Raw genomic sequence first — 55759 nt, forward strand, 5'->3', positions numbered from 1 at the left:
TGGGCGGCATGGGACTTCGGGCAGGCGGAGGCCAGGACCTGCTGCAACGGCGCGAGGACGTGCGGCAGGCGAACTTCCTGGAGCTGTTCGTCGACCTGGTGCTGGTGTTCGCCCTGTCCGGCGTCGTGAGCCGGGTGGTCCGCGAGATCACCGCCGACGACGCCGTCGTGCGCTGGCGGTCGATGGCCTACCTGCTGGTGCTGGCCATGCCGCTGATCTGGTTGTGGATCACCACCGCGCACATCACGAGCTGGTTCGACCCCCGCCGCCGCAAGATCCAGTGGTTGGTGCTGACCAGCGCCTTCGGCCTGCTGGTCATGGCGGCCTCCCTGCCGGCCGCCTTCGTCGGCCGCGGCCTGGCCTTCGTGCTGCCGTACGTGATTCTGCAGTGCGGCCGGCCGCTGGTCCTCCTGCCCGGCCTGCGCGGCCACCCGCTCGGCAGGCTCTACCTGCGTTCGGTGCTCTGGTGCGTCGGTACATCCGTCCTCTGGTTCGCGGGCGCGGCGTTCAGCGGCGGCGCCCGGGCCGCGCTGTGGGGGACCGCGGTGACCGTGGACATCGTCGCCGCGCAGCTCCGGTGGCCGGTGCCGGGAATGGCCCGCCCGCCGGTCAGCGCGTGGGCCATGGACAGCGGCCACCACCTGCCGGAGCGCTACCAGCAGCTGCTGCTGATCGCCCTCGGCGAGACCGTCCTCGCCGTCGGCGTCACCTTCGCCGCCCAGCCGATCGGCCCGGACACCGCGGCCATGCTGGTGATCGCGTACCTCTCGACGGTGCTCATGTGGCGCATCTACTTCTACCGCTCCGGGCAGGTGCTCGCCGAGGCCGTGGCCGCGGCGGGGGACCGGCTCACCGCCGGCCGTGCGACCGGCGTCGCGCACATCGTCATGGTGATCGGGATCGTCGCCACCGCCGTCGGCTACGAGGTCGTCCTCGAGCACCCGGACGGGCGGCCCGAACCGGTCTGGCTGGCCGTGATCCTCGGCGGCCCGGCGTTCTTCCTGTACGGCCGCATCCGCCTGGAACGGGTGGTGTTCAACCGGCTGTCGCTCCGGCGGGTCGTCGCCATCGCCACCCTGGCGGTCACCGCGGTGCCCCTGTACTTCACGGCGCCGCTGGCCGCCTCGGTCGTGGCCCTGCTGGTCCTGCTGGGCGTCGCCGTCGCCGACGCCCGGCACGCGGCCGGCCGCCCGCCGGAGCACCCGTCGCCGGCCCACTGACGCGCCGGCGGCTCGTTCCCAGGCATGGCGGGGCTCGGATCCGCGGCCGGAGCTGGCTAGGCTGCGCGCATGGCAGACGAGGCCCGGCCGGCCGCCACCGCCGAGCCGGCCGCACCGCCGACCGCCGGGGCGGCGTACCCGTCGATCGCCGACCCCGTGGTGGCGGCGGTCCGGCAGGTGCTGGCGGGGATCCCGGCGGGCTGCACCTGGCTGCTGCCGGTGCGGGATCCGGACGGCGGGGTCGTCGACTTCCTGGTCGCCGCCACCAGCGCACAGGGGCGCGACGTCCACGGCCGGGGTATGGGGCGGGTCGGCCAACACCTCAGCGCGCTGTATCCCGGCATGGTGGCCGGCCCGCTGTGGCAGGCGTACCAGGAGGTGCTGGCCACCGGCGAGCCGGCGCACCTGCCCGACTTCCGGTACGCCGGTCACGGCGCCGGGGTCGTCGCCGACTCCGTCTTCGACGTGAGCGTGCACCGGGTGCTGGGCGGCCTGCTGGTCTGGTGGCAGCGGCTGGACGAGGACCGGCTCCGGCTGACCCGCACCGAGCTGCTGGGCAGCCTGGGCTGGGCGGAGTACGACCTGGTCACCGGCCGCAGCGAGTGGTCGCCGGGGATGTACCGCATCTTCGAGCGGGATCCGGCGCTGGGGCCGATGTCCCGGGCCGACCAGGCCGCCGCGCTCCTGCCCGACGACCACGGCCTGCGCGAGGCCGCCTGGCAGACGCTGGACAGCGGCGCCGCGTCGGACGTCACGGTGCGGTTCCGCGCGGCCGGGACGGTCAAGCACCTGCGGATCCTGTCGGACGTGGCCCGCGACGAGGGCGGCGCGCCGGTGAAGATCTACGCGGTGGTCCAGGACGTGACCGCGCGGGAGGACTCGCGGGGCGCCATCGAGCAGCTGCGCGACCAGCTGCGGACCCGGGAGACGACCGCGCTGGCCGAGCACCGCCTCGCCGGCCAGCTCCAGAACCTCATCCAGCCGGTGCCCCGCGAACCGGTCACCCTGGCCGGGCTGGAGGTGCTGGTCGGTTACCTGCCGGCGGAGAGCGCGTTGCGGGTCGGTGGCGACTGGTATCACGCCGAGACGCTGCCGGACGGGCCGGTCGTGCTGGCGGTCGGCGACCTGGCCGGGCACGGGTTGGAGGCGGCCAGCGGCATGGCCCACCTGCGCTTCGCGCTCGTGGCCTGGCTCTCGATCGGCATCCGCGACCCGGCCGTGCTGCTCGGGCACATGAACCGGCTCTGCGGCCAGTTGGGCGTCACCGGCACCGCGGTGCTCGCGGTGTTCGACCCGGCGACCCGGCATCTGGCCTGGGCCCGGGCCGGGCACCCGCTGCCGATGCTCTCCCGGGCGGGTGTCACCGGCGACCTCGGCCGGCCCGCCGGGATGCTGCTGGGCGCCGACCCCACCGCCGGCTACCCGGTGGTCACCACCGAACTGCGCGGCGACGACGTGCTGCTGTTCTACACCGACGGGCTGACCGAACGCCGCGCCGGGAACCCGGAGGACCGGGTGACGGCGGTGCGGGCGGCCCTCTCGGGCTTCACCGGCCGGCCGGGGCCGCGGCAGGTGGCCCGGCTGCGCGACGCGCTGCACCGGCCGAGCTCGCACGACGACACCTGCACCCTGGCCGTCCGCGTGCTGCCCTGACCGTCCGCGCCGGTCAGCCGGTCCCGCCTTCGGGGTGCCGGAGCAGCTCGCCGACGCCGGTCAGCTCCAGCAGAGCGGCCACCGACCCGGCGGCGTTCACCAGATAGAGCCGGCCGTCGGCCGCCCGTGCCCGGTGGTGCGCGGCCACCAGGGCGTGGATCCCGGTGGAGTCGAGGAACTCGACCGCCGCCAGGTCGACCACCACGATCGGAGCGGCGTCCACGGCGGCCAGCAACGTGCCGGTCAACCGCTCCCGGACGGCCAGGTCACACTCGCCGGTCAGCCGGATCACCGTCCGGCCCGGCTCACGGGAGGTCCTCGCCTGGAACGACGCCATGGGCAGCCACGCTCTCTCGCCTCACGTACCAGCCTGCTCGGCGCCATCATGCCCATTTTTCCCGGGCGCGTCGACCATCATCGACATCCGGGCGGCACCTCCATAGACTCCGGTCTTTCTGGTACCACGAGTCCAGGGAGGACCCACGTGTCGAGCGAAACCCGACCGCACGCCGCACCGCCCCTGCTGGCCCGCCTCGCCGGGGTGGCGATGGTCTCCGCCGCGCTGGTCGCCACCGGCGGCGCCGCCGCGAGCGCGGCCCCCGCCGAGCCGGCGCCCACGAAGGGCCCGTGCGCGTACACGCCGACGCCGGACGAGCCGGCGGCCCGGCCGGTGCCGCTGCCGCCGGACCCCCGCCGCACCCCCGACCGGGGCACGGTCCGGATCACGCTGCACACCAACCAGGGGCCGATCGGGCTGACCCTCGACCGCGAGCAGGCCCCGTGCACCGTGCAGAGCTTCCTGCACCTGGCCCGGCACAGGTTCTACGACCGGACGATCTGCCACCGGCTCACCGCGTACCCGACGCTGAAGGTGCTCCAGTGCGGCGACCCGTCCGGCACGGGTGAGGGCGGCCCGGGCTACCGGTACGCCGACGAGCTGCCCACCGACCTGCCGCCGGCGCCGACCGACCCGACCGGGGTCCGCCGCCTCTACGCCCGGGGCACCCTGGCCATGGCCAACGCCGGCCCGGACACCAACGGCAGCCAGTTCTTCCTGGTCCAGTCCGACTCGGCGCTGCGTCCCAACTACACCGTCTTCGGCACCATCGACGCGGCCGGGCTGGCCACCCTGGACCGGATCGCGGCCGGCGGGATCGCCGCCACGCCCGAGGACCCGGCGCCGGTCGACGGCGCACCGGCCCTGCCCGTGGAGATCTGCAAGGCCACCCGGGGCCGCTGACCCGCGGGGCTCCGGTCCCGAACCGGGAGCGCCCGGCCGGTCGGCGGATACGCCGCCCGGCCGGGCGTCCCTTCGTGGCGCCGGTCAGCGCTGGGCGCCCGCCGCGACGGGGGCCGGCCAGCTGCCGGTGAAGACCTGCGGCGTCGTCGCGCTGCGGGCCGCGAAGCCGAACAGCGAGTCGACCCGGGCGGCCTCGGTGGTGCTCGGGTACGGGTTGGTGCAGCTGGTGCCGGCGCTGCCGCCGGACATCAGGATCGCGCAGTTGCCGTTGTAGTTGTCGGGCAGGCCGAGGATGTGCCCGATCTCGTGGGTCATGATGCGCAGCGGCGAGTACTGCTGCGCCTGGTAGTAGTCGATGACGACGCGGCCGTTGCCGAGGCTCGTGCGCTGGGCGTACGAGCCGCCCCCGTAGGTGTAGTAGATCATCAGGTTCGAGCCGCACTGCGCCATGTTGATGTTGTTCGTGCGGTTGTTCCAGATCGAGGCGGCCTGGACGGCGTAGCTGGCGAACGGCCCGGCCTGGCTGGTGTTGTAGCAGACGTTGCGGACGGCCGCGGCGGCCGGCGCCGCGTCCACGGTGACGGCGCCCAGCGCCGCCAGTGCCGCGGTGGCGACGGTGGCGAGGAACCGGGTGACCTTGGGCAGACGCATCGCTCACTCTCCTTGTGGGACGGGGTCGAGCGGGGACCGGCCCAGCCTATATATCGGCTTAGATCGATATCAAGCATTGACAGGCATCACTTCAACGGCGGGCCGGCATGATCCGTCCGAATCGGGGGTAGAAGGACATCTCTGTATCTCGACCGCGGGAAGGAGGGCGGTCATGCCGTTTCCCCACGGACCCGACGGACCCCGGAGGGCCCCCGCGCCACCGGCCGACGTCCCGCCCATGTACGTGCGGTACCTGCGCGACCGGCTGCTGGAGGCCGAGGCCGGGCTCACGGCGATGAGCGAGCGGTACGAGCGGACCAAGGCCGCCTTCGACCGCCGCTACGCGCGCCGGGGCATCACCCCCGACACCGACATCGTCGGCTACCTCAACGCCAAGGCGTTGAACCCGGAGCTGAAGTTCTGGTACGCCAAGGTGGAGCACTTCCAGCGCGAGCTGGCGGCCTACGGCGCCGCGCTGACCGGGCTGGCGGCGGCCGACCGGATGCTCGCCGCGGAGGGCCAGCGGATTCCCGCGGACCGGCAGCGGTCCCGCACCGGCCGGCCGAACCTGAACCGCGTCGGCTGAGCGGTCTCGGGCGCGGCCCGAACCGGTAGCCTGCGTCGATGACGCACGAGCGGGAGATCACCGAGCCGGTCGACCTGTGCCGGCCGGACGGGCGGTTGAACCCGGCCGCGGTGGGCTGGAGCCGGCGGCCGCTGCACCGGGCGAACCTGCGCGGCTGGGGCCGGGCCAAGCGCTGGGAGCACTGGGGCGTCGTCACACCGACCCACATCCTCGGCCTCGTGGCGTCGTCGCTGGACTACGCCGGCGTGCACAGCCTCTACCTGCTCGACCGCCGCACCGGCATCGAGCGGGCCACCGAGGCCGTCGTCCCGCTCGCCCGCGGCGCGGTGCTGCCGCCGGTCAGCGGGGCGGGCGCCGTGCGGGCCCGCGGCGGCGGCCTCGCCGTCCAGATCGACCAGCGCCCCGACGGCAGCACCATCCGGGCCACCGCGCCCGGCGTCGAGGTGGACCTGGTGGTGCCCCTGCCGCCGGGGCACGAGTCGCTGGGCGTGGTGGTGCCGTGGAGCACCCGCCGGTTCCAGTACACCCACAAGGACATCGGCCGGCCGGTGCGCGGCACACTCCGGGTGGACGGCACGGCGTACCCGGTCGACACCGAGTCGTTCGCGGCGCTCGACCACGGCCGCGGCAAGTGGCGGTACGCGGTGAGCTGGAACTGGGCCGCCGGCAGCGGACCGGGCCGGGCCATCCAGCTCGGTGGCAGGTGGACCGACGGGACGGGGGCGACCGAGAACGCGGTCTTCGTCGACGGGCGGCTGCACAAGATCGGCGCGGACCTGGCCTGGAGCTACGACCGCACCGACTGGCTGCGGCCCTGGCGGGTCACCGGTGACCGGGTGGACGTCACGTTCCACCCGTTCCACGAGCGCGTGGCGCGCACCAACCTCGGCGTGCTGGCCGGGGAGACCCACCAGTGCTTCGGGCACTTCTCGGGGTGGGCCGCCACCGACGACGGCGAGCGGGTGGACCTCGACGGCCTGGTCGGCTGGGCGGAGGAGGCCCGCAACCGCTGGTGACCGTGGATCCCCGCCGCGCCCGGGCCGGCGCGGCGGGGGTCGCGGCCGGTGCTCAGACCGGCAGCCGCCAGACCTGGTTGGCGCCGCCGAAGCAGTCCCAGATCTGCAGCCGGGTGCCGTTGGCGGAGCTGTTGTCGGTGGCGTCCAGGCACTTGTTCGACTGGGGGTTGCGCAGGGTGCCGTTGGACTGCGCCTGCCAGACCTGGGCTCCGGTGCCGTTGCAGTCCCAGAGCTGCACCTTCGCGCCGTTGGCCGTGGAGCCGCTGGCGACGTCGGCGCACTTGCCGAGCGCCCGCAGGGTGCCGTCCCCGGCCACCGTCCAGCTCTGCGCGGCCGTGCCGTTGCAGGTGTAGAGCTGGACCGCGGTGCCGTTGGCGGTGCCGGCCGCGGCGACGTCGACGCACTTGCCGCCGATGCCGGTGATCGGGCCGGTCCGTCCGCTCGGCGGCGGGGTGCCGCCACCCGTGACGGTGTCGTAGATCGCGCTGACCAGCGACGTGGAGCCCGTGGTGTCCTGGGACAGCTCCCAGTTCATCATCCCGCCGGCGTTGGCCAGCGCCCACTGGGTCTTGCGCTTCACGGTCGGCACGCCGTTGTAGCACTGCTGCGCGCCGCTCACCGTCGTGCAGTCGCGGTTGGCGTTGGCCGGGTCCATGCCGACCAGCGCGGAGTACGTGTAGTAGCCGGGCCGGCTGTAGAAGGGCACGCCGAGCACCGCCTTGGCGGCCGGCAGGCCGCGCGACTTCCACAGGTTGACGCTGTTGACCGACCAGTCGTAGTTGGCGTGCGGGCTGCCGCCGTCGTACGCCATGATGTTCAGCCAGTCGACGGCGCCGAAGACCGCGGGCTGCACCCCGTCGACGTAGTAGCCCTCGGAGACCACGGCCGCGGTGAGCAGCTTGCCGCGGCTGTGCAGCGCGCTGCCGAGCTGCTGCATGAGCAGCGTGTAGTTGTTGGCCGAGGCGCCCGGGTCGGGATACTCCCAGTCGATGTCGACGCCGTCGAGGTTGTACTGGTTGACGAAGTTGACCACGTTGGTGACGAAGGCGCCGCGGGCGCCGGAGTTCGCGGCGAGCGCCTCGAACGCGGAGTCGTTGCCGTCGTTCCAGCCGCCGATGGCGATCGACACCTTGACGTTGCCGGCGTGCCCGAGCGACACCAGCGAGGAGAGCTTGCTGGGGTTCTCCACCGGGCGCAGGCTGCCGTCGTTGTTGGGCAGCACGAACGCGTAGTTGATGTGGGTGAGCTTGCCGTACTGGATGCTGTTGACGCTGCCGCTCCAGGACGGCAGGTAGCCGACGCTCTTGAAGTTGTTCGGCAGCACGACGGCCTCGGCGGCGGTCGGGGTCAGCGCGAGCGTGGCGGTGGCGGTGGCGAGCGCGAGCAGGCCGGCGGCCACGGGGGAACGGCGGCGGGGGCGCGGTGCGGACATCGAGGGCCTTCCCGGTGCAGGGGGCGCCGCAGCGCCCGCCGGCGCTGGTCGGGGCCGGCGCCGGGCGGGCGGTACGGGTCGGACGGGGATCGGTCTGCCTCGAGGTGACCAAATATTAAAGAGTATTAACTAAGGCGTCAATGAATGTCCGTCGATGAATCGGCGGGTCGCTCAGCGCAGCCGGACCGGACCGGCGTCGATGCGGACGCGGAACAGGGCGTACGGCTTGCGCCGCAGGTCCGTGCCGCCCTGGTACTTCGCCTGCCGGTGCAGCTGGTTGGCGGTGACGTAGAGGTGACCGTCGGCGGCCACGGACATCGTGTCGGGCCAGAGCAGCCGCGGGTCGTGCACCAGGGTCTCGAACTCGCCGTCCGCCCGCCGCCGAAGCACCGCGTTGTGCTCGTAGGAGGTCAGGTAGAACGCGCCCGAGTCGTCGGTCTCCAGGCCGTCCGAGCCGCCGCCCTTGTCGCCCTCGTCCACGACCGTGGCCGCCACCTGCTCCTCACTCAGCGTCCGGTCGGCGAGGGCGTCCGTCGCCACGCTGTACCAGCGGCGCGAGGCGAGCGGGCAGTAGTGCAGCCGGGAGCCGTCGGCGGACAGGGCGATGCCGTCGGAGCCCATGGCGACCGGCTTCGGCGGCCCGTCGGCCGGGCGTTCCAGGAACGGCCGCCCCTCCACGACGGGCCGGAAGGCGTCCAGCGGCTCGGCCTTGGTGGACGGGTGGTCGTGCAGCCGCCGCCACGACGCGCCGGTGGCCAGGTCCACCACGACGATGCCGTTCGGCCCCGAGTCGGAGGAGTCGGTGAGGTAGGCGAGGCCGGCGTCGCCCCGGCGCAGGTCGAAGCGCACGTCGTTGAGGTACGTGGTGGGCAGCGCCACGTCGGTCGGGAAGGTGATCACCTGCCCGACGGTGTCGGTGTCCAGGTCGACCCGGACGAGCTTCGGCCCGCCCGGCTTCGTCGGCTGGAACATCGGGCTGCCGGTGTCGACCACCCAGAGCCGGTCGGCCGGGTCCACCACGATGCTCTGCACCGAGACGAAGGCGTTCGCGTCGTCGTTCCCGGACGGGCTGTTCCAGCCCTCGTCGGGGTACGGGACCTCGCGGCCGTCGCGCAGCTCGACGACGGTGGCCGGCACCTCATCCCCCCACTGGGGGAAGTTCACGAAGACCCGGCCGGTGTGCGACACGCTCACCCCGGTCGGCATCGGGCCGGTGAAGGTGTGCACGAGTTCGAGATCGCCGACCGGCTCGCCGCCCATGGGCCCGTTCATCCGCCGCTCCTGACTGTGAGGCCCCCGTCCTTCCCGCCGGAACCGGGCACAAACGTCGGCGGCACGCCGGAGGGGCGGCCCCCGCCCGGGGCCGCCCCTCCGGGCTGTGCTCAGGACACCGAGGCGGGGAACCGTTCCCAGACCCGGTGCGCCCCCATCAGTTGCTGCACGGCGCCGAAGACCTCGGCCCCGGCGTCGCCGGCGACCACGCCGGGCGTGCCGGCCACCCCGGCCTGGCGCAGGACCTCGGCCCCGGCGTCCCAGGCGCCGATCGCCTTGGCGTGCCGCCAGGCCTCCTCGACCAGCAGCAGCACTCGCGGGTCGACGGTGGTGGAGCCGGCCGCGCCCGCCTTGTCGTCCCGGGCCGGCAGCGCGTCCGGCGCCGGCGCCGGGGAGCCGGCCAGCAGGACCGCGTCGAACTCCACCGACCGGCCGGTGGCGAAGGTCCGCTGCACCGGCAGGTCGCCGACCGTGCCGCCGTGCGCGGCGACCACCAGCGGCACCATGCCGGCGGCGAACACCGCCCGCCGGACCTGGTTCACCCCGTCGAGGTCGCTGTCCGCGTCCACCACGATGCCGACCATCCGGCCGTCCGCCGGCCACTCCCGGCCGACCTGCGACAGCGCCGGGCTCGGCTGCACCTCGGCCAGCGGCACGGTCGGCTTCGGCGCGGGCAGGCCCAGGCCGGTGGCCACCTGCTCGCACAGCACCGGGTCGACGTTGGCGAGGCACTGGAGCTGGCGCTCCTTGATCGCCTGGTGGTAGCACTTGCCCAGCTCGAAGGTGTACGCCCGGATGATGTGCTCCTTCTCCACCGGCGACATGCTCAGCCAGAACAGCCGTACCTGGCTGTAGTGGTCGTCGAACGACGCCGGGGCCGCGCGTACCTTCGGGGCCTCCGCGACCGTGACCGGCGTGTCGACGAACGCGTTCTCGCGGTCGCCGGCCGGGAAGGGGTTGCCGCCGTCGAGCGAGTTCGGCCGGTAGGGCGCCACGCCCGCGTGCACCGCGTGCTGGTGGAAACCGTCCCGGAGCATGTCGTTGACCTCGGCGTGCGGCCGGTTGATCGGGATCTGGCTGAAGTTCGGGCCGCCGAGCCGGGTGAGCTGCGTGTCCAGGTACGAGAAGAGCCGGCCCTGCAGCAGCGGGTCGTTGGTGACGTCGATGCCGGGCGGCAGGTGCCCGAGGTGGAAGGCGACCTGCTCGGTCTCGGCGAAGAAGTTCCGCGGCGTCCGGTTCAGGGTGAGCCGGCCGATGGCCTGCACCGGCGCCAGTTCCTCCGGCACGATCTTCGTGGGGTCGAGCAGGTCGATCCCGGCGAAGGTCTCCTCCGGGGTGTCCGGGAAGACCTGGATGCCCAGCTCCCACTCCGGGTACGCGCCGGACTCGATGGCGTCGTAGAGGTCGCGCCGGTGGAAGTCCGGGTCGATGCCGCCGATCAGCTGCGCCTCCTCCCAGGTCAGGGAGTGCACGCCCAGCTTCGGCTTCCAGTGGAACTTGACCAGCACCGTCGCCCCGGCCGCGTTGACCAGCCGGAAGGTGTGTACGCCGAAGCCCTCCATGGTCCGGTAGGAGCGGGGGATGCCGCGGTCGGACATGTTCCACATGGTGTGGTGCTGCGCCTCGGTGTGCAGGGAGACGAAGTCCCAGAAGGTGTCGTGCGCGCTCTGCGCCTGCGGGATCTCCCGGTCCGGGTGCGGCTTGCCGGCGTGGATGATGTCCGGGAACTTGATGGCGTCCTGGATGAAGAACACCGGCATGTTGTTGGCGACCAGGTCGAAGGTGCCCTCGTCGGTGTAGAACTTGGTCGCGAAGCCGCGGGTGTCGCGTACCGTGTCCGCCGACCCGCGCGAGCCGAGCACCGTGGAGAAGCGGACGAAGACCGGGGTCTCGGCGCCCTTCTTCAGGAAGCCCGCCCGGGTGACCTCCTCGGCGGTGCCGTAGGCGACGAACACGCCGTGCGCCCCGGCGCCGCGCGCGTGCACCACCCGCTCCGGGATGCGCTCGTGGTCGAAGTGGGTGATCTTCTCGCGCAGGTGGTGGTCCTGCAGCAGCACCGGGCCCCGCGGGCCGGCCTTCAGCGAGTGGTCCGTGTCGCGCAGCCGGGCCCCGTTCGCGGTGGTGAGGAAGGAGCCCTGCTGCCCCTTCGCGATCTTCGGCACGCCGGTCTCGGCGCCCGTCGGGGTACGCGTGTCCGGGGCGCCCTGCTCCTCCTTCGGCGGCAGCGGACCGTGCGGCGTCGTCGGCTCGTCGAACGGGGGCGGGGCGCTGCCCGGCGCACCGGGAACGTCCGGGGTCAGGATGTCGGTGACCTTCTCGGTGGCGGCCTCCACGACATCCTTGACGACCTTGGCGGGCTTGCGGGAATCCATCAGGACCTGTCCTCCATGCGGCGAAACGACCAGGTCCTCAAGGCCCTACCCGGGGCCGGAGGGGGCAAACCGGATCACTCGGACGCGTGGAAGGCTCACCCGCGACCGGCGACCGTCACCCGGGTCAGGGCTGCCGGGGCACGGCCACGGCCGTGACCACGAGCCCGTCGGCGACCACCCACCGGCCGTGCAGCGTGGCCAGCGGAGGGCCGCCGTCCGCGCGGGTGGCGTCGACCAGCACCCGGGCCGTGAAGCTGCCGGCGGCCGGGTCGACGGACAACTCGGCATCCTCGAAGCCGAGCCAGCGGCCGGTCAGCGGATACCACGCCTTGTAGACCGACTCCTTGGCGCTGAACAGCAGCCGGTCCCAGTGCACGGCCGGATGGGCCCCGCGCAGCCGCGCCAGCGACGCCGGCTCGCCGGCCGTGGTGACCACCCCGGCCACGCCGTCGGGCAGCGGCTCGTGCGGCTCGGCGTCGATGCCGAGCCCGGCCAGCGTGTCGTCCCGGGCGACCGCCGCGGCCCGGTAGCCGGCGCAGTGGGTGATGCTGCCCACCACCCCCGCCGGCCAGCGCGGTTCCCGCTTCGGGCCGGGGCGGATCGGCGCCGGGGCGTACCCGAGGCGGGCCAGGGCCTCCCGGGCGCAGCGGCGGGCCGTGACGAACTCGCGGCGGCGGGCCTCCACGGCCCGGGCCAGCAGGTCCTCCTCGCCGGGCCAGGGGGCCTCGCCCGGGATGTCGGAGAACGCCTCGACGGCGACGGCCCCCGGCGGGAGCAGGGCCTCGATCACCCGGCACCGCCGAGGATGCGCCGCATCGGCCGCGGCTCGCCGCCCCGCCGCCCCCACTCGCGCGGGTAGCCCAGCGACACCTCCTCGAAGCGCACCCCGTCGTGGTGGGTGGTGCGGGGGATGTGCAGGTGCCCGTAGACCGCCACGGCGGCGCGGTGCCGCAGGTGCCAGTCGGCCGTGCGGTCGGTGCCGCACCACTGGGCGAACTCCGGATACCAGAGCACGTCGGTGGGCTCGCGGACCAGCGGCCAGTGGTTGACCAGCACGGTCGGCAGCGCCGGATCGACCGCGGCCAGCCGGCGCTCGGTCCCGGCAATCCGCTCCCAGCACCAGGACTCCCGGTCCGGGTACGGGTCGGGGTGCAGCAGCACCTCGTCGGTGCACACCACCCCGGCCGCGTACGCCGCGCGCAGCGACTCCTCCTTCGAGGTGGTGCCGGGTGCCCGGAACGAGTAGTCGTAGAGCAGGAACAGCGGCGCCACGGTGACCGGCCCGCCCGCGCCGCGCCACACCGGGTAGTCGTCCTCCGGGGTGAGCACGCCCAGCTCGCGGCACATGCCGACCAGCGCGTCGTAGCGGGCCCGGCCGCGCAGGGTCACCGGGTCGGCCGGGTGGGTCCACAGCTCGTGGTTGCCGGGCACCCACACCACCTGGGCGAACCGGTCGCGGAGCTGGCGCAACGTCCGCTCGACGTCCGCGAACACCTCGCCGACGTCGCCGGCCACGAGCAGCCAGTCGTCCGGCGACTCGGGCCGCAGGCCGTCCACGACCGTGCGGTTCTCGGCGTACGACACATGGAGGTCACTCACCGCGTACAGCGCACCGGTCACCCCGCCGATCTTGCCAGCGCCGGTGGCGGACCGGTAGGCGCGGACTTGAGCGCTGTCGGGGGTCCGACGCAGAATGGCGGGCATCGGTGTCGCGACCCCGGCGGCGGCAGGGCCGCACGGGCTGAAACGTCGACTCTTCACGGAAGGGGCGACGGCATGCACCCGATGCTGCGTCGGCTCGACGACCTCGCCACCCATCTCGCCACGCGGCCGGACACCGTGGCGCTGCTCGGCCTCGGCTCGGCCGGCGCCGACCACGACCGGCTCGACGACCACTCCGACCTGGACTTCTTCCTCGTCGTCGCCGACGGCGCGGTGGGCCGTTACGTCGACTCGACCGACTGGCTGGCGGCGCCCTGCCCGGTGGCGTACAGCTTCGCCAACGAGCGCAACGGCCGCAAGGCGCGCTACGCCGACGGGATCTTCGTGGAGTACGCGGTCTTCACCGTGGCCGAGCTGGCCCGGTTGCCGTTCACCGGCGCCCGGGTGGTCTGGCAGCGCCCCGACGCCCCGGCCGGGCTGGCCGGCAGCGGCGCGCCGGCGCGTCCCGCCACGCCGTACGACACCGTCGAGTTCCACCTCAACGAGGCGCTCACCAACCTCTACGTCGGCCTGCACCGCGAGCTGCGCGGGGAACGGCTCACCGCGGCCCGGTTCATCCAGTCGTACGCGGTGGACCGGGTGCTCGCCCTGCTGCGGCTCGCCGAGCCCTCGGCGGCGCACCGGCGGGACCCGTTCGACCCGAGCCGCCGGGTCGAGCAGGCGTACCCGCCGGAGGTGCTGCCGCTGGCCGCCATGGTCCCCGGGTACCGGCACAACCGGGCGGCCGCCCGGGCCACGCTCGACTGGTTGGCGGCCCGGTTCCCGGTCGACCCGGCCATCGGCGAGCCGGTCCGGGCGCTGCTCGCGGAGGCGGGGCGGGTCAGCTGAGCAGGCCGGCGAACCGGTCGGTGGCGCGGAGCAACTCCCGGGCGATGCCCGGCTCGGCGGCCGAGTGGCCGGCGTCGGGCACGATCCGCAGCTCGGCCTCCGGCCAGCGCCGGGCCAGGTCGTACGCGGACACCGGCGGGCAGCACAGGTCGTAGCGGCCGTTGATGATCACGGCGGGCAGGTGGCGGATCCGGTCCACACCGTCGAGCAGTTGCGTCTCGCCGAGGAAGCCGCCGTGCACGGCGTAGTGCGAGAGGATCCGGGCGATCGGCAGCGCCTGCTCCTCGGCGGTGAAGTGGGCGAGCACCCCCGGGTCGGGGCGCAGCGAGGAGTTGACCGCCTCCCAGCGCCCCCAGGCGACCGCACACGCCCGGGCCTGCGCCTCGTCCGGCCCGTGCAGCCGCCGGTGGTAGGCCGCCAGCACGTCGTCGCGTTCGGCGGCGGGGATCGGGGCGACGAACCGTTCCCACTCGTCGGGCTGGAGGTGGCGCAGGCCGCCCTGGTAGAACCAGTCCCGCTCGCTGCGCCGCAGCAGCAGCACGCCGCGCAGGACGAGTCCGGTGACCCGCTCCGGGTGGGTCTGGGCGTACGCCAGGCCGAGGGTGACTCCCCACGACCCGCCGAACACCAGCCAGCGGTCGATCCCGAGCCGCTCGCGGATCGTCTCCAGGTCGGCCACCAGGTGCCCGGTGGTGTTGCCCCGCAGCTCGCCGAACGGGGTGCTGCGCCCCGCGCCGCGCTGGTCGAACAGCACGGCGCGGTAGCGCAGCGGGTCGAAGAACCGGCGCGCCGCGGGCACCAGCCCACCGCCCGGCCCGCCGTGCAGGAAGACCACGGGTACGCCGTCCGGACGGCCCACCTCCTCCACGTGGAGTTCGTGGCCGTCGCCCACGGCTATCCGGTGGGTGGCGTACGGCTCGACGGGCGGGTACAGGCGTGGCTCGGTCATGCCGGACCATCCTGCCCGCTGCGGGCCGGTCGTGCGGGGACGGTCAGCAGGCGACGCTGCTGCCGAGGTTGTCGAGGAGGGCGTCGGCGACCCAGCCGGACACCCCGGTCGTGGTGTCCCGCAGGTAGGTCCACGTGTAGGTGGTGTGCCCGTTCGCGCTGACCCGGTCGCCGTTGCTGTAGCAGTGGAAGTCGACGCTGTGGCTGAGCTGGCCGTAGCCGAGGGATCCGCACGTCGTGTGCGGGCCGGTGCGGATGTTGACGTTGCTGGCGTTGAAGAGCGTGCCGAGCTTCGTGTCGATGTTGGAGTGCGCGTGGCTGCAGGACGCGCTGGCCGGAGCGGCGGCGGTCACCACCGCGACACCGGTGCAGCCGACCGTGACCGTGACCGCCGCCGCGATCGAGGAGAACTTCCGCATGTCGATCAACCCCCGAACGTGAGAACCCCCACACGTAAAGTGATCAGATATTTACATCTTTCACCGTCCCGGGCAAGGGTCCGCACGCGCCGACCTCAGCGGGCCAGCAGCGCGCGCAGCTCCTTCACCACCTCGGCCGGGGCCTCCTCGGCCATGAAGTGCCCGTACGACACCGGCACGTGCCGCAGGTCCGGCGCCCAGGCCCGCCAGCGCGCCGCCGCGTCGAAGCCCAGCGCGGCGCCCCAGTTCTGCTGGAGCACGGTCACCGGCATGCGCAGCACCCGGCCCGCCGCCCGGTCCGCCTCGTCGTGCGCGAGGTCGATGCCGGCCGACGCGCGGTAGTCCGCGACGATCGAGGGGACGGCCGCCCGGCAGGCCCGCAGGTACGCGGCCCGCACGTCGGCGGGGATCGCGTCCGGGTCGCCGGCCCAGAGGTCGAGGAAGTGCCCGAAGAACTCGTCCGGGGCGGCGCCGATCAGCCGCTCGGGCAGCCCCGGCGGCTGCGCCATCAGGTAGAGGTGGAAGCCGACCGCGGCCGTCACGCCGTGCATGACCTCCCAGGTGTCGAGGGTGGGCAGCACGTCCAGCGACGCCAGGTGGGTGATCGTCTCCGGGTGGTCCAGGCCGGCGCGGATCGCGACCAGGGCGCCCCGGTCGTGCCCGGCCAGGGCGAACCGGTCGTGCCCCAGCGCCCGGGCCAGCGCCACCACGTCGGCCGCCATGGTCCGCTTGGCGTACGCGGTGCCGTCGGTGTCCGCCGGCTTGTCGCTGTCGCCGTAGCCGCGCAGGTCGGGGCAGATGACCGTGTGGTCGGCCGCCAGGTCGGCGGCGACGTGCCGCCACATGAGGTGGGTCTGCGGGAAGCCGTGCAGCAGCACGATCGGGCTGCCGGTGCCGCCCACCGCGGCGTGCAGCGCCACGCCGTCGGCGACGGTGACGCGGCGCGACTCGAATCCGTTGATCATGAGGTGTCCTTTCGGGGTGTGCTCCGGTTCGCGTCGAGCCTCCCCGGTGCCGGTCAGTGGCCGATCAGCAGCGGATGAGTGCCCTGGCCGGGCCGCCGGTGCGCGGGCACCCGGCTGCCTAGAGTGGGCGGGGTGACCGACCCGCCGCGCGTACCCCCTGTGACCTTCGGGGTGCTCGGGCCGCTCGTGGCGGCCGGCCCGCGGGGCCCGGTGGCGCTGAAGGGCGCCCGGCAGCGGGCCGTGCTGGCCCGCCTGCTGGTCGCCCGGGGCCGGGTGGTGCCGGTCGACCGGCTCGTCGGCGACCTGTGGGCGGAGCCGCCGGAGGGCGCGGTCGGCGCCGTGCGCACCTTCGTCGCCGACCTGCGCCGGGCCCTGGAGCCCGACCGGCCGCCGCGCCAGCCGGCCCGGCTGCTGGTCACCGCCCCGCCCGGGTACGCGCTGGCGGCCGCCACCGGCGCGGTCGACGCGGGCCGGTTCGAGGCGGCCGTCGGTGCGGCCGGGGAGTCGCTGGCCGTCGGGGGTGCCGCCGCGGCCCTGACGGCCCTGGACGACGCGCTCGCCCTCTGGCGCGGCCCGGCCTACGCGGAGTTCCCCGCCGAGCCCTGGGCGCGGGCGGAGATCGACCGGCTGGACGAGCTGCGGCTGCTCGCCGTCGAGCGGCGCGCCGAGGCGCTGCTGGCCCTGGGCCGGGCCGCCGAGGCCGCCGGCGACCTGCGCGCCCAGGCCGCCGCCCAGCCGCTGCGGGAGGAGACCTGGCGGTTGCTCGCGGTCGCCCTCTACCGGGCGGGCCGGCAGGGCGACGCGCTCGCCGCGCTCCGGGAGGCCCGCGCCGTACTGGTGCGGGAACTGGGGGTGGACCCCGGGCCCCGGCTGCGCCGGCTGGAGGCCGACATCCTCGCCCAGGCCCCGCACCTCGACCCGGCCCCGGTCGGGCCCGCTCCGGCCCCGCCCGCTCCGGCCGCGACGCCGGCCTCGGTCGTCCCGCCCGCTGCGGGCGCGACGCCGGCCGCGGGAGCGGGGGAGGAGCGGCGTCCGTTCGTGGGACGCGCGGCCGAGCTGGCGAGCCTCACGGGGCTGGCCGACCGGGTGGCCCGGCGCGGCCGGCCCGCCCTCGCCCTGGTCTCCGGGGACGCCGGCGCGGGCAAGACGGCGTTCGTCGAGGCGCTGGCCGACCGGCTCGCCGCCGCCGGCTGGACCCGTGCCTTCGGGCGGGTCCCGGAGTACGAGGGCGCACCGGCCGCCTGGCCGTGGACGCAGCTCGCCGCCGCCCTGCCCGAGCCGGCCGAGGCGCCGGCGACCACGCCGGGCGACGGGGAGCCCGCCGTGGCCCGCTACCGGCTGCACCGGACGGCGGGCGCCCGGGTGGGCGCGGCGGCGCGGCGCGGGCCCGTCCTGCTCGTCCTCGACGATCTGCACCGGGCGGACGAGGACACCCTCGACCTGCTGACCGCGTTGTTCACCGGGCCGGAGCCGGTGACCGGACCGGTGCTGGCGGTCGGCACGTACCGGGCCACCGGGATCACCCCGGCGCTCACCGGGGCCCTGGCCCGGCTGGCGCGCCTCGAACCGGTCCGGGTCTACCTGGGCGGTCTCGCCGAGGCGGAGACCGGCGACCTGGTCCGCACGGTGGCCGGGGCGACGGACCCCGACACGGTGCGGGCGCTGCACCGGCGCAGCGGCGGCAACCCGTTCTTCGTCCGGGAACTGGCCCGGCTGCTCGCCGCCGAGGGGGCCACCGCGCTGGAGCGCGTACCGGCCGGGGTGCGGGACGTCATCCGGCACCGCCTGGCGCAGCTGCCCGAACCGGCCCGGGCGGTGCTGCGGCAGGCCGCGGTGCTCGGCCGGGACCTCGACCCGGACGTGCTGGCCGCGCTGGTCGGGGAGGAGGCCATGCTGGACGCCGTGGACCGGGCCGCGCAGGCCGGGTTCCTCACCCCCGACGGCATCCGGTTCGCCCACATCCTCGTCCGCGACACCCTCTACACCGACCTGTCGGCGCCGCGCCGGGCCCGCTGGCACGCCGCCGTCGGCGCCGTGCTCGAACGGCTGCGGCCGGACGACGTCACGGCCCTCGCGCACCACTTCGGACAGGCTCCCGGTCCGGCCGCCGCAGCCCGGGCCGCCCGGTACGCCGCGGCCGGAGCCGAACGGGCCGAGCGGCGCTGCCACCCGCACGAGGCCGTCCGGCTCTGGCAGCAGGCCGTCACCGCCCACGACCGGGCCGGCGGCGACGACGTACGCGGCCGGCTGGCCGCCGTCATCGGGTGGGGCCGCGCCCTCGCCGTCACGGGCCACCTCGACCGGACCCGCCGGCTGCGGGCCGAGGCCGTCGCCACCGTGGAACGGCTCGCCGACCCGGAACTCACGGCCGACGTGCTGGCCGCCTTCGACGTGCCGGCCGTCTGGCCCCGCAACGACGACGAGGAGCTGTCCCGGCGGATCGTGGCCGCCGCCGAGGCCGCCCTCGCCGCGCTCCCGGCCGATCAGGCGGCCCGGCGCGCCCGGCTCCTCTGCACCCTCGCCCTGGAGTTGCGCGGCGACACCGGCGACCGGGGCCGGCGGGCGGCCGCCGAGGCCGAGGAGATCGCCCGCGGCCTCGGCGACCCGGCCCTGCTGGCCTTCGCGCTCAACGCCCGCTTCATGCACGCCGTCGACCGGGCCGGCCGGGCGCCGGAACGCGCCCGCATCGGCGCCGAACTGGTCGACCTGGCCGTCCGGCACGGCCTGGTCACCTTCGAGGTGCTGGGGCACCTCATCCTGCTCCAGGCGCACTGCGCCCGCGCCGACGTGACCGCCGCCGACGCCCACGCGGCCGCCGACGCCCACGCGGCCGCCGCCGACCGGCTCGCCGCCCGCTACGAACTGCCCCTCGTCGGCGTCTTCACCGCCTGGTACGCCGCCCTCCGGCTGGCCGTCGCCGGGCGCCGCGCCGAGGCCGAGGCAGCGTACCGGGCGGCGGCCGTCCGGCTCGACGCCGGGCAGATGCCGGGCATGGCCGCCGGGCTGCTGCCGTTCGCCCTGCTCTGCCTGCGGCTGTCCACGGGGGACGACCTCGGCCCGGCGCTGGCCGACGCCGCCCACACCGGCCCGTACGCGCCGTGGGTCCGGCCGCTGGCCCTGCTCGCCGCGGGCCGCCGGGACGAGGCTGCCGCCGCGCTGCGCGCCCTGCCGGAGTCGCCGCACGACCTGCTGCGCGAGGCGCGGCTCTGCGTCGCCGCCCGGGCCGCCCTCGACCTCGACGACCGCGCCACCATGGCCCGGCTGCACGCCGCCCTGCGTCCCGCCGCCGGCGAACTGGCCGGCGCCGGCAGCGGCGTGCTCACGGCCGGCCCGGTGGCCCGCCACCTCGCCGACCTCGCCGCCGCCCTCGCGCGCGACTGACCCCCGCCGGCCCTCCGATGTGGGGGACCGGGCGGTGGGGACGGGTCAGGCGTTGGCGGGGACACCGCCGTCGGGGCCGGGGGCCGGCTCGGAGGTGGCCTCCGCCTCGGGGGCGAGCCGCGGCGCCGGGGTGCGCACCGCGAACGCGTCGAAGCTCGGCCGCTCCAGCGAGGCCCGCTCCAGGAACGGCTCGGCGCTGGGCCGCTCGCCGTCGGCCCGCTCGCCGGGATCGGGATCGGCGGCCGCGTCGGTCACGGCGGCCGGCACGGCCACCGCGGCCGGGGCGGGCACCACCACGGGGGTGGGCTCCGCCGGTGTTCCGGCGGGCCGCGGCGCCACCATCGGGTACTCGGCCGTCTCCACACCGCCGGCGGCCGCCGCCATCACCGCCGCCGCGGCCAGGTCGGCGACCCGCTTGGCCTCCCGCTGCACCCGGGCCCGGGTCTCCTTCGCGTGCTGCTCGGCGAGGTCGGCCGCGCGCCGCGCGTCCGCCAGCCGCTTGGTCTCCGCCGTCAGGTCCCGGCGTACGGCGACCAGCTGCTCCTCCAGCGCGGCGCCCTGCTCCTCGACCGCGGCGATGTCCCGGCGGGTCCGCTCCAGCTCCTGGCCGGCCGTCTCCAGCTCGGCCTTGAGCTGCGTCAGCGCCTCCTGCCGCTGCTGGACCTCCTGCTGCACCGTGGTGAGCTGCTCCTGGTGCGCCGCGGTCTCCTCGTCGGCCCGCTCGCGCACCTCGGTGGCGTACTGCTGCGCCTCGGCGACCAGGGCGGCGATGTCGCGCTCCGCGGCGGCGGCCCGGTCGGCCAGCTCCTGCTCGGCCGCGGCCCGCTGCTCGTCCAGCTCCCGGGCCATGGTGGCCTGCCACTGGGCCAGCTCCTGCTGGGCCTTGCTCCGGTTGGCCTGTACCTCCTGCTGGATCTGGGTGCGCGCCGCCTTCACCAGCGCCTCGGACGCGGAGCGGGCCTGCTCGACCTGCTGGGCGCTCTGCTCGGCGATCCGCTTCGCCTCCTGCTGGGCCCGGTCGTGGGCGGCCTGCCCCTCGACGCGCAGCTTCTCCGTCAGCTCGCGGATCGCGGTGAGCTCCGCCTGCGCGGCGGTGTGCCGCTCCTCGTCCACCTTCTCCTGCTCGGCCCGGCGCGTGGACAGCTCCTCGGCCAGCTCGCGCCGCTCCCGGTCCGCCTCGTCGCGCGCGGCGGCCAGCACCTTCTCCGCCTGCGCCTGGAGCTCGGCGGCGCGCTTCGTGGCCGCCTCGGTGATCTGCCCGGCCTGCTTCTCCGCCAGGTCGAGGATCTGGTCGACCATGGGGCCGAGGTCGCGGAAGGACGCCCGGTCCACCTGCGTCGGGCGCTGCCGCAGCTCGGCGGCCTCCGTCTGCGCTCGCTGCGCCTGCGCGGTCAGCTCCCGGACCTGGGCGTACGCGCGGTCGCGCTCGGCCGTCACGGCGGTCAGCTCACCGTCCACCTGCTCGACGTACCGGTCCACCTGGCGTTTGTCGTAGCCGCGCAGCGCCGGGTCGAACCTCGGCCGCGCGGACACGTCGTCGTGGGGTGCGAACGGTTCCTCGCCGTTGGACATGCGCCATCCTCCGTCGGTTCGCCAGCGCCAGGCCGGCGGATGACCGCCCCGCAGGGCATGATGAGGCGCAACGGTACCGCCGCCGGCGCGCGGGTTCCGCCCCGCCCCGCCCGCGATCGTGAACTCGGGTCCACCTGGGCCGCCGGGCGGTCCGACTCACACCGGGAAGTACGGGTTTCCGGCGGTCAGCCGGATGGTGAAGCCGTCGGTGTCCCGGTGCAGCGCCACGTGGTTGCACGACTGGTGGCTGATCCACAGGCCCAGGCCGCCGGCGGCGCCGTTGCCCGCGGGCAGCAGCCCGGCGTACGGGTCGGCCGGGCCGGGACCCCGGTCCTGCACGGTCACCACCATCCGGTCCGGCGCGCTCCACAGCCGCATCCGCACCGGCGGCACGCCGTGGCGCAGCGCGTTGCTCACCACCTCGCTGACCGAGACGACCAGGTCGTCGAGGTGGTCGGCCGGGAGCTGGCCGCGGTGTGCGGCACGGACCGCGTCGCGCGCCTCGGCCGGGGCCGGGTCGACCAGCTCGACCGCCGGCCCCGTGCGCTGCAGCGGGTCGGGCAGCATGGGGCGTGGCTCGGCCAGATAGGCCGCCGGCTCGGTGTAGGCGTCGGTCGGCTTGTGGCTGCCGTCCGGCAACGCCACCCGTGGATGGGTCCGCACCACGTCCGCCAGCACCCGGGACGGGCTGTCCCGGACGTCGTACGCGCACATGCTCCAGAGCGGGAAGTCGTCGTAGGCGTGGTTGATGGCCGACTCGTAACGGGCCCACCAGTCCCAGGTGGCGCCCAGCGCGGCCGGCGGCAGCTCGCCGACGATCCGGATCTGCCGGGCGCCCTCGGCCACGTACGAGCCGAGCAGCTTCCGGTAGGCGCGGATCGCGGCGGTCGGGCGGGCGTAGAGGTCGGCACCGGGCAGGAAGGTGACGCCGGCGCCGGCGGGCAGGGCGCGGCGGACCAGATCGGCGTTGCGCTCGCCGAGGCCGACCACGGTCGGCTCCCCGGCCTCGACGCCGCCGAGCAGGAACGGCAGGACCACGGCCAGGAGGTGCTCGTCGGAGTCGTAGAGGATGGCCTCGTGGTAGTAGCCCACGTGGCCGGCGGCGGCTCCCGTCCTCATCGGACCACCTCCACCCGCACCTCGGTCAGGTCGAGCAGCTCGACCAGCCGCGCCGCGGCGGAGTGCGAGGTGCGCAGTACGGCGGTGGCGTCGTGCCGCCGGGCGTGGTCGCGCAGGTGCAGCAGGCAGCGGTGGTCGACGAAGCGCAGTCCGGCCGCCTCGAACACGAGCCGGCCGCCGACCGGGCGCGGGTCGGCCCGGTCCAGCGCGGCGGCGAAGAGCCGGTGGTTGGACGGGTCCAGCTCGCCGCCGAGCTCGACCACCGCGTCCCCGCCACCGGCGTGCAGCCGGAACAGCACGTCGGCGTTGGTCTCGGGGTGCATGCAGGCCAGCTCGGCGATCGCGGCGTCGCCGAGCTCCCGCCGGTCGTAGGCGCAGACCGCCGACATCGGGTGCCGGCGCATCCAGTGGTCGATGAGGTGCTCGTACCGGGCGAACGCCGCCCGCTGGGCGGGAGAGCGAACCAGGGCGGTGGCCTCGGCCACCACCCGCAGGCCGGTGTAGCCGGCGGCCAGCGCGTCGCGGGTGGCCGCCGCGTAGGCCCGGACCTGCTTCTCCGGGTCGACGATCTCGTCGTGGCGGTAGGCCCGCTCCACGGGGACCAGCCGGAGCGCGCGCCGGCTCAGTGCGGTGTCGCGACCGGGGAGGCGCGCCAGCCGGCCGGCCAGCACGTCGGGGTCACCGGGACCGACCAGCCAGACCTGCTCGCCGGCCGCGAGGCCCGCGGCCAGGTGGGCGACCGCCCGGGCGTCCAGCGCCGCCGGGTCGTCGTAGGCCACGCAGAGGTGACCGTACGTCGTCGACGACGCGCTTCCGCTGGTCACTCGGCCCGCTCCACGCGGCCAGTCTAGGTCCACTCCGGCACGGCCACCTCCCGGCCACCGTGTGGTTCGCGTACGGCACCCTCGGCCAGCCGGTCGCGGGTGACGATCGGACCGTGCCCGAGGACCCGGCACCGGTTCCGGTGGGCGGCGACGACCCGCGCCACCCGCGTCGTGATGGTCCGGATGGCGCGGTACCACGCCCGACCGGCATGCTGTACCGCGTGCCGATCACCGTCCGTGAGCTGACCGGGGCGGACTGGCCGCGGCTGTGGCCGATGCTGCGCGACATGGGCGTCGGCGACGGGCCCGCCGAGATCCACCGCGAGCGGTTCCTGCTGCTGCTCGCCGATCCCCGCTGGGCGCTGCTCGGCGCGGTCGGCGACGACGGGCTGGGCGGGTACGCCGCCGCCCAGGACCACGGGCCGCACCTGCGCTCCGGCGACGCGCACCGCACGGTGCGCCTGCACGACCTGTACGTACGCCCGGACCGGCGCGGGCGCGGCGCCGGCCGTGCGCTGCTGGCCGCCGTGTCGGAGTGGGCGGCCGGGCGGGCCCGTCACCTGGAGTGGCAGGCCCACCGGGAGCGGGCGGCGCCCTTCTACGAGCGGCTCGGCCACCGCGGCGATCCCTGCCCGCAGCCCGACTACCCGACCTTCCTGGTCGACCTCGGGCCGCGCTGACCCCGCCGCGCCCGTGCGCGGGAGTCAGGCGAGCGGGTGGGAGATCCCGCGGGCGTGGTCGGTGACGGCGGCGCCGACCACGGTGGCGGTGAGCGGCAGCACCTCGAGGCAGCGGCGCACCGCCGCGGCCAGCAGGGTGTTCGGCACCCGCATGGACAGCGTGCAGTGGGGCACCCAGCGGCCCGGCTGGTAGTGCTCCACGAGGCCGATGCCGGCCCGGGCCAGCCGCTCGTGCACCGCGCCGTGGTGGGCCAGGAGCTCCGGGGTGGGTGCCGGACCGAGCCAGAGCACCCGCCCCACGAACTGCCCGGCGTGCTGGAACTCCAGCCGCAGCGGGGCGGCCACCACCATCCCGGCCAGCGCCTCGGCGACCCGGTGCGGGTCGAGACGCGGCGCGACCGCCAGCGACACGTGCGGCCGGTGCCGCTGCTCCAGCAGCGACTTCATGCTCTGCACGCCCTCGGCCTCCAACGCGTCCCAGAGCACCCGGATCCGCCGGGTGGCGTCGGTGTCGAGATACAGCTCCAGCGCCGCGACCACGCGATCACCCTAAGGGGGTGAGGTTTGCCGCCCGGCCTGGGCGGTACTGCCTCCGGTGGCACCGACGGCGGAGGAGCGTGGGACCCGTGGACGCGAACGACCTGCTGACCGATGCGTTCGGCCGGCTGCCCGACCTGGTGGCGGGAGCGATCGAGGGACTGAGCCCGGAGCAGCTGCGGCAGGCCCCGGCCGCCGGGGCGAACCCGGTGGGCTGGCTGGTCTGGCACCTCACCCGGATCCAGGATCACCAGGTCAGCGACGTCATGGGGGAGGAGCAGCTCTGGGCCGGCGGCGACTGGGCGGGCCGGTTCGGGCTGGCCGCCGACCCGGACGACACCGGATACGCGCACAGCCCCGAGCAGGTCGCCCGGGTGCGGCCGGAGGACGGCCGGGTGCTGCTCGACTACCACCGGGCGGTGGTCGACCGGACCCTGGCGTACCTGCGCGGGCTGCGTCCGGCCGACCTGGACCGGGTGGTGGACGAGAACTGGGATCCGCCGATCACCCTCGGGGTGCGGCTGGTGAGCACGCTGGACGACGACCTCCAGCACGTCGGTCAGGCCGCCTACGTGCGCGGGCTCATCCAGCGGGGCTGACGGCCGCCCGGGCGCGGCGCAGCGCGGCGTGCCCGAGCAGGTGGAACGCCTGCGCCTCCGGGGAGGTGCCGGGCCCCGTGAAGTCCGGCGCCCCGCTGACCCCGGTCACCCGTCCGAGGCGGTCCACCCGCCGGGCCGCGGCCGCCAGCAGGTCGGCGCCGGTGCCCAGCCACGACGCCGGCAGCCACCCGTCGGCCACCCCGGTGAGCGCCGCGTACCCGAGAAGCTGGGCGGTGTTCGCCTCCCGGAACGAGCGGGGGTCGTCGAGCACGTCGGGGAAGAGCCCGTCGTCGGCCCGGTACGCCAGGCAGGCGTCCAGCACGGTGCGGGCGTGCGCGGCCAGCTCGGCGCGGGGCCCGGCCGGCCAGTCCGGCGCCAGGCGCAGCGCCCGGGCGATGCCGGCCACCACCCAGCCGTTGCCGGTGCCCCAGGGGCGCGGCTGGTCCAGCTCACCCCGGTCGGAGTCCCAGCGGGCCGCGTAGAGGCCGGTGCGCGGGTCGAACAACCGGCGGCGGTGCCCCTCGACCTGCGCGGCGGCCAGGTCGGTCCGGCCGGCCAGCGCCAGCAGCGGCACCACCATGTACACCGTGTCCGCCCACACCTGGCGGCTGTCGAGGAGGTGGAACAGGGTGCCGTCGGCGGCCCGGGGCGCCCGGGCGACCAGCCAGTCGAGCTGCGCGTCCAGGGCGGCGGCGTAGCGCGGGTCCCCGTCGGTCGCTGCCGCGTGGCGGACCGCCTCGCCGCAGGCCGCCCCGTTGACGGCGCCGGCCTCGCCGGACACGTCGCCGAGCCGCCCGTCCGGATGCTGCCGGGTCACCGCCGCGTCGGCGACCAGCAGGGCCAGCTCGCCGAGCCCGAGGTCGAGCAGGGCGTGCCCGGTCACCCCCTGCTCCCACGACTGGCGCTGCATGGCCAGCAGCGCGGCGAGCACCCGGTCGGTCGTGGCGTCCCCGGTCATCCCCATTCCTCCGCAGTACCCGACTTCCGCCCGGCGCACCAGCCCGAAGCACCAGCCGGCTCACCCGCAGCGGGTGAGTTGGACTCACCCGAGCGGCGGGGACCCTGCGGGGGCGGGCGGAGCCGCCCGGCGACCGGACCGGGAGCGACGGGAGGGACCATGAGCGCGGCGGAGTACCTGACCCGGCGGATGGCCGGCCGGCACCCCGACCTGCCGGAGAACACCGGCGGCACGATCCGGCTGGACCTGGGGGACGGGGCGCGGACCGAGCACTGGTACCTGACGATCGCGCACCAGGAGGTGCGGGTGGACCGCATCTCGGAGGACGCCGACCTGGTGGTCCGCGCCGACCGGGAGGTGTTCGACCGGATCGCCGCCGGCCGGCTGAACGCGGCCGCGGCGTTGCTGCGCAACGACCTCACCGCGCAGGGCGACCTGCGGCTGCTGCTGTCGCTGCGGCGGCTCTTCCCGGGCCCGGCCGACGCCCGGCACCCCCGCGAGCTGGGCTGCGCCGGAGTGGCGACGCGATGAAGGAGCTGGTGGGCGTCCTCGCCGGCAACGTTTTCGCGCTGAGCGACGCGCACGGCGACATGGAGGTCGAGCCGTTCGCGCCGATCGGCCTGTTCTCCTTCGACACCCGCTTCCTGTCCCGCTGGGTGCTCACCCTCGACGGGGAGCGGCTGAACGCCCTGTCCCGGGACGAGCTGGAATACTTCGAGACCCGCTTCGTGCTGGTCCCCGGCGCCGCCAGCCACTACGTCGACGCCGACGTCTCGGTGCTCCGGCACCGGTCCATCGACGAGAGCTTCAACGAGCGGCTCACCGTGCTCAACCACTCCGCCGAGCCCGCCGAGTTCACCCTGCGGATGGAGATCGGCAGCGACTTCGCCGACACCTCCGAGATCCTCCGGCCCGGGCCGCGCCGGCCGGTGGTCGTCGCCGACACGGCGCACCGGCAGCTGCGGATCTGCCACGAACGGGACCGGTTCACCCGGGAGACCATCGTCTCCAGCACCGCCCCGGTGGAGGTCGACCAGCGGGGCATGACGTTCCGGATCCGGGTCGCCCCGAACGGGACCTGGCACACCGACCTGAACGTCGGCATGATCATCCACGGCGCCGGAGGGCGCGACCTGCGGTCCAGCCTCGAGTCCCACCGCCGCCTCGTCCACCACGACATGCGCGAGGACCTGGCCCGCTGGTTCGACCACGCGCCGCAGCTCAGCGCCGAGCGGGAGGCGCTGACCGCGGCGTACCGGCAGGCGCTGACCGACCTGGCCTCGCTGCGGTACACGCCGCTGTCGTACATCGATCGGGTGCCGGTGGGCGGGATGCCCTGGGCCATGGCGCTGTACGGCCGGGACGCCCTCATCACCTGCCTGGAGACGCTGCCGTTCACCCCCGAGCTGACGCCGGCGACGCTGCGGCTGCTGGCCCTGCTCCAGGGCGGGCGGCTCGACGACTTCCACGACGAGGAGCCCGGGAAGATCCTCTCCGAGCTGCGGTACGGCGAGTCGGCCGCCTTCGGTGAGCAGCCCACCGCGTTCTACTACGGCGCGGCCGACACCACGCCGCTGTTCGTGATCCTGCTCGACGAGTACGAGCGCTGGTCCGGCGACGCCGACCTGGTCCGGCAACTGCGGCACCCGGCCCGGATGGCGCTGGACTGGATCGACGAGTACGGCGACCTGTGCGGCGACGGCTACCTGCGTTACCAGCCCCGCAACACGGGCAACGGGGTGGCCAACCAGACCTGGCGCAACTCGCCGGAGGCCATCGTCGACCGGCACGCCGTCGCGCCGCCGTTCCCCCGGGCGACCTGCGAGTTGCAGGGGTACGCGTACGACGCCAAGGTCCGCGGTGCCCGGCTGGCCCGGGAGTTCTGGGGCGATCCCGGCTACGCCGACCGGTTGGAGGCCGAGGCCGCGGGCCTGCGCGAGCGGTTCAACCGGGACTTCTGGCTGCCGCACCGGGGCTACTACGCGCTGGCGCTCACCCCCGACGGGGAGCCGGTGGACGCGCTGACCTCCCACCTCGGGCACCTGCTGTGGAGCGGCATCGTCGAGCCGGCGCGGGCCGACGCGCTGGCCGCGCACCTGTGCGGCCCCGAACTCTTCTCCGGCTGGGGGGTACGCACCTACGCCACCGGGCAGCGGCCGTACAACCCGGTCGGCGCCCACCTGGGCGCCGTCTGGCCGTCGGACAACGCGCTCATCGCGGCGGGCCTGCGCCGCTACGGGTACGACGCCGAGGCGGCCCAGGTCGCGGCCGGCATGTTCGCCGTGGTGGAGACCCTCGGGGGCTCGGTGCCGGAGGTGATCGCCGGCTACCCGCGCGACCTCACCAAGTATCCGGTCCAGCTGCCGGTGGCGGGCCGGCCCCAGTCGTGGGCGTCCGGAGGGCTGCTCATGCTGCTCGCCACCATGCTCGGGTTGCGCCCGTGCGGGGAGAACCTGCTGGTGAACCCGTACGTCCCGGACGGCTACGGCCGGATCGAGCTGCTCGACGTGCCGGGGCGCTGGGGGCGGGCCGACGCCTACGGCCGCGACCGCACCACCGGCCCGCGGGTCCGGATCGGCGGCACCGGCGGTGCGCGGCCTGGCGACGGGTGACCGGCGTCCGTCCGGTCAGCGGGGCCCGGCCGCGCTCTCCTGCGGCGCGGCCTGGCGACGGGTGACCGGCGTCCGTCCGGTCAGCGGGGCCCGGCCGCGCTCTCCTGCGGCGCCGCGGCCGGGGCCGGCTCCGCCGGCACGCCACGGGCGCGCCGGCCCAGTGCCCGGTCGACACCGACGAACAGGAGCCCGAGCAGCCAGAAGGCGACGGCGAAGAAGAGCGCGCTGAACCCCACGCCGCCGTAGCCGAGCTGCTGCACGTCGAGGAACGGGTACGGGTAGCGGTGCACGACGAGCCCCCGCACCAGGGCGAAACCGAGGTACGCGACCGGAAACGCCAGCCACCACGCCGCGTACCGGGGCCGCAGCCGGCCGCGCCGGTCGAACAGCGCCCAGTCGGCGATGGCCAGCAGCGGCACCACGGTGTGCAGGAACTGGTTGCCCCACCACTCGACCGGGTCCCGCTGCGGCTGGACCATCGCGAACGGGCTGGCCGGGTTGGCCAGCACCAGGTGGTAGACCGTGCCGGTGATGGTGATGTAGAGGGTCACGGCGCCCTTGAGCGCGCTCGGCGGCTCGGGACGGCCCTGCCAGGCCCGCCAGGCGGCGTATCCGGCGAAGACGCCGACGGCCACGTTGCTCTGGATGGTGAAGTACGGCAGCAGGCCGGTCACCGTGGCCGGGCCGAGCGCGGTGAGCACGATGCCGGCCACCACGCCGAGCACGACGGCCAGGCGGAAGGGGATCGCCAGTCGGCGACGCCGTGGGGTCACCGGGGCACGCTACCAACCGTCCGCTGCCGATCATCCTGCCGAGCGGCCGGCGGCACCGCCTCCGGCCGCCGCGGCCCGTCGCCGTCAGCGCGCGGAGGGGCGGGCCGGAGTGGTCTTCTGCATCGGGCGGTTGCCCGGCTCGGTGGTCGTCGCGAAACCGGTCATCGGGCTGGTCGGCGGGGGACCGGTGACCCGGGCGGTGGGCTTCGGGCTGGTTCCCTGTGTCGGATGTTCGCTCGGCCGCGGCGCGGTGGGGTCGGGGCCGGATCCGGTCGGCTTGCCCTTTCCGTCGAGCAGCGCGTCGCAGTAGGCGGCGACCTGCTCCCGGCCGCCGGCGGCCGCGACCAGGGCGGCGAAGGGAGGCGATTCCAGGGCGTGGCCCCGGTCCGCGTTCTTCTTGCCCCGGTAGGCGGTGCAGAGCCCCGCCAGCCCGGACGGGGAACTCGGAAGCCCCGCCGGGCCGGCGCTCGGGGTGCCGGGACGGTTCCGGCCGGCGGTCGGCGTGGCCGACCCGTCGGTGCCGGCACCGGGAGACGGCGTGAGCGTGGCGCCGCCACCACCGTTCAGCGGGCCGGGCAGGTTGCCCGTGACGGCGGCCAGGGCCACCCCGCCGGTGGCGGTGGCGAGCAGGGCGCCCAGGGCCAGCTTGGCGCCGAGCAGCCCGGCGCGGAAACGCGGCCGGGGCGGAAGCACGGCCACCGGGACCGGATCACCGGCCCGCGCCTGACGGAACGCCTGCAGGGCGGCGCCCTCGCCGGTGAGTTCCTGCGGATGGGGATCGGCGCGGACGGCGGCGAGGAACCGGACGAGCGCCTGCGGACCGTCCTGCGCGTCGGTGACGGGACCGACGAGCAGGCGCTCGACGGTCTCCTGGTCCATGCGGTGTCCGGTCATCTCGTGTCCCTCAGCGCCGCCACCGCTCGTGGCGTCACACCGGAACCCGCCCAACGGCCCCGTTCGGAACGTGAGGTCGGTCACCGCGGCCCGGTCAGCCCATGGTCTTCGCCCCGTCGATCGACTCCCGGATGATGTCGGCGTGCCCGGCGTGCTGCGCCGTCTCGGCGATGAGATGCAACAGCACGCGGCGCACCGTCCAGCTCGCGCCCGGCTCGAACCAGGGCGCGCTCGGCAGCGGATGCGCGGCGTCGAGGGCGAGTGTCGCGACCAGGGCGTCCGTCTCGGCGGCCACCCGGTCGAACTCGGCGAGCAGCCCGGCCAGCGTCTCGCCGGGGAGCATCCGGAACTGGCCGGCCCAGTCGACCGGCTCGCTCTGCATGGCCTCGGCGCCGCCCTCGGCGAACCGCAGCCACCGGTGCTCGGTGGAGGCCACGTGCTTGATCAGGCCGCCGAGGCAGAGCTCGCTGGCCGTGCTGCGCCGGGCGGCCTGTTCGTCGTCGAGCCCCGCCACGGTCTGCCGGAGGAAGCCGCGGTGCCGCTGGAGAGTGGCGAGCAGGTCGGCCCGCTCGCCGGTGAGGACCTGGTCGGAGACGCTCATGCCGCCCGCCTTTCGCTTGAGGACCGGGAACACCGTACGACCCGTCACCGACACTTTTCCGGCTCCGCGCCGAACCACCCCGAGTTGCCGTTTCGTCCGGATCGCGGTGCACTGAATTACATGGGTGTCATCAAGGTGGGCACGTCCTCCTGGGCCGACCAGATGCTGGTCCGCTCGGGCTGGTATCCCCGTTCGGTCAACACCCCGGCCGGCCGGCTCGGCTGGTACGCGGAGCGGTTCGGTCTGGTCGAGGTGGACACCTCCTACTACGCGATCCCGGCGCCGGAGACCGCCGCGGGCTGGGCAGCCGCCACACCGCCGGGCTTCACCTTCGACGTCAAGGCGTTCCGCCTCTTCACCGGCCACCACACCCCGGTCGACGCGCTGCCCCGGGACCTGCGTCCGGCCGGCGGCCCGAGCCGGATCCGCTGGCGCGACCTGTCCGCCGGGGCGTACGACGCGCTCTGGGACCGGTTCCACGCGGCGCTGGCGCCGCTCGCGGCGGCCGACCGGCTCGGCGCCGTGCTGCTGCAGTTCCCGCCGTGGCTCGCCCGCGGTGACGCGGCCCGGCAGCGGATCCTGTCCGCGGCACGGCGGTGCCGGCCCTGGCCGGTCACCGTCGAGCTGCGGCACTCCTCCTGGTTCGCCGAGGACGCCGTGGTGGAGACCGTGACCTTCCTGCGGGAGCACGGGCTCGGGTACGTCTGTGTGGACATGCCGCAGGGACACGAATCCTCCGTGCCGCCGATCCTCGTCGCCACCGCCGACCTGGCCGTGGTCCGGTTCCACGGGCACAGCACCGCCTGGGACAGCGGCGACAAGCAGGAGAAGTTCCGGTACGCCTACGGCGACGAGGAGCTGCGGCGCTGGTCCGTGCTGCTGCGCGAACTCGCCGACCAGTGCGCCGAGCTGCACGTGCTGCTGAACAACTGCTGCGGCGACCAGGCCCAGCGGGACGCCGCCCGGCTCGCCGCGCTGCTCGGCGTCGCGCCCGCCACCACACCCGCCTGAGGTTTCCGGGGGCACCTCCCGGGTACCGGCGGTGCCGAGGACCGACAGCGAGGGGGACGCGTGGACGAGCGGCGGGACGAGCCCGGCGGCCTGACCCGGGACGACCGGGATCCCCGGGTGACCCGGGAGGCCGAGGAGGCGCACGGCGGCAGCATGGCCCCGGGCCTGGTGGACGACACCGGGCACCCGGTGGCCGAACCGCCCGTGCCGGAGAACGAGCCGTCGGCGTTGGGCCGGCCCGGGGAGGACGGCACCGGTTCCTGACCGGACGAGCGACGCGGCGACGCCCGGGGCGTGCAGCGCCCCGGGCGTCGTCGTGCGTGGGTCACCGGCCGGCCATGGCCATCGGTCGCTTGGTCCCGGCCATCCCGGCCATCCCGGCGACCTTGCCGATGCTCTTCGGCGCCATCGCAATCCCGCCGGCCCGGTTGAGCAGGCCCCGGAACACCTGTCCCGGCTTCTGCTGCTCACCCATGTAGGCCGACACCACCACCAGGGCGCCGGTCATCGCCGGGATCGCCCACTGGAGCAGTTTCATCTGCCGTTGCGAGGACGCGACGTTCGCGGGCGTCTGGTAGCTCGGCTCGGTGGCCCCCTGCACGGGCGGCCCGCCCGCCTTCTGCAGGCGCATGCCCAGCAGCCGGCTGTAGCCGGTCACCGCCAGCGCGCCGACGGTCAGTGCGGTCTTCAGCGTGCTCATCCTCCCCACCCCGCGCTGGGCGGCCATCCGTGGGCTCTCCGTGATCAGCTCGCCGACGGCGCCGGCGAGGTGCGCGCCGATCGCCGCCGCGTTGACCGGGGTCCACCGGGCCCAGCCGGCCGAGGCGATCGGCAGCCGTTGAGTCGAGTCGTCGATCTTTGCCGCCGCGCCGTTGACGCCCAGCGCGCCCATCAGTGAGCCGCCGAACCAGGCCGCCAGGCCGAGGTCGTGCATCGAGCGCAACGCGGTGTGCCGTTCGGACATCTGATCCCCTTCCGCCGTGTTCGGGCGGTGCGGCTTACCCACGTTCCGCGAACCTACGCACCCCGGTTCCGGCCGGGCCGTCCGGTCGGACGGCTCAGGGGGCCGGCAGCGCTGCGGCTCAGCGGGCCGGCAGCGCGGCGGCGAACGCGGCGATCCGGGCGGCCAGCGGGGCGGCGGCGCGCACCCAGGTGAAGTGGTCCAGCGGGGCGCCCGCCTCGGCGACGGTGTAGCGGTGCCGGCTCACCTCGGCGGCGGTGAGCTTGCCGCAGAGGTGGTCCATCGTCTCGTGCGGCGTGTACTGGTCGTCGTCGACGCTGACCGCGAGCACCGGGGTGCGGACCCGCCGGACGGCCGCCTCGACGTCGACCCCGTCGAGCACCGGGAAGCGCCCGGTCCGCGCCGTGTACGCCCAGTCCCGGATCACCCCGCGCGCCTGCCGGCCGCCGAAGCCCCAGCCCGGCCAGACGCCGAGCAGCCGGGCCACCGCCGCGATGCCCTGGGTGTACGGCAGCACCCCCCAGCCGCGCCGCCCCGGATACCCGCGCCACCACGGGATGCCCACCGCGACGAGCGCCAGCCCGTCCACCCGGTCCGCGTCGTGCAGTGCCTGGTGCAGCACCGCGACCTGCCCGCCGAGCGAGTGCCCGAGCAGCAGCCGGGTCCGGCCGTCCAGCCGGGGCTTGAGCGCGTCGAGCACCGCGCCGACGTCGGTGGCCAGCTCGGCGTACCCGTACCGGCAGGTGCGGGAGGGTGCCGGCGTGCTCTCGCCGGTGCCGCGCAGGTCGGCCACGACGACGGCCAGGCCGGCCTCGCGCAGCGCCGTGGCGAACGGCCGGTAGTAGCGGGCGCGGACACCCATGGCGGGCCAGATCACCACCACGGGGGCGCCGGGCGGCCCGTCCGGTTCCGGGTAGCTCTGGACGCCGATGCGCGCCCCGTCGACGTCCACGAACTCCTGCGTGTACTCCCCGCTCACCGGCTCAGCCTACGGCGGCAGGCTACCGGCGGGTAGCAACGGGGGCGCCCGCCTGTGCCGGGACCCGCTGCCCGGCGACCGACCTGGCGGCCGTGGTCACCCGGTCGACCGCCGCCAGCACGGCCGGTACGTCCAGCTCGGCCAGCGCGGGATGCACGGCCGGTCCGTCCCCGGCCCGGCGCGGCCCGGCCCAGAGCGCCTCGTGCCACGGCCGGTCCGGCGGCGGCCCCCACTCCGCGGGCGGCACCGGCCCGAAGAGCAGCACCGACGGGGTGGCGTAGGCGGTGGCCAGGTGACCGATGCCGGTGTCTCCGCAGAGCACCAGTCGGGCGTGGGCGACCAGCGCGGCCAGCTCGCCGACGTCGGTAGCGCCGGCCAGCACGGCGTCGGCCGCCAACCCGGCCCGGCGGGCCACCCCGGCGGCGAGGTCCCGCTCACCGGGGCTGCCGGTGACCACCACCCGGTGGCCCCGTCCGGCCAGCTCCCGGGCCACCGCCGCGAACCGCTCCGGCGGCCAGCGCCGCCGCGCCGCCTTGGCGCCCGGGTGCACGATCGTCACGCCGGTCGGCAGCCCGGCGGACCCGGGCCGGCGCAGCGCCAGGTCGGTGCGGTCGGCCGGGATGCCGTACCAGCCGAGCATCCGGCACCACCGGTTCACCTCGTGCTCCCCGGCCCGCCACGGCGGACCCTCGTGCCACCCGGCCCTGGCGTTGGCGAAGGCGAGCAGCCGCCCCGGCCGGACCTCCGCGAGCATCCGGTGCGACTGCGGGCCCCGGCCGTGCAGGTTCACGGCCACCGCGGGCGGCGGGCCGGACCAGCCGAGGCGGCCCAGCCCGTCCGCGAAGACCTGCCGGTCCACGCCCCCGACCAGGTCGACCAGCGGGGCCAGCCAGCGCGGCGCGACCAGCGCCAGCTCGCGACCGGGGTACGCGGCGCGCAGCGCGCGCAGCGCCGGCACCCCGGTCGCGAGGTCGCCGACGCCGAGCGCGCGGAGCACGAGGATCACGGGTACGACGACTCCTGCTCGGCGCAGACCACGAGCTCGCGCACGGCGCAGCCGGGCGGCTGGGAGAGCGCGAACAGGACCGCCTCGGCGGTGTCGGCCGGGTCGTTGAGGATGGCGTCCGGGCCGGGCTTGTACCGCTCGTCCCGGTCGTCGAAGAACGCCGTCCGCATCCCACCCGGGATCAGCAGCGTGACGCCGACCGTCCCGGCCAGTTCGGCGGCGAGCGCCCGGGTGAACCCGACCACCCCGAACTTCGCCGCGCAGTACGCGGTCGCGTCGCTGACCGCCTTGACGCCCAGCGTGGACGCCACGGTCACCACCGTGCCGTGCGCCCGCTCCAGGTGCGGCAGGGCGGCCCGGATCACCGCGGCGGTGCCGAGCAGGTTGATCGTCACGATCCGGTCCCAGGTCGCGCCGTCGACGTCGGCCAGCCGGCCGGGGACGTCCATGCCGGCGGCGGTCACCACGCCGTCGAGGCCACCGGCCTGCTCGGCGAGCTGCCGGGTGGCCGCCTCGGCGGCCCGTGTGTCGGCCAGGTCGCACTCGACCCACGGCACCCCGTCGGCCGGCGCCTGCCGGTCCAGCACGTACGGCCGCCCACCCGCCTTGGCCACCGCGGTCACCACCGCCGCGCCGAGGCCGCTCGACCCGCCGGTCACGAGGACCGCCCGCCCGTTCAAATCCCTGCTCATGCCGGCACTCCGCTTCGCTCCGTGCCGCCCTGAGGCACCAGTGCACTGCGTTGACGATCCGCTCGCTGACGCTCGCTCATACCGCTCCCTTGACGAGGTGGAGACCGCGCTGGCGCGCGGCCGAGATGGTGCCCGTGGTCGACCGCCCGGCCAGGAAGGGCACGGTGACGACCCGCCCGCCCCAGCGGCGTACCAGCTCCGCCTCGGGCAGCTCGGGGGCGCCCTCGCCGGCGTAGTCGCCGCCCTTGACCCAGACCTCTGGGCGGAGCCGGGCGAGCACCTGGTGCGGGGTGGGCTCGTCGAAGACCACCACCGCGTCGACGCAGTCCAGGGCGGCCAGCAGCCGCACCCGGTCCGCCTCCGGGTTGACCGGGCGCTCGGGCCCCTTGAGGCCCCGGACGCTGCGGTCGGAGTTGAGGCAGACCACCAGGCAGTCGCCGAGGCGGCGGGCCGCCTGGAGGGTGGCCAGGTGACCGGCGTGCAGGATGTCGAAGCAGCCGCCGGTGGCCACCACGGTGCCGCCGTCGGCGCGTACCGTCGCGACCAGTTCCTCGGCGGTGCGCGCGGCCGCCACCGGCCGCGGCTGCTCCGGCACCCGGTGCAGGCCGGCCGCCCCACCGGCGGCCACGTACGCGGACGCGGCCTCGACCGCCGCCTGCACCGCCTCGGCGACCGACGCGCCGGCGGCCAGCGCCAGCGCGGCGGTGGCGGCGAACCGGTCCCCGGCGCCGCAGGTGTCCTCGACGTGCTCCAGGGTGGACGGCGGCGACACGACCAGCGGGGCGCTGCCGGAGTGGCAGAGCACCGCGCCGTCCGCCCCCGTGGTCACGGCGACCGCGCCGGCCCGCCACCGGCGGCGCAGCTCCTGCCCGGCGCGGGTGGCGGTGGAGAGCGCCGACCCGGCCCCCGCGTCGCCGGTGAGCTGGCGCAGTTCGGCCAGGTTGGGCGTGGCCAGCCGGACCCCGGGCACCGCGGCGGGGCCACGCGGGTGCGGGTCCCAGACCACCGGGGCGGTGGCGTCGGCCAGTGCCGCCCGCAGCGCCGGCTGCCGGAGCAGCCCGCGACCGTAGTCGCTCACCAGGATCGCCCGGGCCCGGGCCAGCAGCTCCAGCACCGCCTCCGGCGGCTCGCCCGGTGGCTGGGGGTCGCCGCCCCGGTCCAGCCGGAGCAGGGTCTGCCCGCCCGCGCGGAGCCGGATCTTCTCGGCCGTGGCTCCGGGCAGCGGGATCGGGTAGATGTCGACGCCCGCCCCGGTGAGCAGGTCCGTGAGCCGGGCCGCGCCGGCGTCGTCGGCCAGCCCGGTCACCAGCGCCACCTCGGTCCCCTGCGCGGCCGCGAGCAGCGCGGCCAGGCCGGCCCCGCCCGGCCGGTCGGCGGCGGACCGTTCGTCGAGCACCGGCACCGGCGCGTCCGGGGCGACCCGGCCGACCACGCCGGTGACGTCCCGGTCCAGCAGCGCGTCGCCGACCACGACGAGCGGGCGGGTCACGACCGTACCCACCCGGTGCCGGTCGACCCGTGCCCGTTGGTCGAGTGTCCGTTGGTCGAGTGTCCGTTGGCGCCGTCCCGGCCCTTGCCGGCGGCGACGGGTGGCGGCGCCCAGCGGGCGAAGGTGCCGGCCCGGGGCGCGGGGACGGACGCGGTCGGCAGCTGCCGGATCAGTGGCAGCGCCTGGTCGACGTACTCGCAGAGCAGGTGCGTGGAAACCAGGTGCAGCTCCTGCACCACCTGGCTGTCGGGGGACGGCACGGCGAGCACCTCGTGGCACCGGTCGGCGAGCGGGTTGGGGGCGGGGCCGGTGAAGGCCCAGCAGCGCAGGCCGGTGTCGTGGCCGGCCTGGGCGGCGGTGAGGAGGTTGGTGCTGGTGCCGCTGGTGGACATGAGCAGGAGGATGTCGTCGGGTCGGCCGTGGGCGCGGACCTGGCGGGCGAAGACCTCGTCGTAGCCGTAGTCGTTGCCGATGGCGGTGAGGGCGGAGGTTTCGGCGTGCAGGGCGATGGCGGACAGGGGTTCGCGGTCGTCGCGGAGTTTGCCGACGAGTTCGGCGGTGAGGTGCTGGGCTTCGGCGGCGCTGCCGCCGTTGCCGGCGACCAGCAGCCGCCCACCCCGGGCCAGCGTCCACGCCAGCTCGGTGCCCCAGCCCGCGAGCCGTTCGGCCTCCCGGCGGTAGGGCAGCAGCGCCGCGGCCAGCCCCGAGAGGTGGGCGTCGAGGGTGTCGTGGTGGGTCATCAGGCCACCGCCGGCGCGGGCCGGGACACCGTGGCCAGCGCCGAGTAGACCGCGCCGAGCTGTTCGGCGCAGCGCTTCCAGGAGTACCGGCTGCGGATCCGGTCCAACGCCGCCGTGGCGTACGTGAAGCGGCGGACCTTGTCGGCGAGCAGCCGGCGCAGGGCGGTGCCGAGCGCGCGGGGATCGCGCGGCGGCACCAGGTCGCCGGTGAGCCCGTCGACGACGGTGTCCGCGATGCCGCCGACGTTGGTGCCGATCACCGGCACGCCACAGGCCATCCCTTCGAGGGGGGTGAGCCCGAACGGCTCGTACCAGGGGGCGGCCACCAGAACGTCCGCCGACCGGTACCAGGCGCCCATCTCCTCGCGCGGCACCGCGCCGACCAGCTTCACCCGGTCGGCCACGCCGCACGCGTCGGCCAGCGCGGACAGCCGCCGGGCGAACGCGTCGGCGGGGAGGAGGTCGGCCGGCGGGCCGCCGACCACCACGCACTCGGCGTCCGGCACCGCGGGCAGCGCCCGGACCACCTCCAGGAAGCCCTTGCGCTCGACCATCCGGCCGACCGTGAGGATGCGGGGGCGGGCCGGGTCACGCGGGGCGACCGGGCCGTCGGGCCGGAACACCGACTGGTTGACGCCGGACGGGACCAGCGCCATCCGGGACCGGGGCACGCCCATCCGGACCAGCTCGGCGACCTCGTCCTCGCACTGCACGATGACCCGGTCCACGGCCCGGCCGAGCGTCCGCTCGTAGCCGACCCGCCCTGGTGGACTGGTGTCCTTCGCGCCCTGGTGCCGGCGCTTGACCGTGCCCAGCGCGTGGTACGTGAGCACCGTCGGCACCCCGGTCCGCCGGCCCGCGTGCACGGTGGCCAGCCCGCTCATCCAGAAGTGCGCGTGCGCCACGTCCGGGGTCCAGCCGCCGCGCCGCCAGGTGTCTGCCAGCCAGCTGCCGAACTCACCCATGTACGGGAGCAGTTCGTCCTTCGGCACCCGTCGCGCCGGACCGGCCGGCACGTGGCACACCTGGTAGCCGTCCGCCGTGGACACCGCGTCGGGCAGGGCGGTGGAGTCGCGGCGGGTGTAGACGCGGACGTCGTGCCCCTCGCCGACCAGCGCGGCCGCGAGTTCCGCCACGTGGGTGTTCTGGCCGCCGGCATCCTCCTCGCCGAGGACGGCGAGCGGGCTGGCGTGCTCCGAAATCATCGCGATGCGCATGTCTCCTCCTCCATGATCCGGTCCCAGTCGGCGAGGAACCGGTCGAGCCCGAAGCGTTCCTTCGTCACCTCGCGCGCCCGCGCACCCAGCCGGTACGCGGCGTCGCGGTCCTCGGCGAGCCACCGGGCCGCCTCGACGAGCGTGTCCACCCGGGTGGCGAGCACACCGGCGTCGGGCGGCACGGCGTCCACGGCCTCGGTGGTGGCCAGCGCGACCACCGGCATGCCGATGGTCATGGCCTCGATGAGGCTCAGCCCGAGCGAGGTCCACCGGCACAGGTGCAGGTACGCCCGCCGCCGCGCCACCTCGGTGTGCATCCGGTCCTGCGGCACGTCGTCGTGGACCGCCAGCCGGTCCGCCGGCAGGCCGAGCCGGTCGGGCAGCCCGGCAACCCCCATGCCGAAGACGTCCAGCGGGGCGGCGGCGGCGAAGCGTGGCATGAGGTCGGTGCCGGTGACCCGCCAGCGGCGGACCGGCTCGTTGGTGACCACCGCGAGGCGGTCCAGCTCGCCGGTCCACTCCACCCTGGGCGGCACGATGCCGTGCTCGACGACCGCGGTGCGGGTGTCGCCGTTGTCCCAGAACAGCTCGTTGAAGTGGGTGACGTGGGTGAGCAGCAGGTCGTCGCGGTCGGCCATGGGGTGGCGGGTGTCCGGCACGTCGCCCTTCGGGGTGTTGTGCTCGACGTAGACGGCCGGCACGTCCCGGCCGGGCCGGCGACCCAGCCACCGTTCGGCCAGGTCCAGCTCCTCGGGCCGTTGCAGGATCACGAGGTCGACCTCGGTCCGCCCCAGCTCCTCCGGGGTCACCTCGACGGCGTTGTCCGGCCAGGTGTAGGTCCGCGCCCGGCCCAGCCCGTACGGGCCGCGGTCGGGCGTGACCGGCACCAGGTACCGGTGTCTCCCGTGCACGAACGACGTCGTCCAGGAGCCGTGCACGTGCCACACAAGAACGTTCATCTCTCTCCTCGTCGGCGACGGTGCGGGGGCGGGGGCGGGGGCGGGCGGTGGGGTCAACCGGGGGCGAGCCGGCGGACGGCCGCGACCACCGCGGCCGGGTCGACGCCGCCCAGGCAGGGGTGCCCGGCGACCGGGCAGACGGCCGCCCGGGTGTCCCGGCAGGCCGCCGAGACGTCACCGAGCCGGACCGTGGGCACCCGGTAGGGCCCCCACTGCCCGAACGGGACGGTCGGGGCGAAGAGGCTGACCACCGGGGTGCCGGCGGCGGCCGCCAGGTGCGCGGGTCCGGTGTTGCCGACGACCAGGCAGCGGGCCCCGGCGACGATCCGGGCGAGTCCGGCCAGGTCGGTCGCCCCGCCCAGGTCGGTGCCGCCGGCGGCGGCCACCCGGGCGGTCAGCTCCCGCTCGCCGGGGCCGCCGGTGACCAGCACCCGGTGACCGTCCGCCGCGAGGGCCGCCACGATCTCGGCGCAGCGCGCGGGCGGGCAGGCCCGGGCCGGCACCGAGGAGCCGGGGTGCACCACCACGTAGCCGGCGGCGGGCAGGTCCACGGCCGGCGCGGGCAGGTCGGCGCGGAGGCGCAGTACCGGCTCGTCACCGGCGGGCAGGGCGAAACCGGCCGCGGCGGCCAGGGACACCGCCCGCTCCGGCTCGGGCACCCCGACCGGCACCCGGTGCCGGACGTCGAGCAGGGAGCCGGGGTAGTCGTCACTGATGGCGCTGATCCGGGGCACACCCGCCATCCGCAGCAGCAGCGCCAGGGGGAGCGGCGACTGGTGGAACGAGGTGAACACGACCGCCTCGTCGGCGCCCACGTCGGTGAGCCGGGCGGTGAGCCGGCGCATGTCGTCGGGGTCGACCGGCTCGGGGGAACCGTCGATCCAGGGCAGCGGCCACTCGATGATCTCGTCGACGCCGGGCAGCAGCTCCGCCGCGGCCCGGCCGCGTGGCCCGCAGAGCAGCACCACCCGTTCCGCCCCGGCCGCCACCGCGCGGATCCCGGGGCCGGTGACCAGCACGTCGCCGGCCGAGTCGCTGCGTACCACCAGCACCGTGCCGGCCCGTCCGGCCCGCGCCACCACCGGTCGCACCGCCCGGTCCCGGCGCAGGATCTCGGCCACCGCGCCGGGCAGGTCCCAGGCGACGGCCGGCGCCTCGGCGACCTCCTCGGGCCGGGTGACCGGGGTGGGCACCAGGATTCCGGTGGCCCCGGCGGCGAGCGCGGCGGCCATGTCGCGGCCGATGTCGCCGACCAGCACGCAGCGCCGGGGCACGGTGCCGAGCGCCCGGGCCGCCTCGTGCACCAGCCCCGGGGCCGGCTTGCGGCAGGCGCAGCCGTCGGTGTCGTCGTGCGGGCAGATCGCCCAGTGGTCGAAGGGGCCGAGCAGCTCCCCGATGCGGGCGTGCACCGCGTGCATCTGCCGCTCGGTGAAGTATCCGCGGGCCAGCCCGGACTGGTTGGTCACCACGGCCAGCCGGAGCCCGGCCGCGCGCAGCCGGTCCAGCGCCTCCCGGGCGCCGGGCAGCGGCCGGACCTTCTCCGGGTCGCCGTTGTAGGGCACGTCCTCGACCAGGGTGCCGTCGCGGTCGAGCAGCACCGCGTCGTACAGGGGGGTCAGCACCGCTCCGCCCCCGTGACCACGGATCCGGCCGCGACGGCGCGGGCGCGCCACCAGCCGCGTACCCAGTGGGCGACCGCGAGCGGCGGGATGAGCGCGCTGGTCGCCAGCATGGTGGCGACCTCGTCGGGGGTGCGCGGGCCGGGCGCGACGCGCGCCCGGGTGAACTCGGCCGTGCCGGCCGCCCAGCCGAGCGCGGCGAGGCCGCCGGTCACGGCGGCCGCGCGCCGGGCGCGGGCGGAGCGCAGGGGCGCGGCCCGCAGCACCCCGGCGGCCAGCGCCACCGCGCCGGCCGCGGCGACCGTCACGTGCCGGGGCCGCCGCCCCGGCGGCAGGTCGAGGTCGGCACGCCAGCCCGGCCCGTAGAGCCGGCGCAGCAGCGCGTCGTCGGCGTTGCCGCGCTGGGTGCGCAGGCTGACCCAGCGGCTCTCCGGGCGGACCGGGTGGGTCACCCGGCGCCGGCCGCGGGCCAGCTTCCAGCCGGCGCGGCGGACCCGGTAGGCCAGCTCGGCGTCCTCCCGGTAGGCGCGCGGGAAGCGCTCGTCGAACCCGCCGACCGCGGCCAGGGCCGTCCGGCGGTAGGCCATGTCCGCCGTGATCCAGCGCCCATCGGCCAGGCCGGCGGTGCCGCGTTCCCAGTCGGTGGGGCGGCGGCGCGCGGGCAGCGGCACGTCCACCACGCCCTGCACGCCGCCCACCCCGCCGGCGGTCGCGAGGTCGGCGCGCAGCGAGCGGGCCCAGTCCGGCGCCGGCACCACGTCGTCGTCGAGGAAGACCACCCACTCGCCGCGGGCGGCCCGCCAGCCCAGGTTGCGGGCGGCCGCCGGCCCCGCGCCGCGCCCGGTCAGCACCTTCGTGTACGCCGTGAGCGCCCCCGGCACCGCCAGCTCACCGGTGTCGTCACGCCGGTCGTCGACCAGCAGCAACTCGGCCTCGGACAGCTCGTCGAGCTGGCCGGCGAGGGCGTCCAGCAGGGTGGCCAGGCTCGGCCGCCCCAGTGTGGGCACCACGACGCTGATCACCGGTCGCCGCCCAGGGCGCGGCGGTGCACCGCGAACGGGCCGAGGGCGAGCAGGTCCACCGGGGCGGAGCCGAACAGCTCCATGGCCTCGCGCGGGGTGTCCACCATGGGTCGCCCGGCGGTGTTCAGCGAGGTGTTCACCACCACCGGTAGCCCGGTGCGCCGCTCGAACTCGGCCAGCAGTTCGGCCACCAGCGGCTCGGTCTCCGGGTGCACGGTCTGCACCCGGGCGGTCCCGTCGACGTGGGTGACCGCCGGGATCCGGTCCCGCCACTCCGGCTTCACGTGGTGCACGAAGAGCATGTACGGGCTGGGGTAGACCCCGTCGAACAGCTCCGCGAAGCGTTCCGCGCGGACCATCGGGGCGATGGGCCGGAACTGCTCGCGACCCTTGACGTCGTTCATCCGGCGGGTGGTGTCCGGGTCGCCGGGGTGGGCCAGCAGCGACCGGTGGCCGAGCGCCCGGGGGCCGTACTCGCTGCGCCCCTGGTACCAGGCGACGATGCCGTTGTCGGCGAGCACCCGGGCGGCCTCGGCGGCGATCGACGCCGGCCGCGTGTACGGCAGCGCGGCCCGCCGCAGCTCCGCCTCCAGCTCGTCGTCCGACCAGCCGCGGCCCAGGTCCGCGCCGGCCATCGGGGTGGACCGGTCGCCCAGCTCGCCGGCCACGTGCAGCGCCGCGCCGAGCGCCGTGCCCGCGTCGCCCGCCGCGGGCTGCACCCAGACGTTCCGGTACGGCCCCTCGGCCGCGATCCGCGCGTTGGCCACGCAGTTCAGCGCCACCCCGCCGGCCATCGCGAGGGTGCTGGCGCCGCCGGAGGCGTCGTGGAGCCAGCGGGACAGCTCGAGGATGACCTCCTCGAGCCGCGCCTGGACGCTGGACGCGAGGTCGGCGTGCTCCTCGGTCAGCTCGCCACCGGCGGCGACCGCCTTGGCGAGGCCGGCCCAGTCGATCCGTTCGACCTGGAAGCCGCCGTCGTCGGTGACCCGCACCAGGTCGCGGAGCAGGCCCAGGTGCTTCGGCTGCCCGTAGGAGGCCAGCGCCATCACCTTGTACTCGTCGCTGGAGTGCAGGAAGCCCAGGTGCCGGGTGAGGTCCTCGTAGAGCAGGCCGAGCGAGTGGGGGAGCTGCTGGGAGTGCAGCGACGTGAGCCGGCCGTCCCGGTAGACGCCGGCCAGGTGGCTGGCCACCTCGCCGCGGCCGTCGAGCACCAGCACGGCGGTGTCGTCGCCGGCCGGCGGGGCCGCCAGTCCGGCGGAGGCCGCGTGTGCGAAGTGGTGCGGCACGAACCGCACCTTGTCCGGGTCGAGCCCGGGCAGCGCGGCCGCGAGGAACTGCGGCGCCCGCCGGGCGTAGTCGACCCGCAGCCAGTCCCACGGGTCGCTGAGGCCCAGCTCGGCCGCGTCGCGGCAGAGCCCGGGGTCGAAGGAGTAGGCCACGGCGTCGAGGCTGTCCACGTCGATCCCCGCGCTGCTCAGGCACCATGCGGCGGACAGCTCGGGCAGCTCCCAGGCGGCGAAGGGGACCGGTCGTTTGCCGTGCTTGCGTCGGCTGAACCGCTCCTCTTCGGCGGCGGCCACCACCCGGCCGTCGACCACCAGGGCAGCCGCGGGGTCGTGGAAGATCGCGTTTATTCCCAGGACGCGCATGAGTGGTCCCTACCCTGGCGACCACCTCCTAACCGCTAGATCATCGACTTCTCCGAGAAGTCGAATCTCCGCTGTGGACCGTCGAAATCGGGACCAAAGCCCCTGGTCGGCGCGGCCGGAAGCGGCGAAGCTGGGCAAAGCGGCTCATGCTCGCCCGCCTGCGGCCCCGCCGGTGTCCCCGGGTGCCGCTCGGCGGAGCCGTGCGCTTGCTACTCGGAGTGGCTACCGCCGCCGATCGAAGCGGTCACGAAGCGTGGCGGACGTGGCGGGCGCCGCCTCCGCGGCCGCCGCGAGCCACTTACGATCTGAGCAGCGCAAACGCACGTCGCGACTCTCCGACCGCACCAACCCCTCCGCCGCCTTTGCTCTGCAGCCACATACGCAGCAGCAACCCTGGGTGATCGCTGCGTATGTGGCTGCAGAGCAAAGCGAGTCCACCACCGGGTGCCGGAGTGCGGCAGCTCTCACTGAGCGTGACGCCATCGAGGTGCGGTCGGGCGGTGCGTGGTGCGAGCCCACGGGAAGGGGTGCGGCTCGGGCCGGGGTCCGCCGGCATGTCGGGCAAGAGGCCCGCCGGGATGGCGCCGGGCCGGCGCACGGGCGCTGCCCGGCACCGGCCCCCGGTCGCGCCTCAGCGCAGCATGCCCGGACCGAACACCTCGTAGGCGATCCGCTCGGCCGGTACGCCCCGGCACAGCAGGCCGCCGCGGACCAGGGCCATGAACGGCACCGGCCCGCACAGGTGCACGTACGCGCCGGGCGAGAGCGGGACCAGCGCCGGGTCGACGAGCCCCTCGGCGATCTCGGCCTTGACGCCGGGCAGTTCACCGCCGGCGGCGTCCTCGTACCAGAGGCGCACGGACAGGTTCGGCAGCCGCTCCTGGAGCGCGGGCAGTTCGTGACGCAGCGCGTGCGCGGCACCGGTGCGGTCGGCGTGCACCAGCGTCACCGGCCGCTCGGGGTCGGTGGCCGCCAGGTGCGCCAGCGCCGACATGGCCGGGGTCAACCCGATGCCGGCGCTGACCAGCAGCAGCGGCTCCTCGCCGCCGACCGCGCTGACCTCGCCGAACGGCGGGCTGAGCCGGAGCGTGTCGCCGGCGGCCACCCGCTCGTGCAGGAAGCCGGAGACCATGCCGTCGGGCGCGCCGGCGGTGCCGCGTACCCGCTTCACGGTGATCCGCCAGTGCTCGGCGCCGGGCCGGCCGGAGAGGCTGTACTGCCGGATCTGCTGGCCGCGACCGCCGCCCAGGTCGACGGCGACGGAGGTGTACTGGCCGGCGGTGAAGCCGGGCACCGGACCGCCGTCGGCGGGGACCAGCGTGAACGACACGACGTCCGCGGTCTCCACGGTCTTCTCCGTGACCCGCCACCCGCGCCACACCGGGCCGTTCTCCGGCACCCCGGCCTCGGTGTAGAGGCGCGCCTCCCGGGCGATCAGCTCGCAGGCCAGCAGCCAGTACACCTCGTCCCAGGCCGCCGCGACCTCCGGGGTGACCGCCTCGCCGAGCACCTCGGCCACCGCGGCCATCAGGTGCCGCCCCACGACGGTGTACTGGGTGGCGGTGATCCCCAGGGAGACGTGCTTGTGCGCGATGCGGTCCAGGATCGGCCCCCACGGCGCCGCGCTGCCCCCGGTCAGGTGCGCGGCGTACGCGACCACCGCACCGGCCAGCGCCGCCTTCTGCGTACCGGTGGCCTGGTTGCTGCGGTTGAAGATGTTCAGCAGCTCCGGGTGGGCGGCGAACATCCGCTCGTAGAACCGGCCGGTGATCGCCTCGCCGTTGGCCTGCACGGCGGGCAGGGTCGCGGTCACCACGGCTGCGGAGGATTCCGAGAGCACGATTACTCCTTCGGACGTCGAACGGGTCGACCACCACGAAACCGGAGTTCAGGATTCCTTTTCAGGGTCGAAGGTCCCGGGACCGGCGTGGCCTCGATCACCACCCCGGACGGGACGGCCGGCCCGTGTCACGGCGAGCATGCGCTGGTTAGGGTCGAGGCGTGAAGCTCAACCGGTCGACCGACATGGCCCTGCGGATCGCCATGCTGACCGCCGCGTCCCCGGCTCGGACCACCGTGGACGAACTCGCCACCCAGCTCGCGCTGCCGCGCAGCCACGTGGCCAAGGTGGTGCAGCGGTTGCAGCGGCTCGGCGTACTGGTGACCATCCGGGGCCGCTCCGGCGGGGTGGCCTTCGCCGAGCACGCCGGTGAGCTGACGGTCGGCCAGGTGGTGCGGGCCTTCGAGGGCGACGGCGAGGTGGTCAACTGCGAGCAGCCGGCCTGCCCGCTGGTCGCCGGCTGCCGGCTGCGTGGCGAGCTGCGCCGCGCCCAGGCCGCGTTCCTCGCCGTGCTCGACGGGGTACGCCTCGGCGAGCTGGTCGACGGCGCGGCGGGTCCGCTGCTGCTCACCCTCGGCGCCCCGCCCGCGGCCCGCTGATGGCCATCTCGCATCCGATCTTCGCCCGGGTCTTCGCCCGGGCCAGCGTTGCCATGGACCGGGCCGGCGCGGCGGCGCACCGGCGCCGGCTGGTCGCCGGGCTGCGCGGCCGGGTGGTGGAGGTGGGCGCCGGCAACGGGCGGAACCTCGCGCACTATCCACCGGGCGTGACCGGGGTGCTGGCTGTGGAGCCCGAGCCGCGGCTGCGCGCCCTCGTCCGAGCCGCCGCGCGCGACGCGCCGGTGCCGGTGACCGTGGCCGCCGGCCTCGCCGAGGCGCTGCCCGTCGCCGATGCGAGCGCCGACGCCGTGGTGCTGTCGCTGGTGCTCTGCTCGGTGCCGGACCAGGCCGTCGCCCTGGCCGAGGCGCGCCGGGTGCTCCGCCCGGGTGGGCAGCTCCGCTTCTACGAGCACGTCGTGGCGGAGACCCCCGGGCTGCGCCGGGCCCAGCGCCTGGCGGACGCCACGCTCTGGCCGCTGTGCTGCGCCGGCTGCCACACCGCCCGGGACACCGTGGGGGCGATCCGGGCCGCCGGCTTCACCGTGGTCGAGCTGGACCGGTTCCGCTTCCCGCCGACGGGAATGTCCGGACCCGCGTCCCCGCACGTGCTCGGCGCGGCCGTCCGCGACTGACCACCGCGAGGCGCCCCGGGAGAGGGGACGCCTCGCGGTCGTGGTGGGTCAGCTCACCGTGACGGCGCCGTCCGGGGCACGGACGCAGGAGACCGTCCGGGCGCCCGTCGCGGCGGCGCCGGTCAGGCACCGGCCGAGCACCCGGTGGCCGGCGGCGCTCGGGTGCCAGGACTCCTGGCAGGTCTGGAAGTAGGTGCCGCAGGCGTTCGCGATCCGCTGGATGTCGAGCTTGTCGTAGCCGGAGAGGCTGGTCACGAAGACGCCGGTCGGGCCGTCCATGAGCCGGATGGGGGTGGCCAGGGCGTTACCCGGGCTGCCCGCCGACTCGCAGAGGCGGGCGCCGTCGAAGGCGCGCTGCACGTTGAGGTAGACCAGGTCGTCCTGCGGGAACTCGGCGGCCAGGGTGGTCCGGACCGAGTTGACCAGGGTGCCGAGGCCCTGCGAGAAGCGCTGGCCCGGGCCGAGGCTGCCCCGGTGGATCGGGCAGCCGGCCGCGTACCGCTCGGCGCCGAGCGCGCGGAACTTGTCCCGGGTGTCGTCCCGGTCGTCCTCGGTCCAGTAGCCCGCGGCCAGTTCGGCGGGGAGCGGGTTGGTGTAGTCCTGGAACACCACCCGGTGCTGGCCGTCGGCGTCGACCTGGTCGAGGGTGGTCAGCAGCTGGCGGACCGCCGCCGTGGTCTCCGCGGTCGCGGCGCTGACCTGGGCGGCGGTGGCCAGGTCGGCGTCCGTGCAGGGCTCCTGCTCGACCGGCCCGCCGAGGTACGCCCAGAACTCCCACCAGCCGGTCCAGGCGTCGGCGATGAACCGGTTCGCGCACTTCTCGGCAACGCTGCCGAAGGTGAACGAGCTGTTGTTCGAGCCGAGGCCGACCAGCACGAGGTCGATGTCGTGGGTCCGCGCCACCGCGCGGAGCTGGTCGAGCTGGGCGGCGACCTGCCGGCCCTTCGCCCGGCTCGCCGAGGCGGCCGCGATGTCGTAGGGCTGCCCGCCCGAGCAGGCCAGGTTGAACCGGGCGGCGATGCCCGGCAGGTCCGCCTGGAACAGCGAGGCGTTGGGCGAGCGGTGGCAGAAGTACGCGTTGCTGTTCGGCGCCGACCAGCCCGGGAAGCCCTGGGCCACCCCGTTGACGTCGACCACCGGCGCGTACGCCCCCGCGCCCTCGCCACTGATGAAGCTGTCGCCCAGCGCCACGGCGGCGGTGGGCAGGGCGGCCGCGGCCGGCCTCGCGGGTGCCACGGCGGCCGGCAGCGCCACCGAGGCGACGGCCAGCGCCGCCGCGAGCGCGGCACGTCGGAACAGGGACATGGCCGGACCCCCTCACACATCGAAATGTGAAAGATTCTTCAAGGAGGCGATCAGATCACGCCCGTGTGACGTCCGTCAATGGACGAAGATCCGGGCGGCCGATCGCCGCCGGGGTTCGGGAAGACACCGGCCGGGCATGTCGTTGTCGTGCACGGACGCCTCCTCGCCTCCGGGCGTGCGGCACGTGACGCCGCACCGCACCGGGTGCCACGGCTCTGTCGGAGTGCCGGGCTAGGCTCGCTCCGGCGCGCCGCGCCAGGCGATCGACAGGGGGGATCGCACGGTGAACGGCACCACACCGCCGAGACCTGGGAGTACGACCAGTTGACCGCACAGCCTGAGACCCTGTACGGGGCCGACGACCTGACGCACCTGGAGGGCCTCGACGCCGTCCGGAAACGCCCCGGCATGTACATCGGCTCCACCGACAGCCGTGGCGTGGGTCACCTCGTGAACGAGATCCTCGACAACTCCACCGACGAGGGTGTCGCGGGTCACGCCCGGAAGGTCGACGTGATCCTGCACGCCGACGGCTCGGTGCAGGTCGACGACGACGGCCGCGGCATCCCGACCGACGTGCACGCCAAGTCCGGCATCTCGGGCGTCGAGCTGGTGCTGACACGGCTGCACGCGGGCGGCAAGTTCGGCGGGTCCGGCTACAAGACCTCCGGCGGCCTGCACGGCGTGGGCGCCTCGGCGGTGAACGCGCTCTCCCGGCGGTTCGACGTCACCGTCCGCCGCGGCGGCAAGATCCACTCGATGTCGTTCCGGCACGGCGTCCCCGGCATCTTCGACGGCGCCGGCCCGGACGCGCCGTTCACGCCCGGCCCCGGTCTCCAGATCGTCGGCGCCATGAAGCGCGGCCAGCGCACCGGCACCTCCATCCGCTGGTGGCACGACCCGCGCTACTTCGAGACCGGCGCGGCGCTCGACCACGAGGCGGTCCGGCTCAAGCTGCGCAACACCGCCTTCCTGGTGCCCGGCGTGGCCTACCGGCTGCGCGACGAGACCGGCGAGAAGGCCGTCGAGGAGAGCTTCCACTTCCCGAACGGCCTCACCGACATGGTGGAATACCTCGCGCCGGCCGGCGACCGCCCGGTCTCGGGCACCCTGCTGGTGACCGGCGAGGGCACCTACCGGGAGAACGCCGCCGACGCCAACGGCGTCATGCAGTCCAACGTGCAGCGGCGGGCCGAGATCGAGGTGGCGCTCCGCTGGGGCACCGGCTACGAGCGCACCGTCGAGTGCTTCACCAACACCATCCGCAACGCCCACGGCGGCACCCACCGCAAGGGCTTCGAGCGGGCCCTGGCGCGCACCCTGGCCGAGGCCGCCCGCAACACCCGTGGCCTGCTCAAGCCCAAGGAGGACGCGCCCACCCTGGACGACGTCCTGGAGGGCATGACGGCCGTGGTGCACGTGCGGATCCCGGAGCCGCAGTTCACCTCGCAGACCAAGGACGAGCTCTCCACGGCGGGCATCACCAAGGTGCTCCAGGGTCTGGTCGAGGCGCACCTCAAGGCCTGGCTGGAGGACCGGAAGACCAAGGCCGAGGCCCGTACGGTGCTCCAGAAGATCGTCGACGCGGCCCGGGTCCGGCTGACCCAGAAGCAGCAGAAGGACGCCGCCCGCCGCAAGACCGCCCTGGAGGGCGCGTCGATGCCGGCCAAGCTGGTCGACTGCCGGGCCACCGGGGTGGACCGCAGCGAGCTGTTCATCGTGGAGGGCGACAGCGCCCTCGGCACCAGCCGGATGGCCCGCTCGTCGGAATACCAGGCCCTGCTGCCGATCCGCGGCAAGATCCTCAACGTGCAGAAGGCGAACCTCCAGCAGGTGCTCGACAACGCCGAGTGCGCGGCGATCGTGCAGGTGCTCGGCGCCGGTTCGGGGCGCACCTTCGACCTCTCCGCGCTGCGCTACGGCCGGGTGCTCATCATGGCCGACGCCGACGTGGACGGCGCGCACATCCGCACCCTGCTCATCACACTCTTCGCCCGCTACATGCGGCCGCTGATCGAGGCGGGCCGGCTCTACGCGGCCATGCCGCCCCTGCACAAGATCACCACGAAGGGGCGCAACCCGCAGACCGTCTACACCTACACCCAGGCGGAGATGGAGGCGACGGTCCGCAAGCTGGAGAAGGCCGGCAAGCAGATCGTCACGCCCATCCCGCGGTTCAAGGGTCTCGGCGAGATGGACGCCGACGAGCTGTGGGAGACCACCATGAACCCGGCCACCCGGGCGGTCCGCCGCATCACCCTCGACGACGTCGAGGCCGCCGAGCGGATCCTGGAGCTGCTCATGGGGGAGAAGGTCGAACCCCGCCGCAACTGGCTCATCGACTCGGCCGACCTGGTCGACCGCGACGCCATCGACGCCTGACCACCGGGTTCATTCGGAAGGAAAGCTGAACCATGGCACGCCGTAAGGACGACCGCGCGAAGGCGGACCTCTCCGCCTTCGACCAGGCCGGCGCCCGGGTCTTCGACAACCCGCTGGTCAACGAGGTCTCGGACTCCTACCTGGAGTACGCGTTCTCGGTCATCCACTCCCGCGCCCTGCCCGACGCCCGGGACGGGCTCAAGCCGGTGCACCGGCGCATCCTCTGGTCGATGCACGAGCAGGGCCACCGCCCCGACCGGGGGCACGTGAAGTCGGCCCGGATCGTCGGCGACGTCATGGGTAAGTACCACCCGCACGGCGACGCGGCGATCTACGACGCGATGGTCCGGCTCGCGCAGGACTTCTCGCTCAACGTGCCGCTCATCGACGGGCACGGCAACTTCGGCTCGCCCGACGACGGCCCGGCCGCCGCCCGTTACACCGAGGCCCGCATGTCCCGCGAGGCCATGCTGCTCGTCGGCGAGCTGGGCGAGGACACCGTCGACGTCGAGCCCAACTACGACGGTTCGCTGACCCAGCCCACCGTGCTGCCGGCGGCCTTCCCCAACCTGCTGGTCAACGGCGCGTCCGGGATCGCGGTCGGCATGGCCACCAACATGATCCCGCACAACCTGGCCGAGGTGGTCCACGCGGCCCGCTGGCTGATCAACCACCCGGACGCCACCCTCGACAAGCTCATGGAGTTCGTCCCCGGCCCCGACCTGCCCACCGGCGGGCTGCTGCTCGGCCTCGACGAGGTGCGCCGGGCCTACGAGACCGGGCGTGGTGTGGTGCGGATGCGGGCCCGGGTGCAGACCGGCCCGCTGGAGGGCAGCCGCGGCCGGCAGGCCATCACGGTCACCGAGCTGCCCTACGGGGTGGGCGCCGAGAAGGTCATCGCCGCCATCACCAACGAGGTCAACAAGACCAAGCGGCTGACCGGCATCGCCGACGTCAAGGACCTCACCGACCGGGAGAACGGCACCCGGCTGGTCATCGAGTGCAAGGTCGGGGTCAACCCGCAGGCGCTGCTGGCCGACCTCTACCGGCTCACCCCGCTGGAGCAGTCCTTCGGCGTCAACAACCTGGTCCTGGTCGACGGCCAGCCGCAGACCCTCGGCCTCAAGGAGCTGCTGGAGGTCTTCCTCGACCACCGCTACGAGGTGGTCACCCGACGCAGCGCGTACCGCAAGCGCAAGCGCGAGGAGCGGCTGCACCTGGTCGACGGCCTGCTGATCGCCCTGCTCGACATCGACAAGGTGGTCAAGCTGATCCGGGCCAGCGAGGACGCCCAGGCCGCCAGGGACGGCCTCATGCAGCGGTTCAAGCTGTCGGAGATCCAGGCCACCTACATCCTGGACACCCCGCTGCGCCGCCTCACGAAGTACGACCGGCTGGAGCTGGAGGCCGAGCAGGAGAAGCTGCGCGGCGAGATCGCCGAGCTGTCGAAGATCCTCGACGACCCGAAGGTGCTGCGGAAGCTGGTCTCCGACGAGCTGGCCGCCGTGGTGAAGCAGTCCGGCGCCGACCGGCGCACCACCCTCGTCGACGGCGATCTCAAGGAGGTGCTGGCGGCCTCGGTGCCGGCGGGCCCGCTGGAGGTCGCCGACGACCCCTGCCAGGTGATCCTCTCCGCCACCGGGCTGGTCGCCCGCACCGCCGCCGAGTCCGAGGAGGCCGCCGAGGCGCGCCGGCGCAGCGGCCGGGTCAAGCACGACGCGGTCCGTGCCGTGGTGCACTCCACGGCCCGCGGCCGGGTGCTCCTGGTGACCAGCGCCGGGCGGGCTTTCAAGATCGACGTGTTGCCCCTGCCGGTGCTGCCCGAGCAGTCCGGCACGGTGTCCCTGCGCGGCGGGATGTCCGCCGCCGAGCTGGTGCCGCTGGAGCAGGGCGAGACGGTGGTCGGGCTGGCTCCGCTCGGCCCGCCCGCCGAGGGCTCGCCCGGCCTGGCGCTCGGCACCCGGCAGGGCGTGGTGAAGGTCTGCGCCCCCGACTGGCCGGTCCGCTCGGACGAGTTCGAGGTGATCTCGCTGCGCGACGGTGACGAGGTGGTCGGGGCGACCTGGCTCACCGACGGGGCGGAGACCCTGGCGTTCGTGTCCTCCGAGGCGTCGCTGCTGCGCTTCGCGGCGTCCGCCGTGCGGCCACAGGGCAGCAAGGGCGGCGGCATGGCCGGCATCAACCTGCCGGCCGGGGCGCGGGTGGTCTTCTTCGGCGCGATCCGCACCGACGACACGGGCCACGGCGAGCCCATGGTGGTCACCTCGACGGGCGCCACGGTCAAGGTGACGCCGTTCAAGGCGTACCCGGCGAAGGGCCGGGCGACCGGCGGCGTGCGCGCCCAGCGGTTCCTCAAGGGCGAGCTGGACCTGGCCGTGGCCTGGATCGGCCCGCGCCCGGTCGGCGCCACCGCCACCGGCGACCCGGTCGAGCTGCCGCCGGCCGATCCCCGCCGTGACGGCTCCGGCTTCGCCGTGATGCTCGGCCCGACGGTGATCGGTCACCAGATCGACCGCGACTGACCGTCACGCGTGGAAGGGGCCCTGCGGCTGTGCCGCGGGGCCCCTTCCCGTATCCCGGGTTCAGAGTTCGGGCTCGGGGCCCCGGCGGGAGGCCGGGGTCGTGCCGCGGAGGCGGGCGATGAGGCGCATGCCGTGGTAGATGACCAGGGCGGCGGCGGTGCCCAGGGCGATGCCGTTGAAGGAGAGGTCCCCGGCGGTCAGGGTGTAGTTGGCGGCGCCGACGATCACGGCGACCGCGGCGGTCATGAGGTTGACCGGGTCGTGGAAGTCCACCCGGCCCTCGATCCAGATGCGGGCGCCCAGCACGGCGATGAGGCCGTACAGGGCCGTGGTGGCGCCGCCCAGCACCCCGGCCGGCACGGTGAGGATCAGCGCGCCGAACTTCGGGCACAGCCCGAGGAGCACCGCCGCGAACCCGGCCACCCAGTACGCGGCCGTCGAGTAGACCCGGGTCGCCGCCATCACGCCGATGTTCTCCGCGTACGTGGTGGTGCCCGAGCCGCCTCCCGAGCCCGCCAGCACGGTGGCCAGGCCGTCGCCGAGGAACGCGCGGCCCATGTCCCGGTCCAGGTTCCGGCCGGTCATCGCGGCGACCGCCTTGACGTGCCCGGCGTTCTCCGCGATGAGCACCAGGATCACCGGGATGACCAGCACCACGGCCCGGAGGCCGAAGCTCGGCGCGTGGAACTGCGGCAGGCCCACCCAGGCGGCCTCCTTCAGCGTGGTGACCGCCGCCGGGTCGAGCTTGCCGAGCAGCGCGGCCAGCACCCAGCCGACGACGACGCCGAGCAGGATCGACAGCCGGGCCAGGAAGCCGCGGAAGAGCACCGTGGTGACCAGGATCGCGACCAGGGTGATCACCGCGATGAGCGGCTGCGACTTGAACCCGGTGCCGCTGCCGCCGCCGTCCCAGGCGACCGGAGCCAGGTTGAGCCCGATCAGCGCCACGATGGCGCCGGTCACCACCGGCGGCATGAGGGCGTCGATCCAGCGCGCCCCGGCCAGCTGCACCACCACGCCGACGAGCGCCAGGGCGGCGCCGGCCACCACGATGCCGCCGAGCGCCGCGCCGATGCCGCCGCCGGTCTTGGCGGCCAGGACCGGGGCGATGAAGGCGAAGGACGACCCCAGGTACGACGGCAGCCGGTTGCCGGTGATCAGCAGGAACAGCAGCGTGCCCAGCCCGGAGAAGAAGAGCGTGGTGGCCGGGGGGAAACCGGTGATCAGCGGCACCGTGAAGGTGGCGCCGAACATGGCGACGACGTGCTGCACGCCAACGCCGACCGTTCGCGGCCAGGAGAGCCGCTCGTCGGGGTGGACCACGTCGCCCGGAGTGACGGAGCGCCCGTTGCCGTGCAGGCGCCACGGGGACCAGCGGGAGGTGGGGGACTGGGTCATGCTGCGCCCTTCGCGTCGTCAGGTGACGGGGGCGTGATCGACCCTGAGAGTTGTTTCTAGCACGGCGCCGGCCCGGGCCTGGGGCCGGACCGGGGTCAGGCCACCCCGGCGGGACGGAACTGGACGCTGACCCGGGGGCCGACCGGCCGGGCGGTCTTCGGGATCGCGTGCTCCCAGGTGCGCTGGCAGGACCCGCCCATCACCACCAGGTCGCCGTGCCCGAGGGGGAAGCGCAGGCTGGTCCCGCCACCGCCCCGGGGGCGCAGCAGCAGCGGCCGGGGCGAGCCGAACGACACGATGGCCACCAGGGTGTCGGTGTGCGCGGAGCGGCCCAGCGTGTCACCGTGCCAGGCCACGCTGTCCCGGCCGTCCCGGTAGAGGCACATCCCGGCCGTGACGAAAGGCTCGCCCAGTTCGTCCGCGTAGTGCCGGGTGAGCGTGTCGCGCGCCGAGGTGAGCACCGGGTGGGGCAGCGGCCGGCCGGCGGCGTACCAGCACAGCAGGCGGGGGACGTCGACCTCGGCGTCGTACATGGTGCGGCGCTCGGCCCGCCACGGCACCTCGTGCAGCAGCGTGTCGAGCACCGCGTCGGACCCCGCCACCCAGCCGGGCAGGTGGTCGACCCAGGCGCCCCGGCTCAGCTCGTGCCGGCGCAGCCGGCCGGCGAGCGGGCCCAGGGTGGGGCCCTGCGCGGCGAAGTCGAGCATCGAGGGCTGGTACGCGACGTCGGACACGCCGCCGATCGTACCCCCGGATCGAACAGGCGTACGAGGAGACGCGGCGGGCGGCCCGGCGTACCACCCGGTAGGGTGCCCCGGGTGACAAGCGCCCCGGCCACCCGCGCCACCCGGCTGCCGTCGCTG

52 protein-coding genes (1 of these 52 running past the window's edge) are annotated in these 55759 nt (G+C 75.2%); 18 read left to right on the forward strand and 34 right to left on the reverse strand.

Annotated elements, in window-relative coordinates; genetic code table 11:
• The first annotated feature begins 8 nt into the window (after nt 1-8).
• Both GCE86_RS03595 and GCE86_RS03600 read left to right on the forward strand, forming a co-directional pair.
• The gene (locus GCE86_RS03595; RefSeq protein ID WP_163636959.1) at nt 9-1220 is read left to right on the forward strand and encodes a low temperature requirement protein A; all 1212 of its coding nucleotides are present in this window, start codon (nt 9-11) and stop codon (nt 1218-1220) included.
• A 69-nt stretch (nt 1221-1289) separates the two neighbouring features.
• A complete protein-coding gene (locus tag GCE86_RS03600; protein WP_154225586.1) occupies nt 1290-2873 on the forward strand; it encodes a PP2C family protein-serine/threonine phosphatase in 1584 nt (527 codons plus the stop codon).
• A 13-nt stretch (nt 2874-2886) separates the two neighbouring features.
• Here the strand turns inward: GCE86_RS03600 and GCE86_RS03605 are convergent, their stop codons facing one another.
• On the reverse strand, nt 2887-3210 hold the full coding sequence (locus GCE86_RS03605) for an STAS domain-containing protein (RefSeq protein ID WP_154225587.1): 324 nt from the start codon (nt 3208-3210) through the stop codon (nt 2887-2889).
• 147 nt (nt 3211-3357) lie between these two features.
• Between GCE86_RS03605 and GCE86_RS03610 the strand changes: the two genes are divergently transcribed.
• Entirely contained in the window at nt 3358-4113 is a 756-nt protein-coding gene (locus GCE86_RS03610) for a peptidylprolyl isomerase (protein ID WP_154225588.1), read from the forward strand.
• A gap of 84 nt (nt 4114-4197) precedes the next feature.
• Here the strand turns inward: GCE86_RS03610 and GCE86_RS03615 are convergent, their stop codons facing one another.
• Complete coding sequence (locus GCE86_RS03615; RefSeq protein ID WP_154225589.1) at nt 4198-4764, reverse strand: snapalysin family zinc-dependent metalloprotease; 567 nt, start codon at nt 4762-4764, stop codon at nt 4198-4200.
• Nucleotides 4765-4936: 172 nt separating this feature from the next.
• Between GCE86_RS03615 and GCE86_RS03620 the strand changes: the two genes are divergently transcribed.
• The gene (locus GCE86_RS03620; protein WP_163636957.1) at nt 4937-5350 is read left to right on the forward strand and encodes a hypothetical protein; all 414 of its coding nucleotides are present in this window, start codon (nt 4937-4939) and stop codon (nt 5348-5350) included.
• Between the two features lie 38 nt (nt 5351-5388).
• Nucleotides 5389-6366, forward strand: a complete 978-nt coding sequence (locus GCE86_RS03625) for a DUF2804 domain-containing protein (RefSeq protein ID WP_154225591.1) — start codon at nt 5389-5391, stop codon at nt 6364-6366.
• 52 nt (nt 6367-6418) lie between these two features.
• Here GCE86_RS03625 and GCE86_RS03630 read toward each other — a convergent pair whose 3' ends face one another.
• The 5 genes from GCE86_RS03630 to GCE86_RS03650 form a co-directional block, all read right to left on the reverse strand.
• Nucleotides 6419-7798, reverse strand: coding sequence for a glycosyl hydrolase family 18 protein (locus tag GCE86_RS03630; protein WP_154225592.1), 1380 nt, complete (start codon nt 7796-7798; stop codon nt 6419-6421).
• 171 nt (nt 7799-7969) lie between these two features.
• On the reverse strand, nt 7970-9070 hold the full coding sequence (locus tag GCE86_RS03635; protein WP_154225593.1) for an L-dopachrome tautomerase-related protein: 1101 nt from the start codon (nt 9068-9070) through the stop codon (nt 7970-7972).
• Nucleotides 9071-9180: 110 nt separating this feature from the next.
• The gene (locus GCE86_RS03640; protein ID WP_154225594.1) at nt 9181-11442 is read right to left on the reverse strand and encodes a catalase; all 2262 of its coding nucleotides are present in this window, start codon (nt 11440-11442) and stop codon (nt 9181-9183) included.
• A gap of 124 nt (nt 11443-11566) precedes the next feature.
• Nucleotides 11567-12232, reverse strand: coding sequence for a 4'-phosphopantetheinyl transferase family protein (locus GCE86_RS03645; RefSeq protein WP_154225595.1), 666 nt, complete (start codon nt 12230-12232; stop codon nt 11567-11569).
• Nucleotides 12229-13062, reverse strand: a complete 834-nt coding sequence (locus GCE86_RS03650) for a metallophosphoesterase family protein (protein WP_154225596.1) — start codon at nt 13060-13062, stop codon at nt 12229-12231. Before GCE86_RS03650 ends, GCE86_RS03645 begins: the two co-directional genes overlap by 4 nt.
• Before the next feature lie 156 nt (nt 13063-13218).
• On the opposite strand from GCE86_RS03650, the gene GCE86_RS03655 reads away from it, so the two are divergent.
• Nucleotides 13219-13992: a hypothetical protein gene (locus GCE86_RS03655; RefSeq protein ID WP_154225597.1), complete on the forward strand. Its 774-nt coding sequence runs from the start codon at nt 13219-13221 to the stop codon at nt 13990-13992.
• Here the strand turns inward: GCE86_RS03655 and pip are convergent.
• The 3 genes from pip to GCE86_RS03670 form a co-directional block, all read right to left on the reverse strand.
• Nucleotides 13985-14941 carry a prolyl aminopeptidase gene (pip, locus tag GCE86_RS03660; RefSeq protein WP_154225598.1) on the reverse strand — a complete coding sequence of 319 codons (957 nt, stop codon included), beginning with the start codon at nt 14939-14941 and terminating at the stop codon, nt 13985-13987. The genes GCE86_RS03655 and pip overlap by 8 nt on opposite strands.
• 43 nt (nt 14942-14984) lie before the next feature.
• Nucleotides 14985-15359, reverse strand: a complete 375-nt coding sequence (locus tag GCE86_RS03665) for a hypothetical protein (RefSeq protein WP_154225599.1) — start codon at nt 15357-15359, stop codon at nt 14985-14987.
• 95 nt (nt 15360-15454) lie between these two features.
• The gene (locus tag GCE86_RS03670; protein WP_154225600.1) at nt 15455-16324 is read right to left on the reverse strand and encodes an alpha/beta fold hydrolase; all 870 of its coding nucleotides are present in this window, start codon (nt 16322-16324) and stop codon (nt 15455-15457) included.
• Nucleotides 16325-16456: 132 nt separating this feature from the next.
• Here GCE86_RS03670 and GCE86_RS03675 point away from each other — a divergent pair, with 132 nt between their 5' ends.
• Nucleotides 16457-19705, forward strand: coding sequence for an ATP-binding protein (locus tag GCE86_RS03675; RefSeq protein WP_208818068.1), 3249 nt, complete (start codon nt 16457-16459; stop codon nt 19703-19705).
• A gap of 45 nt (nt 19706-19750) precedes the next feature.
• On the opposite strand, the gene GCE86_RS03680 is transcribed toward GCE86_RS03675, so the two are convergent.
• From GCE86_RS03680 to GCE86_RS03695, 4 genes are all read right to left on the reverse strand, one after another.
• Nucleotides 19751-21277 carry a coiled-coil domain-containing protein gene (locus tag GCE86_RS03680; protein ID WP_154225601.1) on the reverse strand — a complete coding sequence of 509 codons (1527 nt, stop codon included), beginning with the start codon at nt 21275-21277 and terminating at the stop codon, nt 19751-19753.
• Between the two features lie 156 nt (nt 21278-21433).
• Nucleotides 21434-22396 carry a sensor histidine kinase gene (locus tag GCE86_RS03685; protein WP_154225602.1) on the reverse strand — a complete coding sequence of 321 codons (963 nt, stop codon included), beginning with the start codon at nt 22394-22396 and terminating at the stop codon, nt 21434-21436.
• On the reverse strand, nt 22393-23220 hold the full coding sequence (locus GCE86_RS03690) for an MEDS domain-containing protein (protein WP_154225603.1): 828 nt from the start codon (nt 23218-23220) through the stop codon (nt 22393-22395). Before GCE86_RS03690 ends, GCE86_RS03685 begins: the two co-directional genes overlap by 4 nt.
• Before the next feature lie 23 nt (nt 23221-23243).
• Nucleotides 23244-23384: a hypothetical protein gene (locus GCE86_RS03695; RefSeq protein WP_154225604.1), complete on the reverse strand. Its 141-nt coding sequence runs from the start codon at nt 23382-23384 to the stop codon at nt 23244-23246.
• Nucleotides 23385-23441: 57 nt separating this feature from the next.
• On the opposite strand from GCE86_RS03695, the gene GCE86_RS03700 reads away from it, so the two are divergent.
• Complete coding sequence (locus GCE86_RS03700) at nt 23442-23900, forward strand: GNAT family N-acetyltransferase (protein ID WP_244317168.1); 459 nt, start codon at nt 23442-23444, stop codon at nt 23898-23900.
• A 24-nt stretch (nt 23901-23924) separates the two neighbouring features.
• On the opposite strand, the gene GCE86_RS03705 is transcribed toward GCE86_RS03700, so the two are convergent.
• Nucleotides 23925-24440: a 2'-5' RNA ligase family protein gene (locus tag GCE86_RS03705; RefSeq protein WP_154225606.1), complete on the reverse strand. Its 516-nt coding sequence runs from the start codon at nt 24438-24440 to the stop codon at nt 23925-23927.
• An 86-nt stretch (nt 24441-24526) separates the two neighbouring features.
• Between GCE86_RS03705 and GCE86_RS03710 the strand changes: the two genes are divergently transcribed.
• Nucleotides 24527-25036, forward strand: a complete 510-nt coding sequence (locus GCE86_RS03710) for a mycothiol transferase (RefSeq protein WP_154225607.1) — start codon at nt 24527-24529, stop codon at nt 25034-25036.
• Here the strand turns inward: GCE86_RS03710 and GCE86_RS03715 are convergent.
• The gene (locus GCE86_RS03715; protein ID WP_239543402.1) at nt 25020-25994 is read right to left on the reverse strand and encodes a glycoside hydrolase family 88 protein; all 975 of its coding nucleotides are present in this window, start codon (nt 25992-25994) and stop codon (nt 25020-25022) included. The two genes, GCE86_RS03710 and GCE86_RS03715, sit on opposite strands and share 17 nt — an antisense overlap.
• A gap of 159 nt (nt 25995-26153) precedes the next feature.
• Here GCE86_RS03715 and GCE86_RS03720 point away from each other — a divergent pair, with 159 nt between their 5' ends.
• Nucleotides 26154-26525, forward strand: coding sequence for an SCP2 sterol-binding domain-containing protein (locus tag GCE86_RS03720; RefSeq protein WP_154225609.1), 372 nt, complete (start codon nt 26154-26156; stop codon nt 26523-26525).
• Nucleotides 26522-28606 carry an amylo-alpha-1,6-glucosidase gene (locus GCE86_RS03725; protein WP_154225610.1) on the forward strand — a complete coding sequence of 695 codons (2085 nt, stop codon included), beginning with the start codon at nt 26522-26524 and terminating at the stop codon, nt 28604-28606. Before GCE86_RS03720 ends, GCE86_RS03725 begins: the two co-directional genes overlap by 4 nt.
• A gap of 80 nt (nt 28607-28686) precedes the next feature.
• Here the strand turns inward: GCE86_RS03725 and GCE86_RS03730 are convergent, their stop codons facing one another.
• The 3 genes from GCE86_RS03730 to GCE86_RS03740 form a co-directional block, all read right to left on the reverse strand.
• Nucleotides 28687-29379: a Pr6Pr family membrane protein gene (locus tag GCE86_RS03730; protein WP_154225611.1), complete on the reverse strand. Its 693-nt coding sequence runs from the start codon at nt 29377-29379 to the stop codon at nt 28687-28689.
• A gap of 84 nt (nt 29380-29463) precedes the next feature.
• On the reverse strand, nt 29464-30273 hold the full coding sequence (locus tag GCE86_RS03735) for a hypothetical protein (RefSeq protein ID WP_154225612.1): 810 nt from the start codon (nt 30271-30273) through the stop codon (nt 29464-29466).
• 94 nt (nt 30274-30367) lie between these two features.
• Nucleotides 30368-30874, reverse strand: coding sequence for a DinB family protein (locus tag GCE86_RS03740; protein ID WP_154225613.1), 507 nt, complete (start codon nt 30872-30874; stop codon nt 30368-30370).
• Nucleotides 30875-30994: 120 nt separating this feature from the next.
• On the opposite strand from GCE86_RS03740, the gene GCE86_RS03745 reads away from it, so the two are divergent.
• Complete coding sequence (locus tag GCE86_RS03745; RefSeq protein WP_154225614.1) at nt 30995-31885, forward strand: DUF72 domain-containing protein; 891 nt, start codon at nt 30995-30997, stop codon at nt 31883-31885.
• Between the two features lie 60 nt (nt 31886-31945).
• Nucleotides 31946-32149, forward strand: a complete 204-nt coding sequence (locus tag GCE86_RS03750) for a GTPase activator (protein WP_154225615.1) — start codon at nt 31946-31948, stop codon at nt 32147-32149.
• Between the two features lie 61 nt (nt 32150-32210).
• On the opposite strand, the gene GCE86_RS03755 is transcribed toward GCE86_RS03750, so the two are convergent.
• From GCE86_RS03755 to GCE86_RS03810, 12 genes are all read right to left on the reverse strand, one after another.
• The gene (locus GCE86_RS03755; protein ID WP_154225616.1) at nt 32211-32849 is read right to left on the reverse strand and encodes a hypothetical protein; all 639 of its coding nucleotides are present in this window, start codon (nt 32847-32849) and stop codon (nt 32211-32213) included.
• Between the two features lie 118 nt (nt 32850-32967).
• Complete coding sequence (locus GCE86_RS03760; protein WP_154225617.1) at nt 32968-33825, reverse strand: alpha/beta hydrolase family protein; 858 nt, start codon at nt 33823-33825, stop codon at nt 32968-32970.
• A gap of 22 nt (nt 33826-33847) precedes the next feature.
• Nucleotides 33848-34831: a glycosyltransferase family 9 protein gene (locus GCE86_RS03765; protein ID WP_154225618.1), complete on the reverse strand. Its 984-nt coding sequence runs from the start codon at nt 34829-34831 to the stop codon at nt 33848-33850.
• Nucleotides 34828-35523, reverse strand: a complete 696-nt coding sequence (locus GCE86_RS03770; RefSeq protein ID WP_154225619.1) for an SDR family oxidoreductase — start codon at nt 35521-35523, stop codon at nt 34828-34830. The genes GCE86_RS03765 and GCE86_RS03770 overlap by 4 nt, the downstream gene beginning before the upstream one ends.
• Nucleotides 35524-35599: 76 nt before the next feature.
• A complete protein-coding gene (locus tag GCE86_RS03775) occupies nt 35600-37012 on the reverse strand; it encodes a PfkB family carbohydrate kinase (RefSeq protein WP_154225620.1) in 1413 nt (470 codons plus the stop codon).
• A complete protein-coding gene (locus GCE86_RS03780; protein WP_167537024.1) occupies nt 37009-37752 on the reverse strand; it encodes an SIS domain-containing protein in 744 nt (247 codons plus the stop codon). Before GCE86_RS03780 ends, GCE86_RS03775 begins: the two co-directional genes overlap by 4 nt.
• Nucleotides 37752-38969 carry a glycosyltransferase gene (locus GCE86_RS03785; RefSeq protein WP_154225621.1) on the reverse strand — a complete coding sequence of 406 codons (1218 nt, stop codon included), beginning with the start codon at nt 38967-38969 and terminating at the stop codon, nt 37752-37754. Before GCE86_RS03785 ends, GCE86_RS03780 begins: the two co-directional genes overlap by 1 nt.
• On the reverse strand, nt 38954-39928 hold the full coding sequence (locus GCE86_RS03790) for a glycosyltransferase (RefSeq protein ID WP_154225622.1): 975 nt from the start codon (nt 39926-39928) through the stop codon (nt 38954-38956). The genes GCE86_RS03785 and GCE86_RS03790 overlap by 16 nt, the downstream gene beginning before the upstream one ends.
• A gap of 53 nt (nt 39929-39981) precedes the next feature.
• Entirely contained in the window at nt 39982-41547 is a 1566-nt protein-coding gene (locus GCE86_RS03795; RefSeq protein ID WP_154230319.1) for an HAD-IIIA family hydrolase, read from the reverse strand.
• Complete coding sequence (locus GCE86_RS03800) at nt 41544-42569, reverse strand: glycosyltransferase family 2 protein (protein WP_154225623.1); 1026 nt, start codon at nt 42567-42569, stop codon at nt 41544-41546. The genes GCE86_RS03795 and GCE86_RS03800 overlap by 4 nt, the downstream gene beginning before the upstream one ends.
• Nucleotides 42566-44218 carry a carbamoyltransferase family protein gene (locus GCE86_RS03805; RefSeq protein ID WP_154225624.1) on the reverse strand — a complete coding sequence of 551 codons (1653 nt, stop codon included), beginning with the start codon at nt 44216-44218 and terminating at the stop codon, nt 42566-42568. The genes GCE86_RS03800 and GCE86_RS03805 overlap by 4 nt, the downstream gene beginning before the upstream one ends.
• Nucleotides 44219-44849: 631 nt before the next feature.
• On the reverse strand, nt 44850-46058 hold the full coding sequence (locus GCE86_RS03810) for a globin domain-containing protein (RefSeq protein WP_244317170.1): 1209 nt from the start codon (nt 46056-46058) through the stop codon (nt 44850-44852).
• Nucleotides 46059-46219: 161 nt separating this feature from the next.
• Here GCE86_RS03810 and GCE86_RS03815 point away from each other — a divergent pair, with 161 nt between their 5' ends.
• On the forward strand, nt 46220-46657 hold the full coding sequence (locus tag GCE86_RS03815; RefSeq protein WP_154225625.1) for an RrF2 family transcriptional regulator: 438 nt from the start codon (nt 46220-46222) through the stop codon (nt 46655-46657).
• Nucleotides 46657-47289: a class I SAM-dependent methyltransferase gene (locus GCE86_RS03820; protein WP_154225626.1), complete on the forward strand. Its 633-nt coding sequence runs from the start codon at nt 46657-46659 to the stop codon at nt 47287-47289. Before GCE86_RS03815 ends, GCE86_RS03820 begins: the two co-directional genes overlap by 1 nt.
• 48 nt (nt 47290-47337) lie before the next feature.
• Here the strand turns inward: GCE86_RS03820 and GCE86_RS03825 are convergent, their stop codons facing one another.
• Nucleotides 47338-48594 (reverse strand): SGNH/GDSL hydrolase family protein, encoded by a 1257-nt coding sequence (locus GCE86_RS03825; RefSeq protein WP_154225627.1) that lies wholly within the window; start codon nt 48592-48594, stop codon nt 47338-47340.
• 324 nt (nt 48595-48918) lie between these two features.
• On the opposite strand from GCE86_RS03825, the gene GCE86_RS03830 reads away from it, so the two are divergent.
• Nucleotides 48919-50976 (forward strand): DNA gyrase/topoisomerase IV subunit B, encoded by a 2058-nt coding sequence (locus GCE86_RS03830; protein WP_154225628.1) that lies wholly within the window; start codon nt 48919-48921, stop codon nt 50974-50976.
• 32 nt (nt 50977-51008) lie between these two features.
• A complete protein-coding gene (locus GCE86_RS03835) occupies nt 51009-53498 on the forward strand; it encodes a DNA gyrase/topoisomerase IV subunit A (protein ID WP_154225629.1) in 2490 nt (829 codons plus the stop codon).
• A 60-nt stretch (nt 53499-53558) separates the two neighbouring features.
• Here GCE86_RS03835 and GCE86_RS03840 read toward each other — a convergent pair whose 3' ends face one another.
• Together GCE86_RS03840 and GCE86_RS03845 are read right to left on the reverse strand one after the other, a co-directional pair.
• Nucleotides 53559-54896, reverse strand: coding sequence for a uracil-xanthine permease family protein (locus GCE86_RS03840; protein WP_154225630.1), 1338 nt, complete (start codon nt 54894-54896; stop codon nt 53559-53561).
• Between the two features lie 95 nt (nt 54897-54991).
• Nucleotides 54992-55630, reverse strand: coding sequence for an alpha-ketoglutarate-dependent dioxygenase AlkB (locus GCE86_RS03845; protein ID WP_154225631.1), 639 nt, complete (start codon nt 55628-55630; stop codon nt 54992-54994).
• An 84-nt stretch (nt 55631-55714) separates the two neighbouring features.
• On the opposite strand from GCE86_RS03845, the gene GCE86_RS03850 reads away from it, so the two are divergent.
• Nucleotides 55715-55759, forward strand: partial view of an acyltransferase family protein gene (locus GCE86_RS03850; protein ID WP_154225632.1) — the start only. It continues 1137 nt past the right edge of the window; only the first 45 of its 1182 coding nucleotides appear in the window; the start codon lies at nt 55715-55717; the stop codon falls past the right edge of the window.

Origin of the sequence: Micromonospora terminaliae (assembly GCF_009671205.1) — a bacterium.
Taxonomy (GTDB): Bacteria; Actinomycetota; Actinomycetes; order Mycobacteriales; family Micromonosporaceae; genus Micromonospora; species Micromonospora terminaliae.

What these genes read in the sequence shown, in the direction of transcription:
- GCE86_RS03615 (WP_154225589.1), bottom strand. Translation starts at nt 4,764, where the DNA reads ATGCGTCTGCCCAAGGTCACCCGGTTCCTCGCCACCGTCGCCACCGCG.
- GCE86_RS03715 (WP_239543402.1), bottom strand. Translation starts at nt 25,994, where the DNA reads ATGACCGGGGACGCCACGACCGACCGGGTGCTCGCCGCGCTGCTGGCC.
- GCE86_RS03600 (WP_154225586.1), top strand. Translation starts at nt 1,290, where the DNA reads ATGGCAGACGAGGCCCGGCCGGCCGCCACCGCCGAGCCGGCCGCACCG.
- GCE86_RS03670 (WP_154225600.1), bottom strand. Translation starts at nt 16,324, where the DNA reads ATGATCAACGGATTCGAGTCGCGCCGCGTCACCGTCGCCGACGGCGTG.
- GCE86_RS03605 (WP_154225587.1), bottom strand. Translation starts at nt 3,210, where the DNA reads ATGGCGTCGTTCCAGGCGAGGACCTCCCGTGAGCCGGGCCGGACGGTG.
- GCE86_RS03785 (WP_154225621.1), bottom strand. Translation starts at nt 38,969, where the DNA reads ATGCGCATCGCGATGATTTCGGAGCACGCCAGCCCGCTCGCCGTCCTC.
- GCE86_RS03625 (WP_154225591.1), top strand. Translation starts at nt 5,389, where the DNA reads ATGACGCACGAGCGGGAGATCACCGAGCCGGTCGACCTGTGCCGGCCG.
- GCE86_RS03790 (WP_154225622.1), bottom strand. Translation starts at nt 39,928, where the DNA reads ATGAACGTTCTTGTGTGGCACGTGCACGGCTCCTGGACGACGTCGTTC.
- GCE86_RS03740 (WP_154225613.1), bottom strand. Translation starts at nt 30,874, where the DNA reads ATGAGCGTCTCCGACCAGGTCCTCACCGGCGAGCGGGCCGACCTGCTC.
- GCE86_RS03745 (WP_154225614.1), top strand. Translation starts at nt 30,995, where the DNA reads ATGGGTGTCATCAAGGTGGGCACGTCCTCCTGGGCCGACCAGATGCTG.
- GCE86_RS03685 (WP_154225602.1), bottom strand. Translation starts at nt 22,396, where the DNA reads ATGAGGACGGGAGCCGCCGCCGGCCACGTGGGCTACTACCACGAGGCC.
- GCE86_RS03780 (WP_167537024.1), bottom strand. Translation starts at nt 37,752, where the DNA reads ATGACCCACCACGACACCCTCGACGCCCACCTCTCGGGGCTGGCCGCG.
- GCE86_RS03720 (WP_154225609.1), top strand. Translation starts at nt 26,154, where the DNA reads ATGAGCGCGGCGGAGTACCTGACCCGGCGGATGGCCGGCCGGCACCCC.
- GCE86_RS03835 (WP_154225629.1), top strand. Translation starts at nt 51,009, where the DNA reads ATGGCACGCCGTAAGGACGACCGCGCGAAGGCGGACCTCTCCGCCTTC.
- GCE86_RS03805 (WP_154225624.1), bottom strand. Translation starts at nt 44,218, where the DNA reads ATGCGCGTCCTGGGAATAAACGCGATCTTCCACGACCCCGCGGCTGCC.
- GCE86_RS03640 (WP_154225594.1), bottom strand. Translation starts at nt 11,442, where the DNA reads ATGGATTCCCGCAAGCCCGCCAAGGTCGTCAAGGATGTCGTGGAGGCC.
- GCE86_RS03665 (WP_154225599.1), bottom strand. Translation starts at nt 15,359, where the DNA reads ATGCGGAAGTTCTCCTCGATCGCGGCGGCGGTCACGGTCACGGTCGGC.
- GCE86_RS03620 (WP_163636957.1), top strand. Translation starts at nt 4,937, where the DNA reads ATGCCGTTTCCCCACGGACCCGACGGACCCCGGAGGGCCCCCGCGCCA.
- GCE86_RS03595 (WP_163636959.1), top strand. Translation starts at nt 9, where the DNA reads ATGGGACTTCGGGCAGGCGGAGGCCAGGACCTGCTGCAACGGCGCGAG.
- GCE86_RS03840 (WP_154225630.1), bottom strand. Translation starts at nt 54,896, where the DNA reads ATGACCCAGTCCCCCACCTCCCGCTGGTCCCCGTGGCGCCTGCACGGC.
- GCE86_RS03825 (WP_154225627.1), bottom strand. Translation starts at nt 48,594, where the DNA reads ATGTCCCTGTTCCGACGTGCCGCGCTCGCGGCGGCGCTGGCCGTCGCC.
- GCE86_RS03770 (WP_154225619.1), bottom strand. Translation starts at nt 35,523, where the DNA reads ATGAGCAGGGATTTGAACGGGCGGGCGGTCCTCGTGACCGGCGGGTCG.
- GCE86_RS03680 (WP_154225601.1), bottom strand. Translation starts at nt 21,277, where the DNA reads ATGTCCAACGGCGAGGAACCGTTCGCACCCCACGACGACGTGTCCGCG.
- GCE86_RS03820 (WP_154225626.1), top strand. Translation starts at nt 46,657, where the DNA reads ATGGCCATCTCGCATCCGATCTTCGCCCGGGTCTTCGCCCGGGCCAGC.
- GCE86_RS03735 (WP_154225612.1), bottom strand. Translation starts at nt 30,273, where the DNA reads ATGACCGGACACCGCATGGACCAGGAGACCGTCGAGCGCCTGCTCGTC.
- GCE86_RS03630 (WP_154225592.1), bottom strand. Translation starts at nt 7,798, where the DNA reads ATGTCCGCACCGCGCCCCCGCCGCCGTTCCCCCGTGGCCGCCGGCCTG.
- GCE86_RS03635 (WP_154225593.1), bottom strand. Translation starts at nt 9,070, where the DNA reads ATGAACGGGCCCATGGGCGGCGAGCCGGTCGGCGATCTCGAACTCGTG.
- GCE86_RS03655 (WP_154225597.1), top strand. Translation starts at nt 13,219, where the DNA reads ATGCACCCGATGCTGCGTCGGCTCGACGACCTCGCCACCCATCTCGCC.
- pip (WP_154225598.1), bottom strand. Translation starts at nt 14,941, where the DNA reads ATGACCGAGCCACGCCTGTACCCGCCCGTCGAGCCGTACGCCACCCAC.
- GCE86_RS03755 (WP_154225616.1), bottom strand. Translation starts at nt 32,849, where the DNA reads ATGTCCGAACGGCACACCGCGTTGCGCTCGATGCACGACCTCGGCCTG.
- GCE86_RS03725 (WP_154225610.1), top strand. Translation starts at nt 26,522, where the DNA reads ATGAAGGAGCTGGTGGGCGTCCTCGCCGGCAACGTTTTCGCGCTGAGC.